This window comes from Gordonibacter pamelaeae, assembly GCF_003340385.1.
Lineage (GTDB): Bacteria > Actinomycetota > Coriobacteriia > Coriobacteriales > Eggerthellaceae > Gordonibacter > Gordonibacter pamelaeae.
In genome coordinates, this window is the sequence record NZ_PPTS01000006.1 from 173,015 (window position 1) to 229,405 (window position 56,391).

52 protein-coding genes (2 of these 52 only partly in view) are annotated in these 56,391 nt (G+C 67.6%); 11 read left to right on the forward strand and 41 right to left on the reverse strand.

Annotation, left to right across the window (positions count from 1 at the left end; all coding sequences use genetic code 11):
• From C1877_RS10605 to C1877_RS15500, 9 genes are all read right to left on the reverse strand, one after another.
• Positions 1 to 1,226, reverse strand: partial view of a cobyrinic acid a,c-diamide synthase CobB gene (locus C1877_RS10605; protein WP_114569138.1) — the 5' portion only. Its footprint begins 202 nt before the window's first position; 1,226 of the gene's 1,428 nt are visible here — the first part of the coding sequence; the start codon lies at positions 1,224 to 1,226; its stop codon lies off the left edge, out of view.
• A gap of 53 nt (positions 1,227 to 1,279) precedes the next feature.
• A complete protein-coding gene (locus C1877_RS10610; protein ID WP_015539531.1) occupies positions 1,280 to 1,594 on the reverse strand; it encodes a TusE/DsrC/DsvC family sulfur relay protein in 315 nt (104 codons plus the stop codon).
• A 73-nt stretch (positions 1,595 to 1,667) separates the two neighbouring features.
• A complete protein-coding gene (gene dsrP, locus C1877_RS10615; protein WP_114569139.1) occupies positions 1,668 to 2,933 on the reverse strand; it encodes a sulfate reduction electron transfer complex DsrMKJOP subunit DsrP in 1,266 nt (421 codons plus the stop codon).
• A complete protein-coding gene (gene dsrO / locus C1877_RS10620) occupies positions 2,926 to 3,702 on the reverse strand; it encodes a sulfate reduction electron transfer complex DsrMKJOP subunit DsrO (protein WP_015539530.1) in 777 nt (258 codons plus the stop codon). The genes dsrP and dsrO overlap by 8 nt, the downstream gene beginning before the upstream one ends.
• 55 nt (positions 3,703 to 3,757) lie before the next feature.
• Entirely contained in the window at positions 3,758 to 4,147 is a 390-nt protein-coding gene (gene dsrJ / locus C1877_RS10625) for a sulfate reduction electron transfer complex DsrMKJOP subunit DsrJ (RefSeq protein ID WP_015539529.1), read from the reverse strand.
• On the reverse strand, positions 4,140 to 5,804 hold the full coding sequence (gene dsrK / locus C1877_RS10630) for a sulfate reduction electron transfer complex DsrMKJOP subunit DsrK (RefSeq protein WP_015539528.1): 1,665 nt from the start codon (positions 5,802 to 5,804) through the stop codon (positions 4,140 to 4,142). The genes dsrJ and dsrK overlap by 8 nt, the downstream gene beginning before the upstream one ends.
• A gap of 5 nt (positions 5,805 to 5,809) precedes the next feature.
• Entirely contained in the window at positions 5,810 to 6,799 is a 990-nt protein-coding gene (dsrM, locus tag C1877_RS10635) for a sulfate reduction electron transfer complex DsrMKJOP subunit DsrM (RefSeq protein WP_114569140.1), read from the reverse strand.
• Entirely contained in the window at positions 6,796 to 7,308 is a 513-nt protein-coding gene (locus tag C1877_RS10640) for a hypothetical protein (RefSeq protein WP_114569141.1), read from the reverse strand. The genes dsrM and C1877_RS10640 overlap by 4 nt, the downstream gene beginning before the upstream one ends.
• A gap of 9 nt (positions 7,309 to 7,317) precedes the next feature.
• Positions 7,318 to 7,713, reverse strand: coding sequence for a hypothetical protein (locus C1877_RS15500; RefSeq protein ID WP_220149913.1), 396 nt, complete (start codon positions 7,711 to 7,713; stop codon positions 7,318 to 7,320).
• A gap of 105 nt (positions 7,714 to 7,818) precedes the next feature.
• Between C1877_RS15500 and C1877_RS10650 the strand changes: the two genes are divergently transcribed.
• The gene (locus tag C1877_RS10650) at positions 7,819 to 8,472 is read left to right on the forward strand and encodes a precorrin-2 dehydrogenase/sirohydrochlorin ferrochelatase family protein (RefSeq protein ID WP_015539524.1); all 654 of its coding nucleotides are present in this window, start codon (positions 7,819 to 7,821) and stop codon (positions 8,470 to 8,472) included.
• Positions 8,473 to 8,550: 78 nt separating this feature from the next.
• On the opposite strand, the gene C1877_RS10655 is transcribed toward C1877_RS10650, so the two are convergent.
• From C1877_RS10655 to C1877_RS10720, 14 genes are all read right to left on the reverse strand, one after another.
• Positions 8,551 to 9,018 (reverse strand): hypothetical protein, encoded by a 468-nt coding sequence (locus C1877_RS10655; RefSeq protein WP_049784068.1) that lies wholly within the window; start codon positions 9,016 to 9,018, stop codon positions 8,551 to 8,553.
• A 24-nt stretch (positions 9,019 to 9,042) separates the two neighbouring features.
• A complete protein-coding gene (locus C1877_RS10660) occupies positions 9,043 to 9,909 on the reverse strand; it encodes a hypothetical protein (protein WP_015539523.1) in 867 nt (288 codons plus the stop codon).
• Positions 9,910 to 10,008: 99 nt separating this feature from the next.
• A complete protein-coding gene (locus C1877_RS10665; protein WP_114569142.1) occupies positions 10,009 to 10,383 on the reverse strand; it encodes a hypothetical protein in 375 nt (124 codons plus the stop codon).
• Between the two features lie 3 nt (positions 10,384 to 10,386).
• Positions 10,387 to 11,748, reverse strand: a complete 1,362-nt coding sequence (locus C1877_RS10670) for a YeiH family protein (protein WP_015539521.1) — start codon at positions 11,746 to 11,748, stop codon at positions 10,387 to 10,389.
• A gap of 148 nt (positions 11,749 to 11,896) precedes the next feature.
• Positions 11,897 to 12,952 (reverse strand): dissimilatory-type sulfite reductase subunit beta, encoded by a 1,056-nt coding sequence (gene dsrB, locus C1877_RS10675; RefSeq protein ID WP_015539520.1) that lies wholly within the window; start codon positions 12,950 to 12,952, stop codon positions 11,897 to 11,899.
• A 51-nt stretch (positions 12,953 to 13,003) separates the two neighbouring features.
• A complete protein-coding gene (gene dsrA, locus C1877_RS10680) occupies positions 13,004 to 14,194 on the reverse strand; it encodes a dissimilatory-type sulfite reductase subunit alpha (protein WP_114569143.1) in 1,191 nt (396 codons plus the stop codon).
• Between the two features lie 34 nt (positions 14,195 to 14,228).
• A complete protein-coding gene (locus tag C1877_RS10685) occupies positions 14,229 to 14,417 on the reverse strand; it encodes a 4Fe-4S binding protein (protein WP_015539517.1) in 189 nt (62 codons plus the stop codon).
• Between the two features lie 63 nt (positions 14,418 to 14,480).
• Positions 14,481 to 15,767: a glutamate-1-semialdehyde 2,1-aminomutase gene (gene hemL / locus C1877_RS10690; RefSeq protein ID WP_015539516.1), complete on the reverse strand. Its 1,287-nt coding sequence runs from the start codon at positions 15,765 to 15,767 to the stop codon at positions 14,481 to 14,483.
• A 52-nt stretch (positions 15,768 to 15,819) separates the two neighbouring features.
• A complete protein-coding gene (hemB, locus tag C1877_RS10695; protein ID WP_015539515.1) occupies positions 15,820 to 16,797 on the reverse strand; it encodes a porphobilinogen synthase in 978 nt (325 codons plus the stop codon).
• Positions 16,794 to 18,326 carry a uroporphyrinogen-III C-methyltransferase gene (cobA, locus tag C1877_RS10700; RefSeq protein ID WP_114569144.1) on the reverse strand — a complete coding sequence of 511 codons (1,533 nt, stop codon included), beginning with the start codon at positions 18,324 to 18,326 and terminating at the stop codon, positions 16,794 to 16,796. The genes hemB and cobA overlap by 4 nt, the downstream gene beginning before the upstream one ends.
• A gap of 1 nt (position 18,327) precedes the next feature.
• Complete coding sequence (gene hemC, locus C1877_RS10705; protein WP_114569145.1) at positions 18,328 to 19,257, reverse strand: hydroxymethylbilane synthase; 930 nt, start codon at positions 19,255 to 19,257, stop codon at positions 18,328 to 18,330.
• Positions 19,254 to 20,633, reverse strand: coding sequence for a glutamyl-tRNA reductase (gene hemA / locus C1877_RS10710; protein WP_114569146.1), 1,380 nt, complete (start codon positions 20,631 to 20,633; stop codon positions 19,254 to 19,256). The genes hemC and hemA overlap by 4 nt, the downstream gene beginning before the upstream one ends.
• A 105-nt stretch (positions 20,634 to 20,738) precedes the next feature.
• Entirely contained in the window at positions 20,739 to 22,358 is a 1,620-nt protein-coding gene (locus C1877_RS10715) for a (Fe-S)-binding protein (RefSeq protein ID WP_015539513.1), read from the reverse strand.
• A 6-nt stretch (positions 22,359 to 22,364) separates the two neighbouring features.
• Positions 22,365 to 23,228 carry a respiratory nitrate reductase subunit gamma gene (locus C1877_RS10720; RefSeq protein WP_114569147.1) on the reverse strand — a complete coding sequence of 288 codons (864 nt, stop codon included), beginning with the start codon at positions 23,226 to 23,228 and terminating at the stop codon, positions 22,365 to 22,367.
• Positions 23,229 to 23,666: 438 nt separating this feature from the next.
• Between C1877_RS10720 and C1877_RS10725 the strand changes: the two genes are divergently transcribed.
• Positions 23,667 to 24,596, forward strand: coding sequence for a LysR family transcriptional regulator (locus tag C1877_RS10725; protein WP_015539511.1), 930 nt, complete (start codon positions 23,667 to 23,669; stop codon positions 24,594 to 24,596).
• Positions 24,597 to 24,675: 79 nt separating this feature from the next.
• Here the strand turns inward: C1877_RS10725 and C1877_RS10730 are convergent, their stop codons facing one another.
• The 4 genes from C1877_RS10730 to C1877_RS10745 form a co-directional block, all read right to left on the reverse strand.
• Positions 24,676 to 27,525 carry a tetratricopeptide repeat protein gene (locus C1877_RS10730; protein WP_114569148.1) on the reverse strand — a complete coding sequence of 950 codons (2,850 nt, stop codon included), beginning with the start codon at positions 27,523 to 27,525 and terminating at the stop codon, positions 24,676 to 24,678.
• 160 nt (positions 27,526 to 27,685) lie between these two features.
• Positions 27,686 to 28,066, reverse strand: a complete 381-nt coding sequence (locus C1877_RS10735) for a NifB/NifX family molybdenum-iron cluster-binding protein (protein WP_114569149.1) — start codon at positions 28,064 to 28,066, stop codon at positions 27,686 to 27,688.
• Between the two features lie 262 nt (positions 28,067 to 28,328).
• Positions 28,329 to 28,763, reverse strand: coding sequence for a PadR family transcriptional regulator (locus C1877_RS10740; protein ID WP_114569150.1), 435 nt, complete (start codon positions 28,761 to 28,763; stop codon positions 28,329 to 28,331).
• A 1,083-nt stretch (positions 28,764 to 29,846) separates the two neighbouring features.
• Positions 29,847 to 31,166 (reverse strand): DHA2 family efflux MFS transporter permease subunit, encoded by a 1,320-nt coding sequence (locus C1877_RS10745; RefSeq protein WP_114569190.1) that lies wholly within the window; start codon positions 31,164 to 31,166, stop codon positions 29,847 to 29,849.
• A 305-nt stretch (positions 31,167 to 31,471) separates the two neighbouring features.
• On the opposite strand from C1877_RS10745, the gene C1877_RS10750 reads away from it, so the two are divergent.
• Positions 31,472 to 32,134 (forward strand): DUF1648 domain-containing protein, encoded by a 663-nt coding sequence (locus C1877_RS10750; protein ID WP_049784067.1) that lies wholly within the window; start codon positions 31,472 to 31,474, stop codon positions 32,132 to 32,134.
• Between the two features lie 209 nt (positions 32,135 to 32,343).
• Here C1877_RS10750 and pth read toward each other — a convergent pair whose 3' ends face one another.
• The 4 genes from pth to nhaA all read right to left on the reverse strand — a co-directional run bounded on the left by pth (position 32,344) and on the right by nhaA (position 37,389).
• Complete coding sequence (gene pth / locus C1877_RS10755; protein WP_015539508.1) at positions 32,344 to 32,901, reverse strand: aminoacyl-tRNA hydrolase; 558 nt, start codon at positions 32,899 to 32,901, stop codon at positions 32,344 to 32,346.
• 6 nt (positions 32,902 to 32,907) lie between these two features.
• Positions 32,908 to 33,873, reverse strand: coding sequence for a ribose-phosphate diphosphokinase (locus C1877_RS10760; protein ID WP_015539507.1), 966 nt, complete (start codon positions 33,871 to 33,873; stop codon positions 32,908 to 32,910).
• A 131-nt stretch (positions 33,874 to 34,004) separates the two neighbouring features.
• Positions 34,005 to 35,384: a bifunctional UDP-N-acetylglucosamine diphosphorylase/glucosamine-1-phosphate N-acetyltransferase GlmU gene (gene glmU / locus C1877_RS10765; protein WP_114569151.1), complete on the reverse strand. Its 1,380-nt coding sequence runs from the start codon at positions 35,382 to 35,384 to the stop codon at positions 34,005 to 34,007.
• 181 nt (positions 35,385 to 35,565) lie between these two features.
• On the reverse strand, positions 35,566 to 37,389 hold the full coding sequence (nhaA, locus tag C1877_RS10770; protein ID WP_015539506.1) for a Na+/H+ antiporter NhaA: 1,824 nt from the start codon (positions 37,387 to 37,389) through the stop codon (positions 35,566 to 35,568).
• Positions 37,390 to 37,727: 338 nt separating this feature from the next.
• On the opposite strand from nhaA, the gene hpf reads away from it, so the two are divergent.
• Positions 37,728 to 38,303: a ribosome hibernation-promoting factor, HPF/YfiA family gene (gene hpf, locus C1877_RS10775; protein WP_041239282.1), complete on the forward strand. Its 576-nt coding sequence runs from the start codon at positions 37,728 to 37,730 to the stop codon at positions 38,301 to 38,303.
• 309 nt (positions 38,304 to 38,612) lie between these two features.
• Positions 38,613 to 39,005, forward strand: coding sequence for a hypothetical protein (locus C1877_RS10780; protein ID WP_114569152.1), 393 nt, complete (start codon positions 38,613 to 38,615; stop codon positions 39,003 to 39,005).
• A gap of 18 nt (positions 39,006 to 39,023) precedes the next feature.
• On the opposite strand, the gene C1877_RS10785 is transcribed toward C1877_RS10780, so the two are convergent.
• The gene (locus C1877_RS10785; RefSeq protein ID WP_181813838.1) at positions 39,024 to 39,635 is read right to left on the reverse strand and encodes an SOS response-associated peptidase; all 612 of its coding nucleotides are present in this window, start codon (positions 39,633 to 39,635) and stop codon (positions 39,024 to 39,026) included.
• Between the two features lie 121 nt (positions 39,636 to 39,756).
• Between C1877_RS10785 and C1877_RS15185 the strand changes: the two genes are divergently transcribed.
• Complete coding sequence (locus C1877_RS15185) at positions 39,757 to 39,975, forward strand: acyl carrier protein (protein WP_123673309.1); 219 nt, start codon at positions 39,757 to 39,759, stop codon at positions 39,973 to 39,975.
• Positions 39,976 to 40,115: 140 nt separating this feature from the next.
• Here C1877_RS15185 and C1877_RS10790 read toward each other — a convergent pair whose 3' ends face one another.
• From C1877_RS10790 to C1877_RS10800, 3 genes are all read right to left on the reverse strand, one after another.
• Complete coding sequence (locus C1877_RS10790; protein ID WP_114569154.1) at positions 40,116 to 41,435, reverse strand: bifunctional folylpolyglutamate synthase/dihydrofolate synthase; 1,320 nt, start codon at positions 41,433 to 41,435, stop codon at positions 40,116 to 40,118.
• A 73-nt stretch (positions 41,436 to 41,508) separates the two neighbouring features.
• Positions 41,509 to 42,996: an NADPH-dependent glutamate synthase gene (gene gltA / locus C1877_RS10795; RefSeq protein WP_114569155.1), complete on the reverse strand. Its 1,488-nt coding sequence runs from the start codon at positions 42,994 to 42,996 to the stop codon at positions 41,509 to 41,511.
• A 1-nt stretch (position 42,997) separates the two neighbouring features.
• Positions 42,998 to 43,861 (reverse strand): sulfide/dihydroorotate dehydrogenase-like FAD/NAD-binding protein, encoded by an 864-nt coding sequence (locus C1877_RS10800; RefSeq protein ID WP_114569156.1) that lies wholly within the window; start codon positions 43,859 to 43,861, stop codon positions 42,998 to 43,000.
• A gap of 303 nt (positions 43,862 to 44,164) precedes the next feature.
• Between C1877_RS10800 and C1877_RS10805 the strand changes: the two genes are divergently transcribed.
• Positions 44,165 to 45,088: a magnesium transporter CorA family protein gene (locus tag C1877_RS10805; RefSeq protein WP_114569157.1), complete on the forward strand. Its 924-nt coding sequence runs from the start codon at positions 44,165 to 44,167 to the stop codon at positions 45,086 to 45,088.
• Between the two features lie 128 nt (positions 45,089 to 45,216).
• Here C1877_RS10805 and C1877_RS10810 read toward each other — a convergent pair whose 3' ends face one another.
• The 4 genes from C1877_RS10810 to C1877_RS10825 form a co-directional block, all read right to left on the reverse strand.
• The gene (locus C1877_RS10810; protein ID WP_041239271.1) at positions 45,217 to 46,362 is read right to left on the reverse strand and encodes a Fic family protein; all 1,146 of its coding nucleotides are present in this window, start codon (positions 46,360 to 46,362) and stop codon (positions 45,217 to 45,219) included.
• A 181-nt stretch (positions 46,363 to 46,543) separates the two neighbouring features.
• Positions 46,544 to 47,224, reverse strand: coding sequence for a uracil-DNA glycosylase (locus C1877_RS10815; RefSeq protein ID WP_114569158.1), 681 nt, complete (start codon positions 47,222 to 47,224; stop codon positions 46,544 to 46,546).
• 36 nt (positions 47,225 to 47,260) lie between these two features.
• Positions 47,261 to 48,649, reverse strand: coding sequence for an alanine racemase (alr, locus tag C1877_RS10820; protein WP_114569159.1), 1,389 nt, complete (start codon positions 48,647 to 48,649; stop codon positions 47,261 to 47,263).
• 168 nt (positions 48,650 to 48,817) lie between these two features.
• Positions 48,818 to 50,449, reverse strand: coding sequence for a LuxR C-terminal-related transcriptional regulator (locus C1877_RS10825; RefSeq protein ID WP_390624767.1), 1,632 nt, complete (start codon positions 50,447 to 50,449; stop codon positions 48,818 to 48,820).
• Between the two features lie 179 nt (positions 50,450 to 50,628).
• Here C1877_RS10825 and C1877_RS10830 point away from each other — a divergent pair, with 179 nt between their 5' ends.
• From C1877_RS10830 to C1877_RS10845, 4 genes are all read left to right on the forward strand, one after another.
• The gene (locus C1877_RS10830) at positions 50,629 to 53,043 is read left to right on the forward strand and encodes a DMSO/selenate family reductase complex A subunit (RefSeq protein ID WP_114569161.1); all 2,415 of its coding nucleotides are present in this window, start codon (positions 50,629 to 50,631) and stop codon (positions 53,041 to 53,043) included.
• A gap of 15 nt (positions 53,044 to 53,058) precedes the next feature.
• Positions 53,059 to 53,694, forward strand: coding sequence for a 4Fe-4S dicluster domain-containing protein (locus tag C1877_RS10835; RefSeq protein WP_114569162.1), 636 nt, complete (start codon positions 53,059 to 53,061; stop codon positions 53,692 to 53,694).
• Between the two features lie 167 nt (positions 53,695 to 53,861).
• Positions 53,862 to 54,509 (forward strand): 4Fe-4S dicluster domain-containing protein, encoded by a 648-nt coding sequence (locus tag C1877_RS10840; protein ID WP_015539498.1) that lies wholly within the window; start codon positions 53,862 to 53,864, stop codon positions 54,507 to 54,509.
• A complete protein-coding gene (locus C1877_RS10845) occupies positions 54,506 to 55,360 on the forward strand; it encodes a dimethyl sulfoxide reductase anchor subunit family protein (RefSeq protein WP_015539497.1) in 855 nt (284 codons plus the stop codon). Before C1877_RS10840 ends, C1877_RS10845 begins: the two co-directional genes overlap by 4 nt.
• A 60-nt stretch (positions 55,361 to 55,420) precedes the next feature.
• On the opposite strand, the gene C1877_RS10850 is transcribed toward C1877_RS10845, so the two are convergent.
• Both C1877_RS10850 and C1877_RS10855 read right to left on the reverse strand, forming a co-directional pair.
• Positions 55,421 to 55,903, reverse strand: coding sequence for a MogA/MoaB family molybdenum cofactor biosynthesis protein (locus C1877_RS10850; protein WP_114569163.1), 483 nt, complete (start codon positions 55,901 to 55,903; stop codon positions 55,421 to 55,423).
• Between the two features lie 185 nt (positions 55,904 to 56,088).
• Positions 56,089 to 56,391, reverse strand: partial view of a molybdopterin molybdotransferase MoeA gene (locus tag C1877_RS10855; protein WP_114569164.1) — the 3' portion only. It continues 954 nt past the right edge of the window; 303 of the gene's 1,257 nt are visible here — the last part of the coding sequence; the start codon falls outside the window, past its right edge; the stop codon is at positions 56,089 to 56,091.

The window sequence follows — 56,391 nt, forward strand, 5'->3', positions numbered from 1 at the left end:
GAGTGATGGTGCTCGTGGCCCACGAGCACCGCTCCGGGCTCGAGCCAGCCGGCATCCTCGCGGACGACGGCGCGGGCGTAGCCGTGCGCCGTCTGCCGGTCCTGCACGACCGTGTCCAGGCCCAGCACGCCTGCCATGTCGTAGCCCTGGCCGTGGTACACCAGGCGCCGCCCCAGGAACATGAGGCCCCCGCACTCGGCGTACACGGGCAGACCGTGCGCGGCGCGCTCGCGCACGCTGCGTCGCAGGCCCTCGTTGGCGTGCAGCTGCGCGGCGAACACCTCCGGAAAGCCGCCGCCCACGTACAGCCCGTCCGCATCCGGCGGCAGCGCGTCGTCCTCCAGGCTGCGCACGAACGCGAGCCGCGCGCCCGCGCGCTCGAGCGCGGCGAGGTTCTCGGGATAGTAGAACGGGAACACCTCGTCGCGCACGACGGCGATGGTCGCCCGCGCGCCCGGCGCCTCCGCGGCGTCGTCCGCGTGCAACGTCTCCGGCATCGCGCCCGGCAGCTCCCCCGCTCCCGCCGCGACGGCCCGCACGGCGTCCAGGTCCACCCACTCCTCCACCACGTCGGCTATGCCGTCCAGCAGGCGCTCCCGCCCGTCCGTCTCGCCGCTCGTCACGAGGCCCAGATGGCGGTCGGGCACGTCGAGCCGCGCATCGGCCGGCACCGCGCCCACCACGGGGATGCCGCACGTGCGTTCGATCACCTCCGTGATCAGCCCGCGCTGCCGCGCCCCGCGCACCCGGTTCAAGATGACCCCCGCTATGCGCACGTCCGGATCGAACGCGCAGCATCCCAGCACGAGGGCGCCCGCCGTCCGCGTCATGCGCGTCACGTCCAGCACGAGGATGACCGGCGTGTCCGTGATCTTCGCGATCTCGGCCGACGACGTGCTGCCCTCGGCATCCAGCCCGTCGTACAGGCCCATGGCGGCTTCGATCACGCATGCATCGGCGCCCGCCGAAGCCTCGCGCACCACGGCGCGGATCTGGTCGGGCTCCATGAAGTAGCGGTCGAGGTTGCGGCTCGTCCTGCCAGCCGCCACCGTGTGCCAGCCGGGGTCGATGAAGTCGGCGCCCTTCTTGAAAGGCTGGACGGCGCACCCTTGCCGGCGCAGCGCGCGCAGCAGCCCCAGCGTGAGGACGGTCTTGCCGCTCCTGCCGTGGGGTGCGGCAACCATGACCCGGGGCATGGCCGGGCCTGTCGTTTCGATAGCGCCCATAAGGCATCCTTGGCCCGGGCGCGCCTCCCTCCAGCGCGCCCGGACGCGAAGGCCTACACGCAGCCGGTCGGCTTCAGCAGGCCGGCGATCTTGCAGGCTCCCTTGCCGGGACCGCTGGGGAACAGCTCGTAGATCTCGGCGTTGGACTTGCCGGTGTCCCTCAGCATCTTGCGCACCATGGGGGCCACGCCGAACTCGGCGTAGTACCCGCGCAGGTAGTTGATGACCTCCCAATGCTCGTCGGTCAGCACCACGTCCTCGGTCTCGGCGAGCTTCTCCGCAACCTCTTCGTCCCACAGGCTGGCGTCCTCGAGGAATCCGTCCTCGTCGAGCGCGAGCGTGCGATCTCCAACCACCAACTCAGCCATAGCTATCCTCCTTTGATCGTCGTGCATCATCTATGACCAGCCGACGGACTGCTCCGCCGGCCGATGCTTGTCTCTACGAGGCGGCCGGCTCCTCCAGGGCACCGCCCACCGCAACGCCGCCTTCCGCGCGGCCGTCGCCCGCCTCCGCGCCCGCGCCCTCGGGCGACGCCGGCACCGGGGCGAGGTCGCCGTTCTCGGCGCGCACGCCCACGGCCACCTTGCACAGCACGGTGAGCGCAAGCGCCCCGATGCTGTACACGCCCACGATGACCAGGAGCTCGTTCGGATTGGGGATATACTCCACCACCTGCTCGAACGAGTTCGGCACGAAGCCGCCCAGCACGAGGCCCAGCCCCTTGTCTATCAGGCAGGCGAAGAACACCGCCGCGAGCGCCGGCACGAGCACCTTGTGGGAGCGCCGCAGCTTGGGAACGAGCAGGAGCAGGATGCCCCCGATGGCCAGCACGGCGGCCAGCCACATGACAGGCACGAGCTGCGCATGGCCGTCCAAGCCGAAGAACAGGTACTCGATGGGCGCCTTGTGCCCGGGCATGTTGCTGTAGAAAGCCGTGAACACCTCGAGCACGAAGAAGAACACGTTGGCGATCATGGCGTAGCACACCGTCTTCGCCAGCGAGTCGATGGCCTTGTCCGTCACGTTGAACCGCGCGGTTTTGCGCAGCACGAGGCACAGCACGATGAGCAGCGCCGGCCCCGCCGCGAACGCGGAAGCCAGGAAGCGCGCGGCCATGATGGCCGTGAGCCAGTACTCGCGCCCCGCCAATCCGGAGATCAGAAACGCCGTGACCGTGTGGATGCCGATGGCCAGCGGGATGGCGATGATGCTGAGCACGTGCGTCCACCGGGGCGGCGGGAAGCCCTTCTTCTCGGCGCCGAGCACCGTCCACCCGATAACCAGGTTCACCACCAGGTACGAAGAGAGCACGCACATATCCCAGAACAGGATAGAGTTCGGCGTGGGGAACAGGATCACGTTCAGCACGCGCATGGGCTGGCCCAGGTCCACCACGATGAACAGCACGGCCGTGAGCACGGCCGCCACCGCCATGAACTCGCCGATGACGACGATCTTCGCGTAGGTCTTGAAATGGTGCAGGTAGTACGGGATGGCCACCATGACGCCCGAGGCCGCCACGCCCACCAGGAACACGAACTGGGAGATGTAGAGGCCCCATGACACGTCGCGGCTCATGCCGGTGAGCGTGAGGCCGTTCGCCAGCTGGTTCGCGTAGGCGGCCACGCCCGCGACGATGCCCAGCAACAGGATGCCGACCCAGGCATAATAGCCCTTGGAGCCGCGCAAAGCCTTCTCAAGCATGCGCCTCGCCTCCCTTTATCATGTAGTAGACGCTCGGGCCGGTGCCGAGCGACGTGCGCCTTCTCACGGCGAACGATTCGTCGAGCGCCCGCCGCACGTCGGAATCCGGATCGTTCAGGTCGCCGAACAGGATGGTGCCGTTCGACGCCTCAACGCACAGCGGCAGCTCGCCCGCGTCGATGCGGTCCGCGCACATCATGCACTTCTCCACCACGCCCTTCGTGCGCGTGGGATAGGAGGGATCGACCTCGTCGAGGTACGGCCCCGGATCGCGGAAGTTCAGGCTGCGCGCGCCATAAGGGCAGGCCGCCATGCAGAACCGGCAGCCGATGCAGCGGTGGTAGTCCATCTCCACGATGCCGTCGTCGCGCTTGAACGTGGCCTTCGTGGGGCACACGCGCACGCACGGCGGCTCCTCGCAGTGGTTGCAGAGCACCGGCACGGTGGCTTCCTCGAGCTCGCGGGAGGGGTGCTCGGAGTGGATGTCGGCGAAGCTGGCCTCGAAAGGCTCACCCCATATCCACTTGACCTCCTCTTTCGGGTCGCCGATGTCGGGAACGTTGTGGGCGTGGTGGCACGCCGCCTGGATCTTGCCCATGTCGGCCTCGCGGTTGAACCGCTCCACGTCGACCACGAACCCCCAATGGCGGCCGGCAACGCCGCCGCCGGACACCCGGGCCGAGCCGGTGTACGAGCTGCAGCCGCCCAGGCAGCCCAGGCCGGCAACGCCGAGCGCAGCTCCCGCTATCAGAAAATCACGTCTCTTCATGACCGGTACCCGGCTCCTCTCATCGCCCCCGTGAAACGCCTTGGCCGCCTGTGCCTCATGACGCTTCGCCGTCGTGGCAGTCCCAGCAGTACGGATCGACCGACGCGTAGTCGTGGCAGGAATCGCAGAACTCCTCGCGGTTCGAGTGGCATTCCAGGCAGGTGCCGTCCAGGCTCTTCTCGTACACCTGCCCCGATGCGCTCTCGTACTCGCGCGAGCCGTCGCGCACCACGTCGTTGCGCCACTCGTCGAGCAGCTGCATGTGGTTGTCCTTCATGTACTCCGTCGACGCCACGCACTCCTTCGTCTGCTGCGCGTTGATGGCGGGCGTGTCGAGGCTCGTCTCGGGGGCCGGCGCGGCGTTGGCCAGGTTCACGATGAACGGCGACAGCACCGCCAAGCAGAACAGCGCCGCGAAGGCGATGATCCTTCCTCCCTTATACATGGTCCGTCCCGCCTTCCCCGTCGCTCGTCGCCCCCGCGTCCCCTGCAGACGCCGGCGCGGGCTTCTTCGGCAGCTCCTCCAGGCGCAGGTCGAGCGTACGCTCGCCCTCGCCGTCCAGCACGAGCGCGTTGCCCACCAGCTCGTGCACGCCCATGACCTTCGTCCCGGGCACCCAGTAGTCCATGAGGGCCGGGAACGACGCGCGGTCGAGCGCGCAGATGTTCGCGAGCGTGTTCACGCCGTACTTGTCGCGCACGTGGCGCACGGCGTTCGCGCGCGGGAAGCCGCCGCGCATGCGCAGTTCCATGTTCTCGCCCGCGTTCAGGCCCGATCCGCTGCCGCAGCACAGCGTCTTCTCACGGATGGTCTCCTCGGGCATCTCGTGGAAGTGGTTGCACACCTTGTTGATGATGTAGCGCGGCTCCTCCAAAAGGCCCATGGCGCGCGAGGTGTTGCACGAGTCGTGGTACGTAACCACCAGATGGTCGTTGCGGCTCGGGTCAACCTTGATCTTGTCGTGGTACAGCAGGTCGGCCGTGAACTCGGTGATGTGCACCATCTTCGTGGAGGCCGCGTTCTCGAACCGCGTGCCGGTGATGGGCGACACGGGAACCTCCAGGAAGTCCGCCGGGCCGTTCCACGTGTCCATGTACTGGTTCACCAGGCGCCACATGTGGCCGCACTCGCCGCCCAGTATCCACTTCACGCCCAGGCGCTTCGCCTCGGCGTACATCTTCGCGTTCAGGCGCTTGGCCATGTCGTTGGCCGTGAAGAAGCCGAAGTTGCCGCCCTCCGAGGCGTACGTGGACAGCGTGTAGTCCAGCCCCAGCTGCTCGAACAGCAGCATGTAGCCCATGAACGTGTACGTGCCGGGCTCGGCGTACAAGTCGCCCGACGGCACCACGAACAGAATCTCGGCGCCCTTGCGGTTGAACGACGGGTTGATGGCCTTGCCGGTGATGTCCTGCAGGTCCTCCATGAGGAACTCTATGTTGCTCATGATGGTCTGGGGCTCGAGGCCCACGTGGTTGCCCTTCATGTAGCAGTTGGCAACCGGCCCGGCTATCCACTCGGTGTTCAGGCCCAGCAGGTTCAGCAGCTCGCGGCCCATGAGGGTGATCTCGGCCTGGTCGATGCCGTAGGGGCAGAACACCGAGCAGCGGCGGCATTCCGTGCACTGGTAGAAGTAGTAGTGCCACTCCTTGATGACGTCCTCGGTGAGGTCGCGTGCGCCCACCAGCTCGCCGAGCAGCTTGCCGGACGTGGTGAAGTAGCGGCGGTACACCGAGCGCAGCAGCTCCGCGCGCACCACCGGCATGTTCTTGGGGTCGCCCGTGCCCTGGTAGAAGTGGCACTTGTCGGCGCAGGCGCCGCAGCGCACGCACACGTCCATGTACAGCTTGAACGAGCGGTACTTCTTCATGAGGTCTTCCATGCCGTTCAGGACGATGTCCTTCCAGCCCTCCGGCAGGTGCCAGTCCTCGTCGGCCGGCGACCAGTCGTGGCCGTTCGGCATGCCCACGACCTCGAGGTTCTTCGGCTTCGTGCCGTAGCAGTACATGCCCTCCTTGAACTCGGTGGGCGTGTGCATCCAGCCCGTCTTGGGCACGTCGAAGGAAAAGTCCAGAAGCTCGTCTTGTTTCGGTAGTTTCGCCATCGCCCTCACTCCGCATCCAGCGGCAACCCGGCCTTGACCAGCTTGTCCTTGAACTCGTCTTCGTATTCGGCGTACGTGTGCACGGGCAGGTCGGGGTTCCACGGGTTCACGTGGCGCACCGCGCGGCTGTCGTTGGCCTGGTTGCGCGTGGGCGACAGCACGATGCCGCCGGCGTGCATGAGCTTGCTCCACGGGAAGTACCCGATGAGCACACTCGCCAGGAACAGGTGCACGTAGAAGATGGGGCCTATGCCGGCCACCACCACGGGGTGCAGCGTCACCAGCCCCATGGCCACCTCCTTGACCCCCTCGATGTCTACGCGGAAGAAGTAGCGCATCACGATGCCGGCTATGACCACGCCCAGCAGCAGGAACAGCGGGAAGAAGTCGTTCGGCAACGACAGGTAGCGCACGCGGGGGATCACGACGCGCCGGACGAACAGGAACGTGAGCGCGCTGACGATCAAGAGGTCGGTGAGGTAGAGCGCCGGCAGCCCAATCTGGAAGAACGCGTCGGCGCCTTCGAGGGCCATGATGGCGCCCGGTACCGGCTCCAGGAAGAAGCGCAGGTGGCGCAGCACGATGATCAGCATGGACCAGTGGAACACGAGCGCGCCCAGCCACAGCCACTTCGCCGATCCCACGCCGAGGGCCTCGCCCTGCTTCTCGGTCTTCGTGTTGCGGAACAGCGACCGGAACACCAGCACCTCGAGCAGCATGCGGCCCACGACGCCCGCGAAGGACGAGGGGTTCTCTATCTTGTTCTGCTTGACCCACGGCAGCGACTTCTGCTGGCCGCAGGTGGTGGGGATGCGGAACGGCACGGCCGACTTCCCCCACTTCACGAGGCGGAACACGAACCCGCCCACGAAGCTCGCCAGGGCGAGGTAGGGAACGACGATGCCGAACACGGCGTAGAGGCCCGCATACTGCGTGCCCACCCAGGCCACGGCGGCAAGGGCCAACGTCAAGATCAGGGGGCCGACGATCCTCATACCGCGTCCCCCTCGCGCCGGGCCCTATCGCGGGCCAGCCTTCTGTTCATGAGACCCTCACCTCTCTGCATCTCGTCCAACCTGATCTGGTTCAGCTTCTCCCGAGATTCGACGTACCGGTCGGACGCGTAGCGCCCCAAGGCGTCGATGCGCTCGTCCACCAAGGCGAGCTCGCCGTCGCCGGCTGCGGCGCCCACGGCATCGCGGACAACCTGCTTCAGATCGAGAAGAGGGCGCAACGCATGCGCCTGGTCCGTCTCCTGGACGGCTCGCAGGCGGCACCAGTCGGCCACCGAGGCGGGAATGTCCGCCTCTCCCCCTGCGCCTGCCAACCAGGCGAGCACGTCGCTCGCGCACTCGTCGGCAAGATAGGCGGCGGGATTGGAGAACCGGCCCGCCTTCCCCGCTGCAACGGGGAAGGCGGATGCGGACCCGCCGTCGAAACACGCCCTCCAAGCCTTGAATAGGGAACTTCTCCTCGCGTCGATCTCCCCGTAGACCGTGCCCATGAGCGCGTCTTATTCGGGAGGGGCGACTTTGCCCTTCAGGGCGACGAACGTGGTGGTGATGTAGAGGTATTCGACCTTGTCCTCGAACGCAAGCTCCTTGACAGCCAGGTCGACGGCGGATTTCTCCTCGGAGATCGCCTTGGCTATCTCCTTGCTCTTCGCCTTCTCCACCGTGTCAAGGTAATCGAGAACTTTTTGCTTGATGGCAGGATCTGCAGCACCTTTTTGCATACGAGCCTCCTCCTCGATAGGGCGCGTGCCAAGAAAGGCATACCGGACCGAACCCGTTGCCCTTCCCCACGCAGCTACCAGTAAATCATCCTGTTCGCCACCTGTAAAATAAAAGGTTTTCATCAAGGCATTACGAAACGCGATGACCACCTTCAACCCCTGTTCAACCATCATTTTTGACGCTTTTTGTCCCGCGTTTCGGCAGCCGCCCGCCACCGTGTGCGCTACAATGGCAGGCGCGGGCGCCGAGCCCGCCCATGCCTTGGGGAAAGGGGCGCCATGCCAACGTATCCCGTCTCGCTCGTCCTGCAGGACCGCGCCGCGCTCGTCGTGGGCGGAGGCGCCGTCGCCACCCGGAAGGTCGAAGGGTTGCTGCCCGCCGGAGCGCACGTCACCGTCGTCGCGCCCGAGGTCACGGAAGCCCTGCGCGCGCTCGCCGACGCGGGCCGGTGCGCCTGGCGCGCCAAGGCCTACGACGCTGCCGATCTGAGCGGCGCCGACATCGTGTTCGTGGCCACCGACGACGAGGATGTGAACGCGCGGGCCTACCGCGACGCGTCGGGGGCGCATCTCATGGTGAACGTGGCCGACCGGCCGGAGCTCTGCACGTTCTTCCTCCCCTCGGTGCTGCGCCGGGGCAAGCTGTCCATCGCCGTGTCCACCGAGGGCGCGAGCCCGCTCACAGCGCGCCGGCTGCGCAGGGAGCTGGAGGAGCGCATCCCCGCGGGCTTCGAGACCTACCTCGACCTGCTGGCCGCCTGGCGCCCGCGCGCCATCGCCGCCCTGCCCGACGAGCCCGCCCGCCTCCGCTTCTGGCAGCAGGCCACCGACGGCCGCGTCCAGCGCCTCGTGCAAGCCGCCGACGAAGAGGCCGCCGAGCGCCTCCTAGAAGAGCTGCTGGAAGCCGAGCGGACCGCCTGCGCAACCCTGTAGAGACGGACCTTCGGTCGGTTCAAGTTTCCTTGCATTCGTGTAACGAGTTCCGCCGTTTATAAAAGCACGCCCGCCGGCTCAGCGGCGCAGGGACTCCAGCTGGGGCAGGAACTCCTCCACCAGCGCGGGGTCGGCGGCGGCCAAGAGGTCGGCGGCGGCGAGCAGGCTCGGGTGGAACGTGGGCTCGTCGAGAGCGGCCATGATCAGGTACGAGGCGAACCGGCCGTAGCGCTCGGGCGCGCCGGCCACCACGGCGGCGGCGATTTCCGGCGCCGACCACGCCACGTTGCCGCCCTCCTCGTTCATCTCCCACAGGCTGCGCCGGATGGTCTCCCGGAAGAACTCGGGCATACCCGCCGACCGCTCGCGCGAGAGCATGCGGAAGCACGCGACGGTGCGCGCGTGGTGCGCCGCGTCGGGCGCGCAGGCCAGCCGCTTGAGGAAGCGCTGCACCCGATGCGGGTCCTCGTCGAACAGCGCCAGGATAGCCGTCTCGTCACCGGCCTCGACAAGCGCCCGCACCCCGCTTTTCGTGATGTCGGACACGTTGCACCCTTCCCTCGTGCCCGCCTAGGACGCCGTGCCCGCAGGGGCACCGAGGCCCTTGCGGGACTCCTTCTCCAGCCGCTTCCTCGCTTCCGCCATGCACCAGGTGGTACCGCCATGCTCCGCCACGTAGGCAAGGCGCGCATGCCGCTCGGCAGGATCGGCCAGGCAGCCCGCCGCCTTCAGCGAGAACAGCACGCGATGCGCGGGAAGGGCCTTGGGGTCATCGGCAACCTGGAGGTACCCGGCCGCCGCCTTGGACGGCTTCCCGTTGAGCTCCTTTGACAGCATATCGCGCAGGGCCACGTGCTCGGCAATGTGGGAAGCAGCGTCCTTCGACAGCCCCTCGGCGGGCAGCTCCTTCAAAGCCTTGACCTCGGCAGTGAGGCCCTTGAGGTCGCGCTTGTCCCACGCACAGTACGCCAGAAGGTTGTGGTAGAGGAACTGTCCCTGGGGGTCGGCGTCGTCCTCCAGAGCCCGCATGAGCTTGGCCGCCTCGTTCCATTTGCCCTGCCATCGCAGGGCGTAAGCATAGCTGAACAGCCCGCTGCGCGGGTCGGCGTTCTTCTTGTCCTTCTCGAGCAGGGCAAGCGTCCGACGAGCGCACAGGAGCGGGTCGCAGTCGTCGTCGATGAGGCGCGTGAGCCCCTTGTTCACCGAGCCCCTCATGAACACCCCGAAGAAAACCGCGACGATCATGAGCGGCAGAAGGATGAACGTGCTGATGGCGAACCAGGGGGTGCCCGACATTCCCATGATCATCACGAACAGCGCGAAGGCGGCAACCCCCGCGACGCGCACTCTGATGGTGTATTTGCGACGCACCCATTCGCGCGACTCCGCGTCGGCCTCGTCGCCGAGCACCTCCACGATACGCTCGTAAGCTCTCATCTTGACCCCTTTCCCCTCGCGTCGCCCCTGCGGTGAAAAAACCGCAGGCAGCCCCGTTTTAGCGAGACCGCCTGCGGCTTCAAGCATGAACCTCCGGGGCTAGATCATGCCCCATTTGCGCGTGTACTCGCTGTAGAACGCGTAGTCGTTCTCGCTGATCCCCGCCTCTTCGAGCCGGGGCAGGATGTCCTCGTAGATCATCGTCTCCGTCTCCATCCACACCCCGTCCTTCTTGACGGTGATCTCCCAGTCGTCATGGATGCTGAGCAAAAACTCCATGACGGCCGCGCTGTGCGACATGCACCGGTTCGTGTAGGCCGCGAGCTCGCGAATCGCATCCGGAGTCGCCTCGATCTTCTTGACGGACTTCCAAGGCGATTTCCCCCTCCGGCGCCACTCCCCCGCCTCGAAGAACGGGAGGAAGAAGCAGGCGCTTTGAATGCAGGTATGCTTGACTACGGTTGGCTCGTCCATTGCCTACCCGAGTCCCACGGTCGTCCAGTAGCTGTTCAGGATAATCGTGGAGAACAGGAAGCCGAGCGCCACGTTGACCACGACGCCGCAGGTGAAGGCCGCGAAGGGCTTCCAACCGGTGGCGGCGAGCGCCTTGAAGCGCGTGGTCAGGCCGATGCAGAGGAAGCACAGGATGAACGCCCAGCCGCGCAGGCCCTTGATGGGGCTGAGGACCTGCTTGTCGATGGTGGCCGCAACGTCGGGAGTGCTCGCCAACGTCACGACGGTGATGAGGATGGAGGCGATGAAGAAGCCCACGACGAACTTCGGGAAGCGCTCCCAGATAACGCCGGCGGACGGCTTCTGGCGGGTGCCGTCGGCGCTTTCGCCCTTCTCCCACATGGTGACGGAGATGATGGCCAGGATGAAGGCCCACACGCCCACGAAGATGTCGCGGCCGACGACCTTCATGAGGGTGAACGTGGTGATGGCGCCGTCGCCGAACTGGGCGGCCGCGGCCATGCCGGCGGCGTCCGCGAACTCGGACGTGCCGATCCACGCGCCGGAGGCGCCGTCGGACAAGCCGAGGGCGCGGCAGACGACGGGAAGCAGGAACACCATGATCGTAGCCCAGATAACAACCATCGAGATGGACACCGACACGTGCTCCTTCTTGGCGTTCACGGCAGAGCCGATGGCGATGGAGGCCGACACGCCGCAGATAGAACCGCCGGTGGCCAGCGTCGCCGCGAACGGCTTCTCAAGCTTGAACAGGCGCGAGGCGCAGAAGTAGATCACCAGGAAGGTGGACACGGCGATGATGGTGGCCTGCATGAGGGCAACCGGGCCGGACTGCAGGATCAGCGTGAAGGGGAGCGTGGCGCCCATGAGCACGATGCCGGTCTTCACGTAGAACTCGGTGCGCATGCCGGCTTCGAACCAGTCCGGGATCTTCACGAAGTTGCCGATGATGATGCCCACGATCAGGGCCATGACCGGCGCTTCAAGGCTGAACTGCTTCGCCAGGCTCCAAGCGGAGAGGATCTGGACCAAGATGGCCATCACGTAGAGGAGCGTGAAGCCGCCCAAGAACTTGGGCACGTTCTTGCCCATGATGCCCATGACGATAGAGAAGATGACGGCCAATACGACGTAAAGGATGATCGCGTTCGGGAAGATCCCGGTCACACACGGCAGCAGGCCCGAGAAGTCGCTGTATCCCGCGAACTTGACGTTGAGGGCGCCCAGGATGCCGGACTGCCCGGTTGCCCAAAGGATCAGGGCGACGACGACGATGCCGAGGCCGATCCATACGGCCCACCAGTCCTCCTTCAAATAGAGGCTCTTGAGGCCCCCGCCGTTGGTCTTGGTATTGTTTGTTGACATAATATCCCCTTTTCTTTGTTCGAGCAGCTGCATGCCGCTCGTCCCTCAAACACTCGATCAGCGATAAGCGATGTCGTCGGCTATCGTTGACCAATCCGCGCCGACCGGTTCCGCCGGCCCCGCCGACGCGGATTGAGAGCTCGAAGCGCTAGTACTTGAACGCCGCCGACGTCCTGAACGTCTCACGCGAGAAGATGTAGTCGTCGATGTGCTTGTCGGTGAACGGGATGCCCGACAGGCTGAAGAAACGCTCCCAGCCGATGCGCTCGACCCACTCGCCCAAGCGCTCGCCCCTCCGGGCGTTGGCGATCCAGAGGTCCACGATATGGCGCACCGCCTCGGTGACCTCGGGCCAGCGCGGCGGGTTGTTCGGCAGAAACGGGATGACCATGCGCGAGAAGCTGGGCGCCGTGCGGGCGTTGGACACCTTGCCGCCGATCAGGATGGCCACGCCGTCGTTCTTGGCATCCATGATGTGCATGCCGGGCGACATGGTGTAGCAGTTGCCGCAGTACATGCAGCGCTCCTCCACGATGGTCACGCTCTTGTTCTTCGGGTCGGGGCGGATGGCCGCCGTGGGGCAGCACGCCACCAGGCTCGGAATCTCGGTGCCCTTGCGGATGGCCTCGTGGTCCATGCGCGGCACGGTGCGGTGGATGCCGACGAGCGCGATGTCGCTCACGTGGGCGGCGCCGCACATGTTCAGGCAGCACGCCATGGCGATGCGCAGCTTGTTGGGCAGGTCGTCGCGCTGGAAGTACTCGAACAGGTCGTCCATGACCGCCTTGGTGATGCCCGAGGCGTCGGTCGCGGGCGTGTGGCAGTGCACCCAGCCCTGCGTGTGCACGACGTTGCTGATGGAAGCGCCGGTGCCGCCCACGGGAAGCCCCTGGGCCTCGCACTCGGCGATGAGCGGCTCGACGTTTTGCTCGTCGGATACCAAGAACTCGATGTTGTTGCGGCTGGTGAAGCGCAGGTAGCCGCCGCAGTACTTGTCGGCCAGCGCGCACACGTCGCGGATGAAGTCGACGCACACGAGGCGGGGCGAGGCGCAGCGGACGCTGTACAGCGCCCCGGCCGGGCCCACGTGCTTCAGCACGCCGGGACGCGGCGACTCGTGGTACTCCCACTTGCCGTAGTTCTGCTCCACGATAGGCGGCAGGTTCTTACGGTAGTCCGGAGGTCCATTGTCGATCTTGGGCATGTAACTCACCTCATCTTTCAACGGGAACAATACGGTTCAAGCGCGATCGCGCTAGTCCTCGATCTCGTCCTTCTGCCAGAACACGTAGGGGTTGGCGCGCGGACGGTACACCATCTGGGGAACGGCCGGGATGCCCGTGGCGCGCAGGAACTCGCCCATGCCCAGGCGGTAGATGAGCTCGCCGATGCGCTCGCGCGTCTTGCCGTTCTCGTCCCACCAGTCCCAGATGCGGTCCATCATCTCCTTGAACTCGGTGTAGGGCGGCTCCATCTTCATGAAGGGCACGATGACCCACGACATGAAGGCGGACTTCACGATGGTCGACTTCGCGCCGATCATGATGGTGGCGCCCTTCTCCTTGCCCTGCTTGATAGCCTTGCCCATCACGTTGATGCAGTGCATGCAGCGCGTGCACTCCTCGGCGTTCACCGAGAGCTCTTGGGTGTCCTTGTCGTAGGTCAGGCAGTGCGAGGGGCAGCGGTGGCACACGTCCATCTGGATGTCCAGGCCGTCGGCGGCGTACTTCTTCACCTCGTCCTGGTCGATGATGATGGAGTCGCGCCAGGTGCCGATGATCGAGCAGTCGGCGCGCGCCTGGGCCGCCACGCAGTCGTTCGCGCAGCCGGACATCTTGAACTTGAACTTGTACGGCCACATGGGGCGGTGGATCTCGTCCTGGTACTCGTTCGTCAGGTCGTAGCACATGTCAAGCGTGTCGTAGCAGGCGTGCTCGCAGCGGCCGGGTCCCACGCAGCAGCTCGGCGAGCGCAGGTCGGAGCCGGAGCCGCCCAGGTCGAACCCGCGATCGCTGATGTCGTCGAAGATGGGCTGCAGCTGGTCGGTGTGCGTTCCCAGCAAGATGATGTCGCCGGTGGAGCCGTGCATGTTCGTGAGCCCGCTGCCGCGCTCCTCCCACACGTCGCAGATCTCGCGCAGCATGTCGCTCGTGTAGAACCAGCCGCTGGGCTGGGCCACGCGCACCGTGTGGAACTCGCTGATGTTCGGGAACTCCTCGGGCATGTCGGTGTAGCGGCCGATGACGCCGCCGCCGTAGCCCTTCACGCCCACGATGCCGCCGTGCTTCCAGTGGCCCACCTTGTCCTCGTAGGACTTCTCGAGGAGCCCCAGCAGATCGTCGGCCATGGCGTTCTTCTCGCCCGCGCGCTTGATCTGGGTCACGAAGCTGGGCCACGGACCCTTCTCCAGCTCGTCGAGCTGGGGGGTTTCTCTCTTTTCTGCCATAATTTCCTCCTGTTTTCCGGGGGGTTCGTTGGCACTACAGTTCCATCACGGTGATAGCGCCGGACGGGCATACCGTCGTGCAGGCCTCGCAGCCCATGCAGTCGCACGGGTCGCCTTTGATGGAGGCCTTCTCCCCGTCGAAAGTCAAAATGCCCGCGGGACAGCCGTCAGCGCATGAGTTGCACCCGGTGCACGCCTCCTCGTCAAGAGAAACCATATACATACCAATCACCCCCTTTCCGTTGCGAACTCGTCTTCGAGCTGCACGCACGTACCGCGTGATGCGCTATAGGGCGCGCAAGACGCGCTCGGCCTGCTCCAGCGTGAACGCGATGTCCTGCCCGCTGTGGGCCGTCGAGACGAACGCCGCCTCGAACTGGCTCGGGGCCAAGTAGACCCCCGCCTCCAGCATGGCCCGGTAGTAGCGGGCGAACCTGTCGGCATCGGCGTTGCAGGCGCTCTCGTAGTCGACCACCGGCTCGTCCGTGAAGAAGGCCGAGAACATAGCCCCCACGCGGTTGACCTGAAGCGGCACGCCGCAGTCGCGCGCGATGCCCTCCAGGCCGTCCGCAAGGTCGGCGGCGGCTTTGAAAAGGCTCTCGTAGGTGCCGGGCTCCTGCAGCAGCTTGAGCGTCGCCAAGCCGCCGGCCACGGCAAGCGGGTTGCCCGAGAGGGTGCCCGCCTGGTACACCGGCCCCAGCGGGGCCAGCCCCTGCATGAGGTCGGCGCGCCCGCCGAAGGCCGCAAGCGGCAGGCCGCCGCCGATGACCTTCCCCAGGCACACGAGGTCGGGCAGCACGCCGTAGTAGCGCGAGGCGCCGCCGTAGTCCACGCGGAAGCCCGTCATGACCTCGTCGAATATGAGCACGGTGCCCTGCTCGAGCGTGAGCGCGCGCAAATCGAGCAGGAATCCGGGGTCGGGCGGGACCACGCCCATGTTGCCGGCGACCGGCTCCACGATGACGGCGGCGATGCGCTCGCGGTACTCCTCGAACAGCGCGGCCACGCTTTCGCTGTCGTTGTAGCGCGCCACGAGCGTCTTCTCGGCCACGTCCTTCGGCACGCCGGCCGAGCTGGGACGCCCGTTGGTGAGCGCGCCGCTGCCGGCCTTCACCAGCAGGCCGTCCGAGTGGCCGTGGTAGCAGCCCTCGAACTTCACGATGTAGTCGCGCCCGGTGGCGCCGCGCGCCAGGCGCAGGGCGCTCATGGTAGCCTCGGTTCCCGAGTTGACGAACCGAACCATCTCCACGGCATCGTACGCGCGGCGGATCTCCTCGGCCAACGCCGTCTCGGCCTCGGTGGGCGCGCCGAAGGACGACCCCTGCTGCGCTGCGCGGCACAAGGCCTCCACCACGGCGGGATGCGCATGGCCGCAGATGAGCGGGCCCCATGAGCCCACGTAGTCCACGTAGCCGTTCCCGTCCACGTCCCAGACGTGCGAGCCCTCGCCGCGCGCCAGGAACACCGGGTTGCGCCCCACCGCGCGCGCGGCGCGCACGGGCGAGTCGACCCCTCCCGGTATCACCCGGCAGGCAATGCGGAACGCTTCCTCGCTTCTCGTCGTGTCGAGCATGCCCGGCACACCTCCTTCTTTTCCGCGCCGGCCGTCTTGCCGGCTCGGTCGGTCACATCGATTCGTGCAGCCACCCGGCAACGTCGAGGGCGTGGTACGTGATGAGCAGGTCGGCGCCCGCGCGCTTGCAGCCCACGAGCGCCTCCATGACCACGCGGCGCTCGTCGATCCACCCCTGCGCGGCCGCGGCCTTCACCATGGCGTACTCGCCGCTCACGCAGTAGGCGGCCACGGGCAGGCCGCAGGCCTGCTTCGTGCGGTACAGCACGTCGCCGTAGGCCAGGGCCGGCTTCACGATGACGAGGTCCGCGCCCTCCTCCACGTCGAGCATGACCTCGCGCAGGGCCTCGTCGCCGTTCGCCGGGTCCATCTGGTAGCTCTTGCGGTCGCCGAACTGCGGCGCCGAGTCGGCCGCCTCGCGAAACGGCCCGTAGAAGGCGGAGGCGAACTTCGCGGCGTAGGACATGACGGCCACGTGCTCGAAGCCGTTCTCGTCGAGCGCGTCGCGGATGGCGCCCACGCGGCCGTCCATCATGTCGGACGGCGCCACGATGTCGGCGCCCGCCCGGGCATGGGACACGGCCGTGGCGGCCAAGAGCGCAACCGACTCGTCGTTGAGCACGCGCTCGCCGTCCACCAGGCCGCAGTGGCCATGGTCGGTGTACTCGCACAGGCACACGTCGGTGATGACGGTGAGCGCGGGCTGGCGCTCCTTGGCAAGGGCCACGGCCTGCTGCACGATGCCGTCTTCGGCATAGGCCTGCGTGCCACGCGCGTCCTTGAAGGCCGGCAGCCCGAACAGGAGGATGGCGGGAATGCCCTTGCCCGCCACCTCGTCGAGCACCGGCCCGAGCCGGTCGAGGGAGTAGTGGAACACGCCGGGCATGGAGGGCACGGGCTCCTGCTTTCCCGTGCCGCTGCATACGAACAGCGGGTAGACCAGGTCGTCCACGCGCACATGGTGCTCGCGCACCATGGCGCGCAGGCCGGCCGTCTCCCGCAGGCGGCGGGGGCGCTTGCGCATCTTCATAGGAGCTCTCCTTCTTGCGTATCGACGAGCGCGGCCACGAGGCCCGCGATGGTGTACTCGACCGCCTGGGCGCGGGGCTCGAGGCCGGCCGCGCGCAGCGTCTCCGTGGTCACGGGACCGATGGAGTACAGGTCGGCCCCCTCGAGCAGCGACGGGCCGCCCAGGCAGGCCAGCAGGTTCGTCACCGTGGACGAGCTGGTGAACGTGACGGCGTCCACGTCGCCCGCGCGCAGGGCGGCCGCGAGCGCTTCCGCGCCCTCCGCAACCGCGCGCGTGCGGTACGCCGCCACGTCGCTCACCTGCGCCCCCTGCTCCTCGAGCGCCCGGGGCAGCACGTCGCGGGCCTCCTCGGCGCGGGCGATGAGCACGCGGTCCCCCGCGCGCACCTTGCCCGCCAGCAGCCCTGCGAGGCCCTCGGCGCAGAACTCCCGCGCCACGTGGACCTGCGTGATGCCGTAGGCCGCGAGAGCCGCCTGGGTCCCCGTGCCGATGGCCGCCACCTCGGCGCCGGCCAGGCAGCGCGCGTCGAGGCGCTGGGCCGCGGCCTCGGCGAAGAAGGCGTCGACGCCGTTCGCGCTCGTGAGCACGACCCATCGGTACGCCTCGATGCCGGCCACCGCCTCGGCGAGCGGCTGCGGGTCGGTCGGAGGGGCAATCTCGATGGCCGGGAACTCGAGGACCTGCGCGCCGCGCTCCTCGAGCGCGGACGCGAGGGCCGACGCCTGGTGGCGGGCCCGCGTGACCACGACGGTCTTGCCGAACAGCGGCTTGCGCTCCGCCCAGGACAGGCGCTCGCGCAACGCGGCCACCTGCCCCACCACGATGACTGCCGGGTTCTCGATGCCCTCCTCGCCCACGCGCTCCTCGAGGGCGGCGAGCGGGGCGCGCACCGTGCGCTGCATCGGCCAGGTGCCGTAGCGCACGACGGCCGCGGGGGTGGCGGGGTCCATGCCGTGCCCCACGAGGTTGTCCACGATGCGCGGCAGGTTCTCCATGCCCATGAGGAACACGAGCGTGCCCTTGAGGCGCGCCACCTGCCCCCAGGGGATGGCCGAGACGCCCTTGCCATCGCGCTCGTGGCCCGTGATCACGGTGAACGACGAGGCCGCGTCGCGATGCGTCACCGGGATGCCCGCGTAGGCGGGGGCGGCGATGGCCGACGTCACGCCGGGCACCACCTCGTAGGACAGGCCGTGGGCGCGCAGCTCCTCCGCCTCCTCGCCGCCGCGCCCGAACACGAACGGGTCGCCGCCCTTCAGGCGCACGACCACGTTGCCGGCCAGCGCCTTCTTTACCAGCAGGGCGTTGATCTTGTGCTGGGGCAGCGTGTGGTGGTCGGGGGTCTTGCCCACGTAGACGAGCTCGCAGTCCGGCCGGGCGTAGCCGAGCAGGCGCGGCGACACCAGCCGGTCGTACACGAGCACGTCGGCGCGCTCGATGGCCGCGCGGCCCTTGAGCGTGAGCAAGCCGGGGTCGCCGGGTCCGGCACCCACGAGGTATACCTGGGTCTCTCCCTTCGAATGCGCCATGTCACACCCCCGACCGATCGGCGTGCGCCGGCAGAATGCCCGCCGCGCCCTGCGCGAGCGCGTCCTCGGCGGCCTCGCGGCCCACGCGCTCGGGCTGCGTGCCCGTGCGCTCCACGCGCACCATGCTCCCGCCGTCCAGGCTGCACACCATGCCCGAGAGCCTGACCACGTCGCCGGTGCACGCGGCCAGCGCGCCGATGGGCGTCTGGCAGCCGCCCTCGAGCGCCGCCAGGAAGCTGCGCTCGGCACGCGCCGCGCGCTCGGACTCCGCATGGTTCACGGCCCGCACGAGCGCGGCGGCGTCGTCGCGGCCCGCGGCCACCTCCACCGCGATGATGCCCTGGCCCGCAGCCGGCATGACCACGTCGGGGGCCAGGTACTCGGTGATGCGGTCGCTCCATCCCAAGCGCTCCACCCCCGCCACGGCCAGGATGATGCCGGCCATGCCCTCGTCCTCCTGCAGCTTGCGCCAGCGGGTGGCCAGGTTCCCGCGGATGCTCACGCACTCCACGTCGGGGCGCACGCGGTACACCTGCGCGGCCCGGCGCAGGCTCGAGGTGCCGATGCGCGCGCCCTCGGGCAGATCGGCCAGCACGAGGCCGTCCTTGCCGAGGAACGCGTCGCGCGGGTCATGGCGCAGGCAGTACGCACCTATCTCGAAACCCTCCGGCAGCTCGGTGGGCAGGTCCTTCAGGCTGTGCACGGCCAAATCGATGGTCCCGTCGCGCAGGCCCTCCTCGATCTCGGCCGTGAACACGCCTTTTCCGTCCACAAGCGGAAGGGGGGTCGCCAGGTCGCGGTCGCCCGCCGTGTCCGTCTCAGCCAGCTCGACCTCCAGGCCGGGATGCGCCTCGATCAGGCGCTCGCGCACCCACTTCGCCTGCCACAGCGCCAACTCGCTCTTTCTTGTACCTATGACCAGGCGCTTCATCGCGAACCTCCCGTCAGCGCGCCCCCAGGGCCCGCTCCCGTCTCCGCAGGCGCCGGCGCATCCGCGCGCGCGGGCATCTCCGCAGACGCAGGCCCCTCCTCGGGCTCGAGGTGGAACAGCTCCTGCAGCATGGCGGCGTACGCGCGGCTCTTCTCGGAACCCGCCATGGCGTTCAGCGATGCCACGGGCTCGTGCACCAGCTGATGGGCGATGGACGTGGCCAGGCACTGCACGGCCTGCTTCTGGCTGGGCGTGAGGCCCGAGAGCTTGCCCATGGCGCGCTCCAGCTTGTCGGCCTTAATGCGGTCGGCCTGGCGGTAGAGCGCGTCGATCGTGGGGATGTACTCCAGCGAGCGCTGCCAGCGCTCGAAGTCGGCCGCCACCTCGTCGATGAGCTGGGCGGCCGTCTTGGCCGCACGCAGGCGCTCGTTCTGGTGGCGGTTGGCCACGTCGCGCAGCTCGTTGATGTCGTAGCAGCTCACGTTGGGGATGTCGCGCACCGCCGGGTCGATGTCGCGCGGAAGGGCCATGTCGATGCACAGCAGCGGCCGCTCGGCGCGGCGCTCCATGATCGCGGCCAGGCGCTCGCGCCCCACCAGGCAGCTCTTCGCCGCCGTGGCCGAGAACACCACGTCGGCCTGCTCCAGGCAGGCGTCCATCTCGTCGAGGGAGCAGGCGCCGAAGCCGTACTGGCCGGCCAGCCGCTGCGCCTTTTCCAGCGAGCGGTTCGACACCATGGCCACCGACACGTCCTGCGCCACGAGGTACTTCATGGTCAGCTCGCTCATCTCGCCCGCGCCCAGGATGAGCACCCGCTTGTCCGCGATGCCGCCCAGCTCCCGCGCGGCCAACTCCACGGCAATGCGCCCGATGGAGGTGGAGTAGCGGCTGATGCGCGTCTCGGAGCGCACCTTCTTGCCCAGCGACAGCGCGCGCTGGAACCACACGTTGACCATCTTGTCGTTTGCCCCCGCCTTGCAGGAGGCCCGGTAGGCACGCGACACCTGGCCGGCTATCTCCGTCTCGCCCACGATGAGCGAGTCTAGGCCGCACACGACCTCGAACAGGTGGCGCACGGCGCGCCCGTCCGTGAAGGCGTACAAAAGCTCGCGGAACTGCCGCGCCGGGGCCGCATCGGCCGCGCCCCCCTGGCCCAGGATGAAGTCGCGCACCCGGGCGACGCCCTCGTCGGCGTCCTCGCACACGCCGTAGAACTCCAGGCGGTTGCACGTGCTCAGCACCACGGCGCCGGCCAGCCCGGCGGCCGCCTTCACATCCTGCACGCACAGCTCGTTTTGCGAGTGGTGCACGCTCAGCTGCTCAAGAATCTCAAGGGGTGCGCGCTTGATGCTCAGCCCCACGACGATGGTATGCATAGTCCCGCTCCCGTCTCATCCCCCAGCCGCCCGCTCCCCAGCAGACGCGCGTGAAACCCGGTCAACCCCGGGGCCGCGCGCCTTCCGCACGGCCCCGGGCAGCGCCTACTCCGCTTCCAGGAACTCGAAGTAGGGCCGATCCATGCTCGCCAAGCCGTTGACCATGAGCTCGACGATGCCGCCGTACTGCACGTTGTAGCGCGCAGTGGCCTTGTACGCCTGAAGGAGGTCGCGTATCGTGCCCTTGCAGTTGGAGCACGGCGCGCAGACGTACTTCACTATGTCGGGATTCTCCATCTCGTCCGCAAACGCGTTGAGTATCTGGGCGAACTTCATGCGCCCGCTCACCTTCGTGCGGAAGTCGCCGAAGTTGTAGGAGTTCATGATGGCGAACCCGCTGCCGCCTCCGCAGCAGTAGTTGTCCACCCCGTGGGGCGTCATCTCGCGGAATTGCGGCGCTATCTTGCGCAGGATCTCGCGCTGGGGCTCCACGATGCCCATCTGGCGCACGATGTTGCACGGATCGTGCAGCGTGACGGGGAAGTCGTTCTTCGAAGGGTCGAACTTCAGGCGCCCGTTGCGCACGAACTCGGCCATCATGGGAAGGAAGCTCTCCACGGGCACGCCGCGCTCCTCGCTGTCGGCCATGCGGTCGGCGCCCACGACGGCCGCCTTGTGGGCATGGCCGCACTCGCCGATGACGATGCGCTTCACGCCCAGCTTCCTGGCCGCCTCGAACTGCGCCATGGCCACGTTCTTGGCCTGCACGTCGTCGTACCAGATGCCGTAGTTCACGCTGTCGTAGCCCACCACGTCGGTGCTGAGCGTCCAGTCGACGCCCGCCTCGTCGAGCAGGATGGCGAAGGCCGCCGGGTTCTCGGGCCAGGCCATGAACTCGCCCGCGTTGTGGAAGAGCAGCACGTCGGCGCCCTTCTTGTCGAGCGGGAACTTTATCTTGCGGCCCGTGCGCTCGTAGGTGTCCTCCTCGATGAACTCCAACGTGTCCAACAGGGCCGGCCTCGTGAGGCCCGTGGAGGAGCCCGTCTTCAGCTGCAGCTGCGTGCCCTTCGCGTGCACGGGCGTGGGGGCCAGGCCCATCTCCATGCTGAATATCTTGCGGATCTCGCGGGCCGCCATGCCGTTGTCCAGCCCCATCGGGCAAACCTGCGCGCAGCGGCGGCACAGGTTGCAGCGATAGGCCGACTCGCCCAGCCGCGCGATGGTCTCCCAGTCCAGGTCGATGTCCGCCCCGGTGAGGGAACCGAGCAGCTTGCCGGAGCGGGTGAAGTACTTCTTGTACAGCTTGCGCAGCACGTCCACGCGGAAGATGGGGCGGTAGATCTCGTCGCCGTTCGCCGCCTTGTACACATGGCACGCCTCCGAGCATGTGTTGCACTTCGCGCAGTACTCCATCGTCAAGCTGAGCGGCTGCAGGTACTTGTTGTTGGCGTCCAGGAACAGCTTCTCCAGGCCCTTGAGGAACTTTACCTTGAGCTCGTCCTCCTCTTCCTGCGTCTCGGGGCGCTTCATGGTGTCGATGGCGCAGAAGCCGTCGAGCGAGCAGCAGTTCGTCTCGGCCCATTCGGGCTTCGGGTCCTTGAAGGCGGGCTCCAGGCCGTTCTTGTCGTACGGCGCGGGCAGGGGCGCCAAGTCGTCGAGGGCGCTCAGCAGGCCCTCCCGCCTTGAGATGTCCGTGGTCCGCACGTTCTTGTATTCCATGGCCATGACCGCTTATCCTTTCGACGACTCGGACGTGGGCGCCTGCTGCTTCGCGGCCGACCAGCCGGTATGGGCAGGATGCGCGGCGGCGTCCTCGAACCGGCGCTCCACGGAGCTGCCCGGCAGGTTGGGATCGTTGTCCCACAGCACCTTGTGGAAGCAGAAGAACTTGCCCACGTAGTGGCTCATCTTGGAAAGCGGGATGTACAGGAACATGATGCCCAGCAGCGCCAGGTGCACGAGCACGATGGGCGGCAGGTCCGTGGCGCTCAGCGTGAACACCTGCGCGGCCACCTCGAAGGGCGACGTGACGAACAGCCACGAGTACGCGCCGGTGAGCAACACCGTCAGCAGCAGCACGATGTTGAAGTACTCGAGCGGGGTGGTGTACTTCGCCAGCACGCGGTCCGACACGCGGCGCACCAGCAAGAGCACGCAGCCCACCGTCGACAGCGCGAAGCCGACGACCCCCACGACGGTCACCGCGAGCACGTACCAGTCGGGATGCCATGCCACGCTGACCAGCAGCAGCACCGACCATCCCAGCATGACGTAGATGCCCAGGTGCATGGAGTACGACGCCCACCACAGCACGCGCTGGTGCACGAAGAGCTTCTTGATGAACAGCATTTCCTTCATGATGTCGACGGCCTCGTTGACCCGGTCGATCTTACGCGGCTTCGTCCACCATTCGGGCTCCTCCAGGTACGAGCCGCCGTAGGCCGCCCGCCCGCCGCCTTCCTTGGGAACGGGATAGAGGTCGAGGCGCGCATGGATCTGCATGTGCGCGAACTTGTAGGCTTTCCTCAAGGACAGCGCGAAGAAACCGAACATCGCAAGCAGAATGAACACGGATACGAGCATATCAACCGTCATTGAAACCGCCCCCCTACGCCCTTTTCCGGAGCGCGCATCGGTGGAAAAACCGTCTCGGCGTGATGCACCGGCATGGCCTTAAAGCTACGGCACGGTTGCCGAAGTGTAAAATTCTGTTTTGCGATAGCGTCATAAAAAGCAGCTATGACTTGCGGTAAAATGGTTGCGCAAACGCTGGGCTCCCTCTGTGCAATGAAAATGAAAACTATCGATTCATCTGGTAATACTCTGCTGATAAACCATGAACGCAGCAAGGGGAGAACAAGGATTCGGCCGCGTGGGAGGCAGCGTTTCCCTGGAATCGGAATTACGTATGGCATCCCCTGTTCTCTCTATGGCCAAATTGACACCGTTGTACTTATACTTTTTTCCGGGGAGGGTACCGTTCGTTGTCTAACAAGGGGCCTTGTCGGCCTTTTGAAAGCATGAGGGGGCGGCATGAGTTCTTTAGAGGAGTTTCTCGTATTCAAGGACGTTGCCTACACCGGCAACATCACCCGCACTTCCGAGCGACTGCACATGAGCCAGCCAAGCGTGAGCATCCACATCCAGAACCTGGAGAAGGAATACGGCACGCAGTTCCTCGACCGCACCAACCGGGGCGTCACCCTCACCGAGAGCGGCGAGGTGTTCTACGGCTACGCGAAGGAGATCGTGCAGCTCATCTGCGAGGCGCGCGAGGCCGTGCTCAAGGCGGCCACCTGCCACCACGGCATCCGCATCGGGGCCACGTTCACCATCGGCGAGTACCTCCTGCCCTTCTTCCTGCGCGAGTACTACACAAACGAGCAGGATGCCGACATCGACGTGCAGATAGCCGACACCGAGATACTCGCGCGCGAGATCATGGACAAGCGGCTGCACGTCGCCCTCATCGAAGGGCCCGTGCCCGACGAGCCGAACTTCACCGTGGAGACGTTCTGGCACGACGAGCTGGTGGTCGTGGTGCCGAGCGACCATCCGTGGAGCGCGAGCCAATCCATCAGCTTCAGCGAGCTGGCATCCGAGACGCTCATCACCCGCGAGCAGGGCTCCGGCACGCGCAAGGTGATGGAGCTGGCCCTGGCGCGCAGCGGCTTCAACCACCAGGATCTGAACATACGGCTTGAACTGGGAAGCACGCAGGCCATCAAGCAGGCGGTGAGGTGCCACATGGGCGTGGCCGTCATCTCCGCGCTGACCGTGCAGGAGGAGTGCCGCCTGAAGCAGATGACGGCGCTGCGCGTGAAGGACTGCTCGTTCGCGCGGGCGCTCAGCATCCTCACGCACACCAAGGGCAACCTCACCACCGACGAGGAGTCCTTCCTCCTGCTGCTGCGCAACCGCAAGAAGCTAAGCGAGATCCTGCCCAAGCCCATCATCCCGTAGGGCGCTCCCAGCCAAGCCCCCGCCCCCTCTTGGGCGCACCGCGGCCCGGTTGGAAGCCGGGCCGCGGTGCGCCCAGGGTCTAGTCGAGCGACTTCAGCACGTTCACCAGGGCGTCGTCCGGGCGGTAGTGCAACCGCAGCGAAAGCAGGTTGCGGGCGACCGGGAACAGGCCGGCGTCCACGGCGGCCGCAGCACCCGCGTCCAAGGTCTCGAACGCCTCTTCCGTCGGCGCCAGCACTATCCCCGCGCTGCGCAGCTCGTCATCCACGGCATCGCGTTCGATCGGCTCTATGCCGTGCTCTGCGGCCAGCTCCTTGAGCTCGGCCACGGCCTGCAGTGCCATCACGGGCGACGTCATGACCGACTTGAGGTAGCAGGCCGCGCCCGCACGCGGCCTGCCCGCCTTCCACAGCGCGTAGGCCAGCTGGTAGTAGGCAACGGCCACGTCGTTCGGCTGCGCGGCCACCTCCAGGCCCGCCTCCAGCACGGCCGCGGCGTTGTCCATATCGCCCACCAGCATGTACGCGCGGCCGAGCTGCCGGTAGCCGCCGGCCGAGGCAGGCGCCAGCTCGATGGCGCGCCGGCCGTAGCGCAGGGCGTCGTCCACGCGGTCGAACGAGCGCTCCAGCAGCGTGACGATCTCCAGGTGGCAGAGGAAGAACGAGTCGGGCGCCAGCTGGATGCGCCTGCCCGCGTCCGCGGCCGCGCGGGCGGCGAGGGTCGGCACGGCGGCGGCATCGGACGGCGCCGACGCGGGTTGCGAATCATCGGCGCCCTTCCGGCGCGCCGCTTGCAGGGCGCGGGAGTACCGTACGCGCGCCGCGTACGAGTCGAACGCGCGGTACGCCGTCACGGCGCCGTCCGTGTAGCCGTCGAGCGCGGCAGCCTCGGCCACGGCGTCCATGAGCACGGCCACCGCCTCGGCGGGGTCGCGCGGGGCCAGCGCGCGGGCGCGGGCGAGCGCGGCCAGGCAACGGTCCTCGCCGAGGAAGCACGTCACCGCGGCGTTCTGGTCCTCGGTGTCGAGCGAGCCCTCCGCAAGCGCCGCCATGAGACGCGTGCAGGCCGAGACCCCCTGGTCGTCCCCGAGGGTGCGGGCGGCGTGCTGCTCCTCGCGCACGATGCGGATGGCCTCGGTGGCGCTGCCGGCGCGCGCGATGCGGTCGGCCAGCTCCTCTCCCACGCGGCGGCGGCGAGCCTCGGCCGCGATGCGCAGGTCGCGCGCATCGTCCGCCCCCAGCACGGGCCGCACGGCCGGCGGCAAGGACGCGTCGTCCAGCTCGGGCAGCTCCTGGCGCCGCACGGTGGAGGGCAGCGCCTGCATGAGCGCGAACGGGTCGGCTCCGGGCAGGTCGCACACGGCGCCGCAGTACGCGAGCAGCGGCGCGGGGTCGCCCTCGAGGGCGCTGCGGAAGCAGCCCGACTCCTCGTAGGCCCGGCGGGTGAGCGCAACCTGGTAGAACGCCGCCTCCTGCCGATCGACGGGGAACTCGGCATCCGGCACGGCAGGGCCCTCGCGGCCATCGGGCGCGGCGGGCGGAGCGCCGTCCCCGAGCGGGCAGGCCGCCACGTCGACGCGGCGGATGGCCGGCGAGGCCTCGAACGCCGCGGCGGCAAGCGCCAGGCCGAAATACATGGCGTAGCGGCGCGCCAGGGCATCGCGCTCGGCGGCCGGCACGTCCTCCCAGCCAACACCGGCCGGGCCCTCGGCCCATCGGCGCGCAGGCATGAGCGCGGCGTCCGGCACCGTCAGCCGGAAGGCCGCAAGGCCCTCAGCCACGTTCGCCTGCATCTGCGCCTCGATGCGCACCGGCAACTTCAGCCGCTCCAGCACGCCGGCCAGGCGGCAGCGCACCTCCCATTCGCCGTCGTCGGCACCACGGGGCGCGCCGGCCAGGCGTTCGGCGTCCCGCGCCTGAGCCCCCGCCGTCTCTATCAGGTAGGCGTCCCAGCGAGCGCAGTCCGCGTCGCCAGCCAGCGTCGCGCGGTCGCCGAACACCTCCTCCATCAGGGTGAACCGGTTGAGCGCGGCCTCCAGGGCCCAGACGGTGCGGCGGTCGACCGCCGCACCCTCGTCCTCTTGCGCCAGATAGTACAGGTTGGCATAGCGCGCGGTGCGGACGAGCCGCAGCGCCTCGTCCGGCACGGCCGGCGGGCGCAGGCCGTCCAGGCCGGCTTCGTCAAGCCATTGCACGAGGCTCCTCACCAAGGCGGGCGGCCGCACCACCGGGTCGCTCTCGGCACGGCGCACCTCGTCGACGATGGCGCGCAGAACCGGCAGGAGCGGGGCATCCCTTAGGTGCTCATGAACGAAGGCCGTGCCCCGTTCGGGCACCTCCGCCCCGCCCAGCCGGGGCCGATGCACGAACGCCAGGTAGGCGCGGGCGAGCGCGTCGTCGTAGGAGAGGCCTGCTGCATGCGGCCCGAAGTCGTACCAGGTGTCCGTGAACGTGTAGCGGCCGTTCTCGCACGTGTACTGCGCCACCTGCCGCTCGTCCTCGCCGTCCGCGCGCACCTCCACGCAGCCGCGCTCCACGTTCGCGCGCGCTCCCCGGGCGGGCGCGCCCGCGTCCGGGGCGTCTCCGTCGGAAAAGCGCGCGAAGTTGAGCTCGGGCCTGCGGGCAGGCGGCGCGGTGAGCGGGCGATCCGTGGAGAACGCGCGCCCGAAGCGGTCCACATAGGCCAGGATGCGGAACGCGCGCTTGCCCGTGAACTCCACCACGTAGCGGTCGCCCTTGGACGGCGCTGCGCAGGCACCGGAGATCCAGCCGTAAGCCAGCGCTGCCGTGCCCGCCGCCGCGGGCGCGGACGGCGGCGGCACGGCATCGGGCAGCACACGGCGCGTGGTGCCGAGCAGCAGCGCCGCCGCCGACACGGTGTACGTCCCGCCTTGCCCTGCGCCTCGTTCCTGTTCCTCGCCGTGTCCCAAGCCCTGCTCCTTTCTCTCACCGAGCAGGATAGCACGACCAGGCAGCCCCGCGTCCAAAACCCAGCACGTCTGCATGCCATCCGTCCGCGTCGTCCCCTAGAACGCACGAGGTGCGCCTGCCGTCCGGCGGGCGCCCCTCGTGCTCGATCGTTTCCCGAACTCAGTGATAATGGTTGCAGGCGTTCTCGGCACCCATGATCGGCACGCTGCCGGCCGCCACGAGCTTCGCGACCTCGCCCACGTTCGGCGTCTGGTTCTCGAAGTACACCGTGATACCCGCATCGTTGAAGCCCATCATCGGGCGCATGCCCATGCCGGCCGCCACGATGGCGTCCACGCCGGCATCGGCGAGCAGGCCCACCGGGCGCAGGCAGCCGCCCTCTTCGTGCGGCGGGTTCGCCAGCTCGGACGTGCCTTTGATCTCGCCGTCCTCGATGTCCACGATGGTGAAGCAGTCGCAATGGCCGAAGTGGCCCGAGCGCTCGGACGCGAGGTCGGCCGCGCCCATCGTCGGCACCGCGAGTTTCAGCGTTTCTCCCATGATGATCCTTCTTTCCCGGAACGTCGCCGTTCCGCTTATCGTCTTCCGAGGCCCTGTCGCCCCGGATCGTGCCCAATTCGTTTCCAGTCCGTCCGCGCAGGCGCCGCCTTGCCGGTCGGTCGCGCAGGCGGCGGGGTGGCCGGCAGCCGCCTGCGTGCCTCGGCACCGCGCCGTCGTCCGCGCCGTGTCTACCGCTTCACCGGGTCGGCAAAGGCTTTTGCGCCCATCGCCCGCAGCTTTGCGCGGCGCCGTCCGGCGTTCTTCAGCCGTCGCTCGGCGCCTGGGCGCCCTCGCGGCTTCGGCCGGCGGCGTTCAGGCCGCCTTCCAGCAGCCCCACCAGCAGCTCGTCGAGCCGCTGGCGCGCCCGCAGCGCGTCGAGCCACTGCTCGGCCAGCTCCAGACCCTGCTCCGTGAGCTCGTATTCGCGGCGGCGCGGGCCGGAGGCGTCCTCGCACCAGCGCGACGCCACCGCGCCCTCGTCCTCCAGCCGGCGCAGCGAGCGGTACAGCCCGCCCACGTCGACGTCCACCTCGCCGTCGGTCATGTCGAGGATGGTGCGACGCATGTCGTAGCCGTAGCCGCCGGCGTACAGCAGCGCCGCCAGCGCCGCCGGCTCCACCAGCGCGCCGCCGCCCCCACCGCGCCGCCGGCAGCACGGTTGCCGGGCACCCTCTCCTCCGCAGTCGCCTCGCGGCATGCGCGTCGCCTCCTTCTCCTCGGCACGTCGGCCGCCTCTTCGGCAGGTCAGCGGCTTACGTTGGCCGACTCTCCGGCGAGCGAGCGGCTTACGTTGGCCGCCGCGCCGCCTCCGCAGCCCGCAAGCTTTACGTCCGCAGCCCGCAGGCTTTGCGCCGCCTGGCCGCCTCGCCTGCGACGGCCATCGTTTCTTCGCGGTCTGCCGGCATTCGCCTTCCAACCACCTGTCGCCTACAGCTATATGACGTGAACATATATACTCCCAAAACATCTATGTTGTCAACATATATCTTTGCCCACGCCGCCATGCGTCCTGAAAAGCCGTCATCCGGTCGTTGCGCTGCTTCGACGCGCCCGCGCCAGCCGCAGCCTGGTTCGGCGGCAACCAAGCAGGTGAGCCGCAGCAGCGCCGCCCGCCCTCCATCGAGCTACCGCGGATCGGCGCACTTCGCCATCTTGTACGGCCGAAGAAAGGGCCTCTCGCAATACCAGTCGAAAGCACTCCTTCCCGCCACGAGGAAACACCAGCGGTGATTTGGCAGAGAGCCCCCATTTTGGAAGAGAATCGGAGGTAGGTGATTTTTTGCTCGCTGAAAAATCACCGCACACGGAAGAGTGGATGCAAAATGTCAGGTCGGTGCATCCCGCTTGATCGAATCGGCCCGAGTACGCCGAGCCAAAAATCACCTACCTCGAAATCTCTGCCCTTTTTTCGGCAACAACATCGATGACAATCACGGTTGAGCAGCGGAACCTGCGCCTTCTGGCAGAAATCGCAAGCTATTCGTCGTCGAGATACGAGCAGCCGTCGATGCATGACTCCGCAAAAGCAGCTGAACAGGGAAAACGACGATCCCGAGCAATGGATGCACCCCTGAATAGAGCCAAGGTTCTCACCCCATGACGAATAAGCCTCGATTTCTGCCAGAACAGCCTCCTTTTCAAGCGCGCCAAGGTACGGCAAGCGAAAGAATTGGCCGAACCGGCCCGTTTCGCGCGCCGGCCGGCACACCCGAGCGCCCGACGCGCACGCGTGCCGGGCCGCAATGGCGCTGCCCCGTCCCAGAGCGTGCCCGAAGCGGCCTTAGCGCACCTTCGCCACGATGCCGACGAACGTGGCCACGGCGAACACGGCCGAGAAGGCGAACGCCAGCTGGTAGGGCAGCGCGGGGTTGGCGACCGCTGCAGCCGAGGTGCCCGCCAGGGCAATGAGCAGCACCATCGCCGACGTGCCGAGCGAGGCGCACGCCTGGCGCCCCGCGATGGAGAACGAGCTGCCGTCGGTGACGATGCGCCCCGGCAGGCCGGCGAGGCTCCACGAGATGAGCGGGCCCATGAGCCCCGACACGCCGAACGCGCGCACGGCCTGGCAGAACGTGGTGACGGCGAGCGGCGTCTCCTCGTCCAGGAACACCATGAGCACCGACCCGACCGCCAAGAGCGCGCCCGACGCCACCGTCACGGGGCGGATGCCGAACCGGTCGGTGAGCACGCCGGCCAGCGGGTTCAGGAACAGCGCCGCCAACGTGCCGGGAAGGAGCACGATGCCCGCGTCAAGCGCCGTGCCGCCGCACAGCCCCTCCACGTACAGCGGGATGACCAACGTCACGCCCATGAACGAGGCATGCAGCAGGCACAGCACCGCGAACCCCACCGTGTACTGGCCCGACTTGAAGATGCCCATGTTGATGAGCGGGTCGTCCACGCGCTTCTGCCGCCGCACGAACAGCACGAGGAACACCGCACCCGCCGCGAGCGGGCCCCACACGAACGGGCTGGTGAGCGCGAAGCTGCTCGCCTCGGAGAACCCCAGCAACAGGCCGCCGAAGCCCAGCGCCGACAGCATGAACGACAGCGTGTCGAACCGCTCGCTGCGGTTGCCCTCCCCGCCGCGCACGAGCAGCGCCGTGGCAACCCCCAGCACTGCCACGCCCACCAGCAGCAGCACGAAGAAGCTGCGCCACCCGAACGAGAAGCTGAGGGCCCCGCCGACGGTCGGTCCGATGTTCGGCGCAAAGCCCATGGCGATGCCCGCGATGCCCATGGCCGTGGCGCGGCGCCCCTCGGGAAAGCGCGTCATGGCGATGGTCTGCATGAGCGGAAGCAGAAGCCCCGTGGACACGGCCTGGCAGATGCGCCCGGCCAGCAGCACGGCGAAATTCGAGGCTAGGCAGTCGGCAAGAGCCCCCACCAGGAAGAACGCGAGCGCGATGAACACGTGCTGGCGCGTGGTGAACCGCTTCCCCAGAAACGTGGCCGCGGGAACCGCGATGCCCAGCACCAGCATGTAGCTGGTGGTGAGCCACTGGCCCAGGCTCACGTCGAGCGAGAACTCGCCCATGATCTCGGGCATCATGGCGTTCACGGCCGTCTGCGAGAGGTTGCCGAAGGCGGAGGCCAGCATCACGATGGCGAACAGCGCGTACACGCGCCCCCGCTCGCCCTTGACCAACTCCCGCACCGCAGCCTCCTTTGCCTCCGCGTCCTCTCCGTACCGGAAAGTATAGCCCAAGCGTCGGCGCCCAGGCGCTCCTAAATCGGGGAAACGCTCCGGGTGGAGCGCCCGAGGTGCGCACCCTGGGCAGGTGTCCTGCCGTTGAGCGCCCGGCAGAACGCAGCGCCCGGAACCCGGTTGCCTCGTTGGTTCCCCTTCGTCTATACTTAGTATTGCTAAATACGCTTATGCGAGCGTTCGAAAGGACGGCGGCCATGTCTTCCAACCCCGTGCCCAACTGCGTTGCCGACGGTCAAGCCCCTGCGCGGCGGGGTCGCTGGCGCATCGCGGTCCTCCTTGCGCTCGCCGCGCTTCCACTCGTCCTCACCGCCGCAGCCCAGCCGTTCCTGCCGGAGACGGTTCCCGTTCATTTCGACGTGGGCGGGCCCGACCGCTGGGGATCGAAAGCAGAGCTCTTCGTCGGCGCGGGCATTCTCTTCGCCATCGAGATCGCGGTCGCCCTCCTGTTCGCCGTCTTCGAGCGTCAGCGAGCGACCGGGCGCGAGGACTGGCTCGTGTCGGACAGCTTCGGCGGCCAGATGTCGTTCCCCGTCGTCGCTGGCGTGTTCGCCGTGCTCGACCTCTTCCAGGCGGCAAGCGTGGCGATGTGCTTCGCGGAAGCCGGGTTCGCCGCACCCGTCGACGTGGCGCAACTGCTCGTCGACCTCGGGATGGGCGCGATCGTGTTCGGCCCGCTCGCGTTCTCGCTGTACATGCTGATCACCGGAAAGGGGCTGCGGTTCGTGAACTCCCACCCGGGATCGAGCGAGCTGGAGCGGAAGTTGGGAGCCGACAAGCAGCAGGCGCGCGCCATCGGCGGGCTGCTGCTGTCCATCACGGCGTTCTTGCTCGTGGAGTGGATAGTGACGATGAGATGAGAGAAACGGCTTTATTGCAGGCAAGGAGCTGCTGAAGCGCAACCCGCACATTCGCATCGAACGGAACGAGCGCTAGGCGCGCCCGCCGTCCCCGCAGGGCAGGGGCTCTGCCCTTGCCGCCCAACAGGGCGACAAGCCGTAGGGGTGCCGGCAGGGGCAGAGCCCCTGCCAAACGGAGCCAGCGACAACGCCGCCCGATCGGCGTTTCCCTAGTTGTACGCCTGCTGGGTCTTCTCCAGGCCCGCCGTTACCAGCGAGAGCGCGGCCTGGGCGCCGCGGTCCACGGCGTAGGCGAAGTCGTCGGCAGCCTCTTTCTTGGGCAGCGACAGCACCCAGTCCACCACGGGCATGCGTCCCGGCGGGCGGCCGATGCCCACGCGCACGCGGCTCCAGTCGCGCGTGCCCAGCTTGTCGCAGATGGAGCGCAGGCCATTGTGCCCGGCGTGCCCGCCGCCGAACTTCACGCGCACGGTGCCGGGGTCGATGTCCAGCTCGTCGTGGATGACGATGAGGTGCTCCGCGTCCACGCCGTAGGCGTTCATGAGCTGCTTCACCGGGCCGCCCGACGTGTTCATGTAGCTTTGCGGCTTGGCGAGCACCAGGTCGACATCGCGGTAGGCGCCCTTGGCCGTGAGCGAGCCGCACTCCGTCTTCCAGTAGCGCGCGCCCACCTCGCCCGCAATGGCGTCCACCGCGTCGAACCCGGCGTTGTGCCGCGTGTGCGCGTATTCTTCGCCCGGATTCCCCAGGCCAACTATCAGGTACATCGCGCCCTACTCGAACAGGCTTGCCACGGAGCCGTTGTCGTACACGTTGCTGATGGTCTTCGCGAACAAAGAGGCCAGCGACAGCACCTTGATCTTGCCGGTCTGGCGCTCCAGCGGCACGGGTACCGCGTTCGTCACCACCACCTCCTCGATGATGGAGTTGGCGATGCGGTCGTACGCCGGGCCGCTGAACAGGCCGTGGGTGGCGCATGCGTACACCTGCGCGGCACCCTTGGCCTTGAGGGTAGAGGCGGCCGCCACCAGCGAGCCGGCCGTGTCGATCATGTCGTCGTTGAGGATGCACACCTTGTCCTTCACGTCGCCGATGAGCGCCGTGATCTCGGCCTGGTTGTGCTTCGGGCGGTCCTTGTGCATGATGGCGATGTCGCAGTCCAGCATAGTGGAGAACTTCTTCGCCGCCTTCGCACGGCCCACGTCGGGCGACACCACGCACAGCTGCTCGGGGTCGAAGCCCATGGACCGGTAGTAGTCCACGAAGATGGGCATGGCCGTCATGTGGTTCACCGGCAGGTCGAAGAAGCCCTGGATGGCGTCCTGGTGAAGGTCGACGGTGATCACGTTGTCCACGCCCGCCGCGGCCAAGAGGTCGGCCACCAGCTTCGCCGTGATGGGCTCGCGCGGAGCGGCCTTGCGATCCTGGCGCGCATAGCCGTAGTGCGAGATGACGGCGGACACGGAGCGCGCGGAGGCACGCTTGGCGGCATCGGTCATGATGAGCAGCTCCATGAGCGCGTCGTTCACGTCGTAGCCCTCGGCGCCGCACACCGACTGGATGAGGAACACGTCGGCGCCGCGGACGCTCTCCTGGTAGCGCGCGTAGATCTCGCCGTTGGCGAACTTCTCCAGCTTGACGTTGCCGAGCGAGGCGTTCAGGTGCTTCGCTATCTCGTCGGCGAGCTCGGGGTTGACCGACCCCGAGAACAAGGCCATGCTCTTCTGCACTTCCGTCATGTGCGCGCTCCTTCGTGTTGCCGCGGGGCCGCCGCGCCCGCCGCAGCAGTCGCCCCCTCTCACATGGGCACTATTGTATCCGCAGGCGACGCGCCCGCACAGGGCAATCTCCGCCTTTTCGACAGAGCTCCTTACTTCCCTGCTTGCTGCGCGCGCTTCTTGGCGGCCCAACCGGGGATCTCGCGCTGCTCGGGGCGCGTGAGGGCCAGCGCGTCGGGCGCCACGTCCTTCGTGATGCACGAGCCCGCGCCCACGATGGCGCCCGCACCGATGCTCACGGGGGCCACCATCATGGTGTCGCTGCCGACGAACGCACCGTCGCCGATCACCGTGGGCCACTTCTTCTTGCCGTCGTAATTGCAGGTGATGGACCCGGCGCCCACATTCACGTCCTCGCCGATGGTCGTGTCGCCGATGTAGGACAGGTGCGGCACCTTCGAGCCCTTCCCCACCGTGGACTTCTTGATCTCCACGTGGGTGCCGGCCTTCGCGCCCTCGCACAGGTGCGCGGCCGGCCGCAGGTAGGCGCGCGGTCCGCACGAGGCGCCGTCGTCGATGCGCGCCTCCACGGCCACCGTCTCGTCGATCACGCAGCCACGTCCCACCACGGTGTCGGTCAGCCGCGAGTTCGGGCCGATCACGCTGTCCTCGCCCACGGACGTGCTGCCCATGAGGAACGTCTGCGGCAGCAGCTCCACGTCCTGCTCGATGACCACGTCCGGGCCGATCCACACCTGGTCGGGGTCGGTCATGGTCACGCCGGCCGCCAGGTGGGCGGCGTTGATGCGGCGCTGCGCGTACTTCGTGGCCTCGGCCAGCTGCGCGCGCGAGTTCACGCCCAGGCACTCGGACGAGTCGTCGGTGGGAAGCGCCAGCACGGGGCGCCCGGCGGCGCGGCAGATGGCCAGCACGTCGGTGAGGTAGAACTCGCCCTGGGCGTTGTCGTCGTCCACCTGCGAAAGCGCCTCGAACAGCGCGCGGGCGTCGAAGCAGTAGAAGCCGGAGTTGCACTCGCAGATGGCGGCCTCGGCGCTGTTCGCATCCTTCTGCTCCACGATGCGCTCCACGGCGCCCACGCGGTCGCGCACGATGCGCCCGTAGCCGTAGGGGTTCTCCAGCTCCATGGTGAGCACCACCACGGCCGCGTCGGCCTGCTCGCGCATGTCCACGAGGCGCCGGATGGTGGCGGCGGTGATGAGCGGGCAGTCGCCCGAGAGCACCACGAGCGAGCCGTCGAAGTCGGCGAGCGCGTCGGCGCACACGGCCACGGCGTCGGCCGTGCCGCGGCGCTCGGGCTGCACCACTACCTCGGTGTCGGCCTCTACCAGGGGCTCCACCTGCTGGCGCTCGTGGCCCACGACGGTCGCGATGCGGCCGATGCCGGCCTCGTGGGCAGCGTCCACCACCCAGCGCACGAGCGGCTTGCCCAGCACCTCGTGGGCGACCTTGGGCTTCTTCGACTTCATGCGGGTTCCGGCACCCGCGGCGAGCACGATGGCGGCAGCTTCCATGGTTTCCCTTCGTTCGCACGACGTTTTCGACCGTACAGTATAGCGCAGAGCCCGCACGGAGGGCGCGAACCCCACGCAGAAGCCATGCAGGTCGCAAGGCGAGCACGGAAGCAGGCAGCGGAGCGGGGCGCGGGCGCGTACCGGGTGCCCGCGCGGCCCCGTGGACGAATACCGGAGGCGGCTAATCCCGCGGCGCGCTGCTCCCGTCCTTGTGCTCGCCGCCGCTCGTGCCGGTGACGTCGTCGGCCTCGCGGCGGAGCGCGTCGCGGAGGGCCTCCTCGCCCCTCTCGCGCAGAAGCGTCTCCTCCACGCTGGCCAGCGGGGGCTCGCCGGCGTGCTCCTTGAACTCCTCCTGCACCTTCTCCAAGAGGTCGTCCTTGCCCTCCTCGCGCAGCACGCGCACCACCTCGTTGCGCACGGCCTCGCGCACGTCCCCGATGGAACCGCCGCCCAGAAGGCCGGTCGGGCCCAGGTCGACGGCTATCTCGAACACGCCGCCGCGCCTCTTCGCCGCCTCGACCTCGTCTTTGATCGCAGGGTCTTCCAAATCGCGCAGCAGCTCCTCGGCCTCGCGCGCGGCCTCGTCGCCCGCCGTCTGGCGCGTGATGTCGTCGGCGCTCGAGGACAGGTACGCCACGCCGCGCTTCTGCGCCGCCTTCGCCTGCAGCAGCAGCAGCACGAAGCCCAGTACGCCGGCCAAAAGCGATGCCGCCAGGATGCCCAGCTTCGCCGTGGCCACCAGGCCCTCGTCGGGGAACGCCAGGTTCGCCACGAAGATGGCCATGGTGAAGCCCACGCCGCCCAGGATGGACGCGCCCAGCATGTGGAACCAGTTCACGTTCTCGGGCAGCGAGGCCAGCTTGGACTTCACCACCGCCATGCTGAACAGCATGATGCCAAGCGGCTTGCCCACGAGCAGGCCCAGCAACACGCCGTAGAGCACCGGGCTCGAGAGCATCGCCCCCACGTCCACGCCCAGGAAGCTCACGTCGGCGTTCGTGAGGGCGAACAGCGGCAGGATGCCGAAGTACACCCAGGGGTACAGCCGGTGCTCCAGGCGCGTGGCCGGCGGCACCACCTGGCGCGCCACGCGGCTAAGATCCTGCACCGTCTCTATGTAGCCGCCCTGCGCGATGACGGGCGTCTCGGGCTGGTAGGCCGAGCACGCCTCGCGCACCTTGTCGCCCGACCAGGTGAGGAAGCTCTTGATGTTCACGCGCGACCCCGAGGGGATGGTGAACGCCAGCAGCACGCCGGCGATGGTGGCGTGCACGCCCGACATGTACACGCAGTACCACAGCACGGCCCCCACCAGCAGGTACGGAATGAGCGAGTAGATGTGGTTGCGGTTCATGAGCACGAGCACGAACAGCACCACGGCGGCCACGGCCAGCCACGGCAGCGACGGGCTGTGCCCGTAGAAGATGGCGATGACCAGGATGGCAATGATGTCGTCGGCCACGGCCAGCGTGCTCAGGAACACGCGCACGCCGTTCGGCACGCGGTTGCCCAAGAGCGCCAGGATGCCCAGCGCGAACGCGATGTCGGTGGCCGTGGGCACGCCCCAGCCGTGCGCCGTCTCCGGGTTCGTCGCGTTGAAGGCCAGGTAGATGCCGATGGGCGCCAGCACGCCGCCCACGGCCGCCACGATGGGCAGCAGCGCCTGGCGGATGTTCGTGAGCTCGCCCACCGTGAGCTCGTACTTCACCTCCAAGCCCACCAGCAGGAAGAAGATGGCCATGAAGATGTCGTTGATGACGTGGCCGAGCGACATGCCGGCGAACCCGTCGCCGAAGAACACGCCCACCTCCGTGTGCCAGAAGCCCAAAAACGCCTCGTACGCCCCCGTGTTCGCCACGATCAGCGCCACGACGGCCGCCAGGAGCATGGCGCCCGCGGCCTTCGTCGAAGAGTGCGTGAATTGGATGAGCTTGCGGTAGCGCGCCTGATGCCGTTGCACCTCGTTGATGAACAGCTTCTGCTCTTTGGCCGGTGTGGATGCCATGTCCGCCCTATCTGTCGACAATGCCTGAAAGTCCTATTATCCCTTATACACCCTCGTGGGCCTCGCATTCACCACCCGTTTCCAACCCGATTTCACAACGTAGCGCATTCTCTCCAAGGCGGTGCCCCGCAGGCCGGCGCCCCGTGCGCCGTTTTGCCAACGGCTCGAAAATACCCTGCCGCAGTCGGGCGTTTTGCGCTATGCTGTACCCATCAGTTTGGCGTGAGGAGTCGACTTGGGTCTTGCATGAGCGGCATATCGGTATCCGCCCCGCACGACCTCGGCCAGGGCTTCCGGCCAAGCTTTTTTTATTCGCCACGAGGTAAGAGGTGAGTGCTATGAGCATTACCGTAGCCGGACGCAAAATGCCCGTAACCGATGCACTGCGTCAATACGCCGAGGAGAAGATCGGCAACTCGATGAAGGTCATGGACATCGACCCTCTCGTTGCCGAGGTTGTTCTGTACGTGGAGAAGAATCCCGCGAACCCCCGCCCTGCCTGCTGCGAGGTCACGCTGCGCACGAAGGGCCACATCATCCGCGTGGAGGAATGCGAAGAGGACATGTACGCCGCCATCGACGTGGCCGCCGCCAAAGTGGTCCGCCAGCTGCGCAAGTACAAGACGAAGGTCATCGACCGCAAGCTGCGCGCCGTGGACGAGACCATCCGCACCGAGCCCGTGCCGACCAAGGATCTCGACCAGCTCATGGAGGAGCTCGCGGCCGACGAGGAGGTCGTGCGCGTGAAGGAGATCGAGTTCGAGCCGCTGACCGAGGAGGAGGCGCTCGTGAAGATCGACCTCTTGGGCCACGACTTCTTCGCCTACACCGACCGCGACACCAGCATGGTGAACGTGCTCTACCGCCGCGACGACGGCGGCTACGGCCTGCTCAAGCAGCGCGAAGAAGCCTAGCATCCGAAGGGGAGAACGGTGACCGGTTCCAACAGGCACGACGATGCTCGGTCCCGCCGTTCTCCCCGCCCTGCCCGGGCGGGGCGGGTCGTGCTCTCCGCCCGGGACTACCTGAAGAGCACTCCCGGCCAGACGGCCGAGCAGATCGGCCCGGCCACGGGGAATACGGGGAGCCGCAGGCCGTCGACCCTGGAGGACGCGCAAGCACACGCGCGCGGCGAGGCGGAGGCACCCGGGAACGGAAATACGGCCCGCACGCAGACCCGGCCGAGCCGCCCGCAGCGTTCCTCGGCCCAGGCTTCCGCACGGGTGTCCGAACGCCCCGCGGCCCAGGCGGCCGAGCAACCCTTCCCGGCTTCGAAGCGCCCGGCGGCCCGCTCCTCCGCGCGCCCCGCACCCACGCTCTACGCCGGCGGCGGGCCCGACCAAAACCCGCTGCGGAGGATCGCGCTCGTCGCAGGCGCCGTAGCCGTGTGCGCGCTGTTCGTGTTCGGCGCCGTCACCTTGTTCTCCACCTGCTCCGCTCCCCCGCCGGAAGGAGAGCACGCCGCCGAGGCCGAGCCCGAGAGCCCTCCCACGCCCGAGGAGTGCCTGGCGGCACTGCCCGCCGTCCAGGTTGAGCTGGCCGAGCTGGACCTTCCGACGGGCACGGAGCCGCAGGCGTTCGCCGCCGTGTTCGCCGCGCGCGGCGACCTGGCGTAGGGGACGCGCCTCGTCCGGTCACGCCACGCGGCAGGCCAGTTCCACGTCGCGACGGTCGAACAGGTCGGCGTAGCGCGGGCCCAGCCAAGTGCCCAGCTCGGACGGGCGCAGCACGAGGGGCATGCGGTCGTGCACGTCGCGCACCCAGCGGTTGGGCTCGCAGGTCATGATCGAGAAATGGCCGTCCTCGTAGATGCCGCCCAAGAACGTGACCGGGTTATCCGGTAGGCCGAACGCGCACTGCACCTTCACCTCGCGGCCCGTCTTGGGGCTCACGGCGCGCTCCGTCTTGTGGGGCTCGTAGAAGCCCAGCGTGGGCACGGCGCAGCGGCGCTGCTCCAGCGACTCGCGCCACATCTGGCCGCGCGGGCCGGTGGCCGTGTCCACGCGCGTGTTGAACACGGGTCGCTTCGCCCAGCTCACCTGGTACCCCCAATCGAGCTCGGCCACCGCCAGGCGCCCCGACCCTCCCGCGCCTTGCGCCGGCACCGCCACGGGCACGCGCGCGCCGGGGAACGCGTCCAGGCCGGCCAGCTCGTAGTCGGGCACGGTGGGCGGCATGCCCTGCTCCACCTCGCGCACGATGCGCTCCACCACGTCGCGCGGGATCATGACGAACCGTCCGCACATCGTCGCCTCCTCGCTGCGGCGCCCGCGCTCCGGGCGCCGCCCTTTCCGTGCGCGGGGGCTGCGCGCGCCCCGCGCGTCTGCTACCATGGATGCCGACGATTTTCCAAGGAAAGGAAGGCCCATGGCCACCATCGACACCATCACGAACATCCTGCAGGAGAACCTCGACATCGACCCGTCCACCGTGACCGCGGAGTCCACGTTCGACTCGCTCGGCATCGACTCGCTCGACATGGTGGAGCTCATCTGCGACCTCGAGGAGGCCTGCGAGGTTGACTTCGGCGAGCCCGAGGGCCTGAACACCGTGGGCGACCTCGTGGCGTACATCGATTCCCTGTAGGGCACCATCCTAGCACGCCGGCGCTGCCGGCTGCGCCCCGCCGCCCCGCCCGTTGCGCGCCTGCAACGGGCGGGGCTTTGCCTTGGCGGCCGGTTCGCGCGAAGACGGCCCGAGCGTCCCGGCAGCCGCCTTCCGCCCGCTTACGCCGTCGCCCCGAGCGCCGCCTTCACCGCCCCCACTGAGTAGAGGCTGCCGAAGGCGCACACGAGGCCGTCCGGGCCGGCCAGCTCGCGGGCGCGGGCGAGCGCATCGGCCATGTCGCGTGCGACATAGGGGCTCGTGCAGGCCGAGCATCCCAGGAGGTCCTGGCCCGTCCAGCGGATGGCGCGCGCCAGCTTGTCGGCAGGAAGCGCGCGGGGGTTGTCGGGCGCCACGCACACGAACGCCGCACCGAGCGGCAGCACCGTCTCCAACATGGCCGGATAGTCCTTGTCCTCCAGCACGCCGACAACGAACACGGGCTTGCGGCCGGGGAACACGTCGGCCAGGGAATCGGCGAGCGCGCGGGCCCCCTGCGGATTGTGGCCGCCGTCCACCACGACCGTGGGCTCCCCCGACGCCGCGCGCACGATCTCGAAACGCCCGGGCCACGCGGTTTCGGCGATGCCCCGGCGAACCGCATCGTCGTTGACGGCCCAACCCCGGGTGCGCAGCGCCTCGGCCGCCTCGATGGCGAGCGCCGCGTTCGCGGGCTGGTAGCTGCCGAGCAGCCGCGTGCGCAGGTCGGTAAAGCGCCCATAGGAGAACGGACGCAGGGGCGCCCCGGGAACCCCCCAGTCCACCGTACCCGCCTCCAAGAGCGCGAGGTCGGGCACGGTCAGCGCATCGCCCGCCGCCGCAGCCGCTGCCTCGACCGCCGCCATCGCCTCGGGCTCCTGGGGCCACGACACCACAGCCGAACCCGGCTTCACGATGCCCGCCTTCTCGCCCGCGATGGCCGCTAGCGTGTTGCCGAGCAGCGCCGTGTGGTCGAGTCCGATGCGCGCGATGACGGCAACCTCGGGCGCGTCGATGACGTTCGTGGAGTCGAGGCGGCCGCCGAGGCCCACCTCGAGCACCACGACGTCGCAACCGCTCCGCGCGAAATGCACGAGCGCCACGGCGCACATGAGCTCGAACTCGGTGGGATGGTCCGCCATGGCCTCGGCCTGCTCCTTCACAAGCAGCGTCGCCTCGATGAGGTCGTCAGCCGAGATGTTCGCCCCGTCCACGCGGATGCGCTCCTCGAACGCGATGAGGTACGGGCTGGTGAACAGCCCCGTGCGCAAGCCCGCGGCCTGCAGGATGGAGGCGAGGTAGGCGCAGGTCGACCCCTTGCCGTTCGTACCGGCCACGTGCACGAACTTGAGGCGGTCCTGCGGCCGGCCCAGCCGATCGAGCAGCTCGCAGATGCGATCGAGCCCGAGCCGCGACTCCAGCCAGCGCGGCTCGTTGATGTAGGCGATCGGGTCGAACGACATGGAAGGCCTCCTTAATAAAACGAACGAGTGTTTCACGTGAAACACTCGTTCCAGAAAACGATGGATAAACGCGTTACTCTTGCGTCAGATACTCCCCGATGCCCGCCGCGGCGCGCTTGCCGGCACCCATGGCCAGGATGACGGTCGCCGCGCCGATCACCGCGTCGCCGCCGGCGAACACGCCCGGCTTCGACGTGGCGCCCGTGCGCTCGTCGGCCACGATCAGGCTGCGCGGCGTCACCTCGAGCCCCGGAGTGGTCTTCGCGATCAGCGGGTTGGTCTTCGACCCTGCCGCCACCACCAGCATGTCGATGTCGATGACGAACTCGCTGCCCTCGATCGGCGCGGGGCGGCGGCGTCCGCTCGCGTCGGGCTCGCCCAGCTCCATGCGCACGCACTCGACGCCCGACACCCAGCCGCTCTCGTCGCCCAGAATGCGCACCGGGTTCGTCAGCAGCAGGAACTTGATGCCCTCCTGCTCGGCATGGTGCACTTCCTCGGCGCGCGCCGGCATCTCCTCGCGTCCGCGACGGTACACCACGGTCACGTCGGCGCCCAGGCGCCTCGCCGTGCGCGCCGCGTCCATGGCCACGTTGCCGCCGCCCACCACCACGCACTTCTTGCCCGCGTACACCGGCGTCTCGTATTCGGGGAACTGGTACGCCTTCATAAGGTTCACGCGGGTCAGAAGCTCGCTTGCCACCGACACGCCGTTGAGGCCCTCGCCCTCGATGCCCAGGTAGCTGGGAAGCCCCGCGCCCGTGCCCACGAACACGGCGTCGAAGCCGCGGTCCTCCATGAGCTCGTCGATGTCGTAGAGCTTGCCCACCAGGGCGTTCACCTCGAACGAAACGCCTTTGTCGCCCAGCTTCGACACCTCGCGCTGCACGAGGTCCTTCGGCAGGCGGAACTCGGGTATGCCGTAGGTGAGCACGCCGCCCACCTTGTGCAGCGCCTCGAACACCGTGATATCGCATCCGCGCTTCACCAGCTCGCCCGCGCAGGTCAGCGACGCCGGGCCCGAGCCGATGACCGCCACGCGCTTGCCGGCCAGGTCCTGCGACACCGCGCCTTCCGCGCCGCGCCAGATGCTGCAGGCGAGCTCGTCGCCCGCAGCGCACTCCTCACGCAGCCCGTCCATGGCCGCAGCCGCCTCCTCGGGATGCGCGAACGCCCAGTCGGATGTGAAGCGCTCCAGGCGGCCGATGGCCACCGGCTCGCCGTTCCTGCCGCGCGTGCACACGCCCTCGCACTGCGTCTCCTGCGGGCACACGCGCCCGCAGATGGCCGGCAGCGAGTTCGCGCTCTTCACGATGGCGTACGCCCGAGCGAAGTTGCCCTCGGCCACCTGCTCGACGAACCGCGGGATGGGCACGCCCACCGGGCAGCCGCCCACGCAGGGGGTGTTCGGGCACTGGATGCAGCGGCGCGCCTCGGCCACCGCCTCTTCCTCGGTATAGCCCAGCGCCACCTCGTCGAACGTCTTCGCGCGGTCGGCCGGATCGAGCTCGGAAACGGGCGTTTTCTCCTTCTGCCGGTTCACCTCGTAGCTGGTCGCCATGCTACGCCCCCTTCCGCTCGCCGTCGGTCCCGCCGTTGCAGTCGCGGCCCTCGGCCGCCTCGCGCGCCGCGCCCTCGAAGCTGCGGTACATCACGCCACGGCGCATGGCATCATCGTAGTCCACCAGGTGGCCGTCGAAGTCCGGCCCGTCCACGCAGGCGTGCAGGTACTCGTCGCCCACCTTCACGCGGCAGCCGCCGCACATGCCGGTGCCGTCGATCATGAGCGGGTTCATGCTCACGAGCGTCTTGATGCCGTAGGGCTTGGTGGTGGCGGCCACGAACTTCATCATGATGACGGGACCCACGGCCAGCACCAGGTCGTAATCCGCGCCCTCGTCGATACGCTGCTGCAGCGCCTGCGTCACGAGGCCTTTGTTGCCGTTCGAGCCGTCGTCGGTCATGATGATCTGGCGCGTGGAGCACGCGTTTATCTCGTCCTCGAGAAGGATGAGATCCTTGGTGCGGAAGCCGGTGATCACGTCCACCTCGCAGCCATGCTCGTGCAGCCACTTGGCCTGCGGGTACGCGATGGCCGTTCCCAGACCGCCGCCGATGACGCACGCGCGGCGCGCGCCCTCGAGCTCGGTGGGGTTGCCGAGCGGCCCCGCGAAGTCCAGCAGCGCGTCGCCCGCCTTCAGCTGCGCGAGGCGCATCGTGGTGGCGCCCACCGCTTGGAACACGATGGTGACGGTGCCCGCCTCCGGGTCGCATTCGTTCATCGTGAGCGGGATGCGCTCGCCGCGCTCGTCGATGCGCAGCATGATGAACTGGCCCGGCCTGATCTTGCGCGCTATCTCGGGCGCGCGCACGACCATGCGGGTCACTTCCGCGTTGAGCGGCTCTACTCGTTCGATGGGATACACGGCCTTCGCCCTCTCTCGTCTCAGATACAGAAGCAGCACCGGACGATGCTCGGTGCCGCTTCCCGTAGAAGTATGGCCGCTATTATAGCAACACGCCCGCCGTCCCCATGTTTCGAACAGGTTTCCGAGCGGTCAGCGGAACGAAAATAGCCGAGGTGGCAGGGGAACCTATAATCGATGGAGGGCGCAGCCGGCGCATGCGGCCCCTGCGTTGCGACGGAGAAGGCGAGCTAATTGCCGCGTAGCCGTCCGCAGGGCGCGGCGCAGCCGTCCGCATCGGCGCCCATCGAGGAGGAAGCAGCCATGGCGCAGAAATACGTGTTGACCAAGCAGCTGAAAGCCGTGCCGCTCGACCAGCCCATCGAGCCGGGGGCATCGGTGGTGGAGGTCATCACCACCCAGGAGTTCGCCAAGCTCGGTGTGGCCGGCGCCGACACGCTCTCGGCGCTGCGCACGCTCACGGAGGCCGAGAGCACCTACCTCGACGTGTTCCCCGACAGCCTCATCGGCTCGTTCGCCGTTCCCGACAAGAGGGACCTCATGGGCGAGACGCTCAAGTTCGCCTTTTACCTGAACAAGACCAACCTCATCTTCATCGACGAGGGACAGATATGCACGCGCCTGCTCGACGACATCGAGCGCATCGGCGTTTTGAAGGAACCCACGGCGGCGCACTGCCTGTTCGAGTTCATGAAGCTGCTCGTGAAGGACGACCTGACGTACCTCGCCGACGTGGAGGACCGCATGGAGGACGTGGAGGAGCAGATCATCGACCGCTGCGGCAACGTGGCGAACCGCAAGATGCTGGGCTTTCGGCGGCGGCTTCTGCGCATCGACACCTTCTACCAGCAGCTCGTGGACATGACGGGCACCATCGGCGACAACGAGAACAAACTGCTCACCAACGGGGAGGCCCGCCTGTTCCACTCGCTCGAGAAAACGGTGGAGCGCCTGCTCAAGCGCTCGCAGACGCTCAAGGAGTACAGCCTGCAGCTGCGCGAGCTCTACCAGACGCAAATCGACATTCAGCAGAACGACACCATGCAGTGGTTCACCATCATCACGACGCTGTTCGCCCCGCTCACGCTCATCACCAGCTGGTTCGGCATGAACTTCGCGAACATGCCCGGCCTGGACTGGCAGTGGGGCTATCAGACCATCATCGTGGTGTGCATCGTCATCATCGTGGTGGAGCTGGTGATATTCAAGAGGAAGAAATGGCTGTGAGGCCCCGGCCTGGCGCCGCAAACCGGCAAGGCCGAGCGCTAACGAAAGAAATCGGCCGTTTTCTTTCGTTACGATGCGAAAATGCCCCGCTAACGAAAGAAAACTTTCGTTAGCGGGGCACGTTGCGGCTAAAGAGGATCCGTACCAGGCTCCAAGATGTCCAAATAGCGCTGGAATACGAACCGTTTGTTGCGCTGTGACTTCGGCGAGGCATCTTTCAGGATGCCCAATCCGCACAAGTTGTCTATCACGTTCTTCGCGGTCGGCTCCGACACGTGGAGCATTTCCGCCACCTTGCGTTTCGTGACGGACGGCGACTCGAACAACCGGTCAAGAAGGGCCGTGTGGTTGGCGCTAAGCCTTGCATCGTTCAAGAGTCGCAGGCAATCGCTTTGCAGCTGGATGATCTGCTTGGCCGAAGCGACCCCTTCTTCGGATGTCTGGGAGATACCCCGGAGAAAAAACGCCAGCCACTCTTCCCAAGCGCCCTTGAGCCTCACGTCCATCAGGCGGTCGTAGTATTCCTGCCGGTTCCTTTTGAAGTAATAGCTCAGGTAAAGAACGGGTTTTGACAGGATCCCCTCGTTGCAGAGCCAAAAGGTTATGAGCAGCCGACCCATGCGCCCGTTTCCATCAAGAAACGGATGGATGGTTTCGAACTGGGCATGGATAAGGGCGATCTTCACCAAGGTGGGCATGTCGGCGCATTCGTAGAAAAACGACTCCAGGGCTCCAAGCGCCGTTCGCATATCATCCACAGCCGGAGGCACATAGGGCGCGTCGGCGAGCGAGCAGCCCTGCGGCCCGATCCAGTTCTGGGAGTGCCTGAACTCGCCGGGGGTTCGCTCGCTTCCGCGACCGCTCGCCAACAGATGGGCATGGATCTCGCGGATCAGCCGCAGGCTCAAGGGAAACTCCCGCAGGCGGTCGAGCCCGTAGTTCATGGCCGCGATGTAATTGGCAACTTCCTGCGTGTCGTCGTTCATCCGGCTCTCCTCGATGGCGATGACGTCTTCCAGAGAAGCCTGCGTGCCCTCGATCTGGGAACTGAGAAGCGCCTCTTTCTTGACGTACATCGACACGAACAGATCAGGGTCGGGCAGCACCTGGGTCACACCGTCCAGCCTGCCGAGCTTGCGGTCCGCCTCGGAGAGGAGCCCGAGCAGTTCCGAGGTGAACTCGAGGGGAGGATCGGGTGGCAGCGGCTTGGGAACGAACGCACGGTATCCGGTTGGCTGGGCAACGAATCGCCCGGATCGGTTTTGCCTATCCACCAGTGTTCCTCCTTCTCGTAGTGCATTTGCGAAAATAGCTAAGGTTTCTTAGCCTTTTCTTTCATTATCTCACGCTAACGAAAGAAATCGGCCGATTTCTTTCGTTACGACGCGAAAATGCCCCGCTAACGAAAGAAAACTTTCGATAGCGGGGCGCGAGGGGCGCAGATGTCGGTGTTTCCTAGAGCAGATGCGACTGCTCCACCGCAGGCTGCGAGGCGGCAGGGGCCTCTTCCGCAGGCTGCGCGGGAGTCGCGGGGCTGTCGACCTGCGCGGCAGGCGCCGCCGCCTTCTCCACGTCGCTTGCGCGCAGCAGCTCGCCGAGCGTGGCGAAGTCGTTCTCCAGGGCCTCGCGCTTCGAGCCGTCGTAGATGGCGGCAGCGGGGTGGAAGATGGGGAACACCTTGAACTTGCCCGCGCGTTGCAGCGTGCCGTGCAGGCGCGTGATGCCGATCTCCGTCTTCAGGATGAACTTCGTGGAGAAGTTGCCCAAGGTGACGATGAACTCGGGGTCGATGGTGCGCGTCTGCTCGCGCAGGTACGGGGTGCAGAGCTCGATCTCCTCCGGGCGCGGGTCGCGGTTCCCGGGAGGCCGGCACTTCAGCACGTTCGCGATGAACACGTGCTCGCGCGCCAGGCCCGCGATGGCCAGAAGCTCGTTGAGGTACTGCCCGGCCTTGCCCACGAAGGGCTCGCCCTGCAGATCCTCGTTCTTGCCCGGCGCCTCGCCCACGATGAGCACGCGCGCCGAGGGGTTCCCCACCCCGAACACCGTCTGCGTGCGGCCGTCGGCCAGCGGGCACTTGCGGCAGGCCTCCACCTGCGCGCGGATGTCCTCCAGCGGAATGTGCGGCTTGGGCATGCGAATCCCCCTTCTCCCTGCTCTCTGCGCGAGAGCCTACACGTACACTCTGGGCATGCGCTGCGCGAACCCGATGGACAGCTCGTAGTGGATCGTGCCCAGCGTGTTCGCCATGTCGTCGAGCGTGACCACCGAGTCGCCCTGGCGTCCCACCAGCACCACCTCGTCGCCGATCTGCGGGTCAACGCGGCGGCGCGTGCCGTAGATGCGCATGTCCACCTCGAACATGCACTGGTCCATGCAGATGTTGCCCACCTGGCGGAACCGCTGGCCGGACACGATGAAGTCCGTGCGGCCCGAGAGCCCCCGGCGCAGGCCGTCGGCGTAGCCCACCGGTATGGTGCAAATCTTCACGCTGCCGGGGCTGCGGTAGTTCATGCCATAGCTCACGCCCTCGCTCATGGGAACGAGCCGTGCGTCGGTCACGCGCGCGTGCACGCTCATGACGGGCTTGAGCTCGATCATCGTGCGCGTCTCCGGGCACGGGTGCAGGCCGTAGAGCGCGATGCCGGGGCGCACCATGTCGAAGTGCACGTCCGGGTAGCGGATGGCTGCGGCCGAGTTGGCAGCATGGATGATGCCGGGATCGACGCCGGCCACGCGCATGCCCTGGATGGCCTCCAGGAAGCGCTTCGTCTGTATATGGAAGTCCAGCGTCTCGGGCGCATCGGCCGTGGCGAAGTGGGTGAACGTGCCCACGAGGTCGAGCGCGCGGTGGAAGCTCACCTGCGAGAGGAACTCCACCACCTGGTCGTGGCGCACGCCGATGCGGTTCATGCCCGTGTTCACGGCCAGGTGGTACGGCGCGCGGATGCCGAAGGCGTCGGCCGCCTCGGCGTAGCGGATGGCGAAGTCGGGCGTGTAGACGCTCGGCATGACCTTGTAGGCCAGCAGCAGGGGGATGGCCTCGTCGGGCGGCTGCGACAGCACGAGGATGGGCGCGTTCACCAGCGCCTCGCGCAGCTCGATGGCCTCGTTGACCGTGGCCACGCCCAGGTACTCGGCGCCGGAGTTCAGCGCCGTCTTCGCGCAGCGCACCGCCCCATGCCCGTAGCCGTCGGCCTTCACCACGGCCATGACGCGCACGCCGGGTCCCACGTGGCGCTTGAGGGACGCCACGTTGTGGCGCAGGGCGTTCAGGTCGACCTCCGTCCAGGCCCAGCGGCGGTCGGTGTCGGGGATGAGGCGCAGCTTGTCGGGGTCGAAGCTCGCCGCGCCCGCGTCGGGCCGCGCGTGGTCGCGCGCGTACTGGAACGCCCCCTGCGCGCCCCGCTCGTAGCCGGCCGGGACGCCCGCGAGCGCCGCGCCGCCGCCCGTGGTGTAGCCCCCCACCGGCGTGTGCCCCACGCTGGCGCTGGCCGGCTCGAAGCCCGGCTTGCGATTCGCGAACCCGGTGAATCCGTTCGGTAGCTCTTGTGCCGTCATGCTGCTGTCGTCCTCGCTCGATCGCCGTTCGTTTTCGCGCACCAGTATAGCACTCGCACATCGCCTGCAACCGCAGTCCACGGGCGAGCGCAGCAAGTCAGCGGATGCGCCTGGGCGCGACGCGGGCACCTCTCCGCCCCACCGGCCGTCGAGCCGCCGAAAGGCCCCCTACCCCTCCCGCTCGTGGAGCATGTCCAGCAGTTCCTGGCGCTTGTGGATGTCCAGCTTCGTGTAGATGTGCTTCGCGTGGGTGCGCACCGTGTTCTCGCTGATGACCAGGCGCTCGGCGATGCTCGCCATGCTGTTGCCGCGGGCGATGAGCTCCATGACCTCCGTCTCGCGCGTGGACAGGCCGAATGCCTCCTGCATGGCACGGCACTGCTTGGACGTGCGGTCGCGGATAGTGCCGGCGTCATCCGAGGCGCTGGGACGGTTGCGGCGCTTCGGCGCGGCCTTGGCGGGCTTGGGCTTGGGGGATTTGGCGGCCTTCGCAGAACCGGGAGCGGCGGCACGCTCGTCGGCATCGGCGGAGCCGCGGCGCAAAAACTCGATAAGGTCAGCCGTCACCGTCCCCTTCGACGCCACGGCCTTGAACAGCGTGCCCGTGGACACCAGCAGCGTGATGCCCAGCACGTAGCTTGACACCATGGCCACGAAGAACAGCCAGTCGAACCCGTCCACCGAGACGAAGTCGCTCACCCACCCCAGCAGAAAGCCCACAGCCTGCATGAGGTACACCACGGCGCCGAAGAACGCGTAGATGAACACGGGGTTGATGCCGCGGTCGCGCGAGACCTGCGCGCACTGCATCATCATAAGCATGAGCACGAGCGAGAACACCATGTAGGTGAAGGCGGCGAACAGGTTCAAGTACCCCGCGCCCAGAAACGGAAGAAGCAAAAAGCCGGTTATGACCAGCGGGTACACCACGCGGAAAACCGACGTGAGCCCCAGGCGGAAGCTCATGCGCCGCCACAGCAGCAAGAGCACGGCAGCCGACACGAACGAGCCCAGCATGGAGGCGCTGTTCACCACGAGGCTGATCTCCTGGTGCAGAAGCGCGATGCCGCGAATGACCCCGCTGGCGAACGCGAGCGACCCCACGCACAGCGCGCTGCGCCAGTAGTCGGAAACCACCTGGCGGTAGACCTGCGGATGCTGACGCGGCACATCCTCAAACATGGGCTGGTCCATGCGCATCTCGCGCACGGAGAGCGCGATGCAGAGGCCGCACAAGGGCACGAACACGAGCGGCACCAGAAACGCCGTGAGGGCGATGGGCACCAGGTACAGCGCGAAGTAGATGAAGGGCGCCAGCGCCGTGCCCACCACAAGACGCACGTTGCCTTGGGCGGGCGGCAGCGAGGCGAAGTAGCGCTGCCAGAGCATGAACAGGCCCGCGCACCCGATGCCCAAGAGCACGCCGCCCGCGGCCACGAGCACGAGCACGGCCTCGAAAACGTACATGGCGCCGATGAGGCACGCCGACCCGGCGAACACGAGGATGGCGCTCAACGACACCAGCATGCGCCGCGCCCCGTGCGGGAAACGGTACGACCCCACGGCGCTTGCCACAAACGCGCCCCAGAACGCGAGCGACTGCGCAAGGAAGAAGGTGAGCGTGACTTCCGCCGTCTGGAACTCCATCGGCAGAAACGGGAACACGCCGCCCCAGATGGACGTGGCGTTCACCGTAAGAAAGCACGCGTACCCCCAACTGGACACATGCGTATGCGCGGCGCCTTCTGCCACGTGAAGTCGGCCCTCCCCTGCCTCGATCTCCTTGCCCTGCGCATCCATTATAGTATGAAGCAGCGCCGGGCAACCTGCGCACCGTGCAGGCCACCCGGCGAATGGGGTGATACCGCACCGCTCTGAACTGGATAAACGCTTAAATCACATGCAAAGTGTGATTCTGCTGCCCTGTTATTTCGGTAGCGTGGCCCCTGGAGGAGTTACCAAGGAGAAGGAGGGAAACCATGGCAATGAACGAAGCAGCGACGCTGTCGCGCCGCACGTTCGTGAAGGGCTCGCTCGCCGGGCTCGCGCTGGCCGGGGCCGCCGGAAGCGCGCTGTACGGCTGCGCTCCCAAGAGCGAGGAAGGCGCCAAGGACGGGGGCGCCGCGGCGGCTGACGAGATCGTCTACAGCCAGTGCGTCGTCAACTGCGGCGGCTCGTGCCTGCTGCGCTGGCACGTGCAGGACGGCAAGATCGTCTACGCCGAAACGGACAACGTGGGCGATGCCGCCGGGTTGCAGGCCCGTGCCTGCCTGCGCGGCCGCACCATCCGCCGCTGGATCAACTCGCCCGACCGCCTCATGAAGCCCATGAAGCGCGTGGGCAAGCGCGGCGAGGGCAAGTTCGAGGAGATCAGCTGGGACGAGGCCTACCAGGGCATCGCCGATGCGCTCAAGAACACCATCGACCAGTACGGTAACGAGGCCGTGTACATGAACTACGGCAGCGGCGTTTCTTCCGCCACGAGCCGCCTGTTCCCGCGCCTTGCGAACCTGATGGGCGGTTACCTGAAGAGCTACGCGGACTACTCCACGAACATGATGCAGTCCGGCATGCCCTACACCTACGGCGATAAGTGCAACCCCTACGACAGCGTGTACGCCTCGTCCATGTCGGAAGCCGAGAAGTCCGATCTGGTCATCATGTTCGGCAACAGCCCGGCCGACACGCGCATGGGCGGCGCCAACATCGTCTACGACTTCGCGAAGGTGCGCGAGGCCGGTGCGAAGATCGTCAACATCGACTACCGCCTGAACGAGACGAGCTCTGGGCATCCTGACGAGTGGTTGCCCATCCGCACGGGAACCGACGCGGCCCTCGTGAACGCCATCGCCCACGAGCTGATCGCGAACGACCAGGTGGACAAGGAGTTCTTGGACAAGTACTGCGTGGGTTACGACGAGGACACCATGCCCGAGTCCGCCAAGGGCCAGAACAAGTCCTACAAGGACTACATCATGGGCACCGGCTACGACATGGTGGAGAAGACGCCGGAGTGGGCCGCCCCCATCACGCAGATCCCCGCCGATCGCATCCGCCAGCTGGCCGCCGACATCGCGGCCGCAAAGGCGCTGTTCGTCGTGCAGGGCTGGGGCCCGCAACGCCACAACAACGGCGAGAACACCTCGCGTGCCATCTGCATGCTGCCCATCCTCACAGGCATGATCGGCAAGCCCGGCACGAACACGGGTATGCGCGAGGCCGAGCCGGGCGGCATCCTGGGCAGCATGCCCAAGGGCGAGAACCCGGTGAAGACGGCTATCAACTGCTACCAGTGGCTCAACGCCGCCGACCACGGCGAGCAGATGACCGCCGCAAAGGACGGCGTGCGCGGCGCCGACAAGCTTTCGACCGGCATCAAGTTCCTCTGGAACTACGGCGGCAACTGCATCTCCAACCAGCACTCCGATATCAACCTCGTGTACGACATCCTGCAGGACGAGAGCAAGCTCGAGTGCATCGTGGTCATCGACACCGTCATGACCGACTCCGCCAAGTACGCCGACTACTTGCTGCCCGACGCCATGCGCGCCGAGCAGATGCACATGGCAGCCAACGGCTACGCCGAGTACTACAACGGCGTCGTGGTGGGCGGCCCGGCGCAGGATGCCCCGGGCGATGCCCAGAAAGAATACGATATCGTTTCCGGCATCGCCGACAAGCTGGGCCTGAAGGACGACTTCACCGAGGGCAAGACGCAGGAGCAGTGGATCGAGGAGATCTACAAGAAGTCCGCCGAGAAGGACGGCAACATGCCCAGCTGGGACGAGATCAAGGCCCAGGGTCATTACAAGCGCGAGCTGGAGCCGGTCATCGGCCTGGCCGATTTCGTAGCCGACCCGGCGAAAAATCCGCTCGAGACGCCGTCGGGCAAGATCGAGATCTACGCCGAGCGCCTGGCCGAGGATGCCGCGAAGCTCGAGCTGGCCGAGGGCGACGTCGTCACCCCCATCCCCGTGTTCGACCCGGGCTACCTGGGCTACGGCAGCACCACCGACGAATTCCCGCTGTACGCCTCTGGCTTCCACTACAAGTCCCGCACGCACTCCTCCTACGGCGGAGTGGAAGAGCTCAATCAGGCCTGCCGCCAGCAGATCTGGATCAACGATCTGGACGCTCAGGAGCGCGGCATCGGCAACGGTGATAAGTGCTCCGTGAAGAGCCCCGTGGGTGAGATGCTTATCGAGGCCAAGGTCACGCCGCGTATCATCCCCGGCACCGTAGGCATCCCGCAGGGCGCTTGGCACGACGCCGACATGGCGGGCGACCGCATCGACAAGGGCGGTTGCATCAACACCATCACCCCCTACCATCCCTCGCCGCTCGCGAAGGGCAACGGCGTGCACTCGCTCATCGTCCAAGTAGCGAAAGCGTAAAGGAGGAACGCAACCATGACCCAGTACGGTTTCTATTTCGACAGCACGCGCTGCACGGGCTGCAAGACCTGCGAGATGGCGTGCAAGGACTACAAGGACCTGCCCGCCACCATCGCGTTCCGCAAGGTGTACGACTACGAGGGCGGCTCGTGGACCGACGCCGGCGACGGCATCTACACCACCGACACGTTCGCCTACCATGTGTCGCTGGCCTGCAACCACTGCGCCATGCCGGCGTGCATGGCCAAGTGCCCGTCGGGCGCCATCGAGAAGGACGGCAAGACCGGCCTCGTGCACATCGACCAGGAGAAGTGCACGGGCGTGGGCGCCTGCGTGACCAGCTGCCCCTACAACGTGCCCGTTCTCGACGATGCCAAGAAGGCCCAGAAGTGCGACGGCTGCGCCGACCGCGTGGCCGAGGGCCTGAACCCCATCTGCGTGGACGCCTGCCCGGTGCGCGCGCTCGAATGGGGTGACATCGAGGAGCTGCGCGCGGCCCGCACCGGCACCGTGGCGGGCATCGCCCCCATGCCCTCGCCGGACGAGACCACGCCGTCCATCGCCATCAACCCCTGCCCGGCCGCCAAGGAGCCCGGCGACACCACGGGGGCGATAGCGAACGAGAAGGAAGTCACGAACGTCCCCGCGTAACAGCACCGTTTCCGCGGGGCCCGGCATCGCTTGCGGCCGCCGGGCCCCGCACCTCTCTGAAGAAGCGGCCGCGCCTCTCCCTCCCCGGCGCGGCCGCTTCCGGTATACTGGGGCGGGATGCCCGCTCCAGGAGCGTGCGGGTAGGGGAGCATGGCAGAGGGCCGCTCATGACGTTCGGATTCTTCTTCGACAACACGCGCTGCACCGGGTGCAAGACCTGCGAGATGGCGTGCAAGGACTACCGCGACCTCGGGGCCGAGGCCATGTTCCGGCGCGTCATCGACTACGAGGGCGGCACGTGGGAGCGGCCCGGCGCGGCGAGCGCGGGCACCGAGGCGGGCATGGCCGTTGCCACGGGCGTGTTCGCCTACCACCTGTCGCTCGCGTGCAACCATTGCGGCGACCCCGCCTGCACGCGCGTGTGCCCCACCGGCGCCATGCACAAGGACGACCGCGGGCTCGTGTGGCCCGACGAGCGCAAGTGCATCGGCTGCGGGTACTGCACCATGGCCTGCCCCTATCACGCCCCCTTCATCGACCAGCACCTGAAGAAGAGCTCGAAGTGCGACGGCTGCCGCGCGCGGCTGGACGAGGGGCTGGGCCCCGTGTGCGTCGAGGCCTGCCCCGTGCGGGCGCTCGAATGGGGAGATCCGGCAGAGCTGGCGGCACGTCATCCGGGCGCCGTGCGCTCCATCCTGCCGCTGCCGCCGGAGGACGCCACGTGGCCGAACCTCTTCATCCTCCCCTCGCCCGCGGCCGCGCTGGCCGCCCAAGTGGGCGGGCATATTGCGAACCACCAGGAGATACAGGTATGACCAGCGGTTTCGACGAGTTCTCGCTCGCGTTGTTCACCACGCTGGCGCCGGCCGGCACCATCGCCTTCATCGCGCTCGCCCTGGCGCGCCTGCTCGAGCGCGACCATGAGGCCGCCGTGCGCATCGACCGCCTGGCCGCGCTGCCGTTCTCGGTGGTGCTCGTGGGCTTCATCGCCTCGGCCACGCACCTGGGCACGCCGGCCAACGCGCTGCACGTGTTCTCGGGTGTGGGGCGCTCGCCTCTGTCGAACGAGGTGCTGGCGGCCGTGGCCTTCCTCTTCCTGGCGGGCTCGTACTGGATGGCAGCCTTCAAGCAGCACTTCCCCGACTCCGTGGCGAAGCCGTGGCTCGTGCTGGCCTGCGCGGCCGGCGCGGCATTGGTGGCCTGCACGTCACTGGCCTACGCGGTGGACACGGTGCCCACTTGGAACACCTGGTACACGCCGGCGAACCTGTGGTTCTCGGCGTTGCTGGCGGGGCCCGTGATCGGGCTGCTGTTCCTGCACCTGGCGCGCTCCGGGCGGCTGCGGTACGGCGCCGTGCTCGTGGCGGTGAGCATCGTTGCGCTGGCGGCGGGCACGGTCGTGCTGACGCTGCACCAGCAGAGCCTCGCCGGCGTGGCGAACAACGAGCTGGCAGCCAGCGCCCTCGTGCCGGGCTACGGCACGGCCATCGCGTTCCACGCCCTCGCAGGCATCGCCGGCTGCGTGTGCGCCGCCCTGTCGCTGCGCTCCCGCCGCAGCCGCCAAGCAACCTTGGCCTTATGCGGAGCAGGAACGTTGCTGCTGCTGACCGCCGTGCTCGTCACCCGCGTGGAGTTCTACCAGCTGCATTTGACCGTGGGGTTCTAGGAGGAGGCGCCCCGCGGCGACAGGCCCCGGCTGCCGTCCGGCAACCAGGGCCCAAGAACCTCAGTGCCCGCCGCCGGCCATCATCTTGGCGGCATGCGGCAGGGCGGCCACGATGCCATCCCAGTTCTCGCGGGCGGCTTTCTCGCTGCCGGGGAGGTTGATCACCAGGTGGCGCCCCCGCTGCATGCACAGCGCACGCGACAGCATGGCGTAGGGGGTGATGGCCAGCGAATGGGCGCGCATGGCCTCGGCAATGCCGGGCACGTTGCGCTCGCACACGTCCATCGTGGCCTCCGGCGTCACGTCGCGCAGCGATAGGCCGCTGCCGCCGCAGGTCAACACGATATCGGCATCGAGCTCGTCGCAAGCGGCCACGATGGCAGCCGCTATGTCCGCACGCTCGTCTTTCACCACCACATGGCTCGCGCACGTCCAACCCTTCTCGGCGATGAGCGTCTCGAGCGCGGCGCCCGCGGTGTCCTCCTTCATGCTGCGCGTATCGGAGCAGGTGACGATGGCAAACGTCAAAGTATGGTCGGACATGGTCGTTCCTTTCTCGCAGGTTGGCGTTAGTAAGTCAGCGAGAAGGGCTGTGGTGCGTCGAATTCGCGGGATCACGGAGGCGAAGCGTACCTTGGGTACGCGAGTCTCCGGGATCCCGCGAAGGCGGCGTGCCACAGCCCTTCGCAGCGTCGGGCCGTTCCGCCGTTCGGAAGAACGGCGGAACCTCAGAGGCTGACCTCCTCGGAAACATCCAGCAGAACGCAGTCGATGAGCGAGCCGGCGGTGCGCGACTCCAGGCCCTCGGGCATGATGGCCATGCAGTTGCTGCGCTGGATGACGCCGAACAGGCCCGAGCTCTGGTTCTTCGCAGGCGCCACCACGTACTCGCCGGCGTCGTCCTTGTACAGCGTGGAGCGCAGGAAGATGCGGCGCGGGTCGTTCTTCTTCACGTCGCGCGAGAGCTTCGCCTTCACCACGGGGCGCGTGAAGTGGCGGTAGCCCTGCATCTTGCGCAGCGCGGGGCGGAT

Bases quoted from the DNA above. Each gene is read 5' to 3' on its own strand.
- C1877_RS10610 (WP_015539531.1), bottom strand. From the start codon at position 1,594: ATGGCTGAGTTGGTGGTTGGAGATCGCACGCTCGCGCTCGACGAGGAC.
- dsrP (WP_114569139.1), bottom strand. From the start codon at position 2,933: ATGCTTGAGAAGGCTTTGCGCGGCTCCAAGGGCTATTATGCCTGGGTC.
- dsrO (WP_015539530.1), bottom strand. From the start codon at position 3,702: ATGAAGAGACGTGATTTTCTGATAGCGGGAGCTGCGCTCGGCGTTGCC.
- dsrJ (WP_015539529.1), bottom strand. From the start codon at position 4,147: ATGTATAAGGGAGGAAGGATCATCGCCTTCGCGGCGCTGTTCTGCTTG.
- dsrK (WP_015539528.1), bottom strand. From the start codon at position 5,804: ATGGCGAAACTACCGAAACAAGACGAGCTTCTGGACTTTTCCTTCGAC.
- dsrM (WP_114569140.1), bottom strand. From the start codon at position 6,799: ATGAGGATCGTCGGCCCCCTGATCTTGACGTTGGCCCTTGCCGCCGTG.
- C1877_RS10640 (WP_114569141.1), bottom strand. From the start codon at position 7,308: ATGGGCACGGTCTACGGGGAGATCGACGCGAGGAGAAGTTCCCTATTC.
- C1877_RS15500 (WP_220149913.1), bottom strand. From the start codon at position 7,713: ATGATGGTTGAACAGGGGTTGAAGGTGGTCATCGCGTTTCGTAATGCC.
- C1877_RS10650 (WP_015539524.1), top strand. From the start codon at position 7,819: ATGCCAACGTATCCCGTCTCGCTCGTCCTGCAGGACCGCGCCGCGCTC.
- C1877_RS10660 (WP_015539523.1), bottom strand. From the start codon at position 9,909: ATGAGAGCTTACGAGCGTATCGTGGAGGTGCTCGGCGACGAGGCCGAC.
- C1877_RS10665 (WP_114569142.1), bottom strand. From the start codon at position 10,383: ATGGACGAGCCAACCGTAGTCAAGCATACCTGCATTCAAAGCGCCTGC.
- C1877_RS10670 (WP_015539521.1), bottom strand. From the start codon at position 11,748: ATGTCAACAAACAATACCAAGACCAACGGCGGGGGCCTCAAGAGCCTC.
- dsrB (WP_015539520.1), bottom strand. From the start codon at position 12,952: ATGCCCAAGATCGACAATGGACCTCCGGACTACCGTAAGAACCTGCCG.
- dsrA (WP_114569143.1), bottom strand. From the start codon at position 14,194: ATGGCAGAAAAGAGAGAAACCCCCCAGCTCGACGAGCTGGAGAAGGGT.
- C1877_RS10685 (WP_015539517.1), bottom strand. From the start codon at position 14,417: ATGTATATGGTTTCTCTTGACGAGGAGGCGTGCACCGGGTGCAACTCA.
- hemL (WP_015539516.1), bottom strand. From the start codon at position 15,767: ATGCTCGACACGACGAGAAGCGAGGAAGCGTTCCGCATTGCCTGCCGG.
- hemB (WP_015539515.1), bottom strand. From the start codon at position 16,797: ATGAAGATGCGCAAGCGCCCCCGCCGCCTGCGGGAGACGGCCGGCCTG.
- cobA (WP_114569144.1), bottom strand. From the start codon at position 18,326: ATGGCGCATTCGAAGGGAGAGACCCAGGTATACCTCGTGGGTGCCGGA.
- hemC (WP_114569145.1), bottom strand. From the start codon at position 19,257: ATGAAGCGCCTGGTCATAGGTACAAGAAAGAGCGAGTTGGCGCTGTGG.
- hemA (WP_114569146.1), bottom strand. From the start codon at position 20,633: ATGCATACCATCGTCGTGGGGCTGAGCATCAAGCGCGCACCCCTTGAG.
- C1877_RS10715 (WP_015539513.1), bottom strand. From the start codon at position 22,358: ATGGCCATGGAATACAAGAACGTGCGGACCACGGACATCTCAAGGCGG.
- C1877_RS10720 (WP_114569147.1), bottom strand. From the start codon at position 23,228: ATGACGGTTGATATGCTCGTATCCGTGTTCATTCTGCTTGCGATGTTC.
- C1877_RS10725 (WP_015539511.1), top strand. From the start codon at position 23,667: ATGAGTTCTTTAGAGGAGTTTCTCGTATTCAAGGACGTTGCCTACACC.
- C1877_RS10735 (WP_114569149.1), bottom strand. From the start codon at position 28,066: ATGGGAGAAACGCTGAAACTCGCGGTGCCGACGATGGGCGCGGCCGAC.
- C1877_RS10740 (WP_114569150.1), bottom strand. From the start codon at position 28,763: ATGCCGCGAGGCGACTGCGGAGGAGAGGGTGCCCGGCAACCGTGCTGC.
- C1877_RS10745 (WP_114569190.1), bottom strand. From the start codon at position 31,166: ATGCTGGCCTCCGCCTTCGGCAACCTCTCGCAGACGGCCGTGAACGCC.
- C1877_RS10750 (WP_049784067.1), top strand. From the start codon at position 31,472: ATGTCTTCCAACCCCGTGCCCAACTGCGTTGCCGACGGTCAAGCCCCT.
- pth (WP_015539508.1), bottom strand. From the start codon at position 32,901: ATGTACCTGATAGTTGGCCTGGGGAATCCGGGCGAAGAATACGCGCAC.
- C1877_RS10760 (WP_015539507.1), bottom strand. From the start codon at position 33,873: ATGACGGAAGTGCAGAAGAGCATGGCCTTGTTCTCGGGGTCGGTCAAC.
- glmU (WP_114569151.1), bottom strand. From the start codon at position 35,384: ATGGAAGCTGCCGCCATCGTGCTCGCCGCGGGTGCCGGAACCCGCATG.
- nhaA (WP_015539506.1), bottom strand. From the start codon at position 37,389: ATGGCATCCACACCGGCCAAAGAGCAGAAGCTGTTCATCAACGAGGTG.
- hpf (WP_041239282.1), top strand. From the start codon at position 37,728: ATGAGCATTACCGTAGCCGGACGCAAAATGCCCGTAACCGATGCACTG.
- C1877_RS10785 (WP_181813838.1), bottom strand. From the start codon at position 39,635: ATGTGCGGACGGTTCGTCATGATCCCGCGCGACGTGGTGGAGCGCATC.
- C1877_RS15185 (WP_123673309.1), top strand. From the start codon at position 39,757: ATGGCCACCATCGACACCATCACGAACATCCTGCAGGAGAACCTCGAC.
- C1877_RS10790 (WP_114569154.1), bottom strand. From the start codon at position 41,435: ATGTCGTTCGACCCGATCGCCTACATCAACGAGCCGCGCTGGCTGGAG.
- gltA (WP_114569155.1), bottom strand. From the start codon at position 42,996: ATGGCGACCAGCTACGAGGTGAACCGGCAGAAGGAGAAAACGCCCGTT.
- C1877_RS10805 (WP_114569157.1), top strand. From the start codon at position 44,165: ATGGCGCAGAAATACGTGTTGACCAAGCAGCTGAAAGCCGTGCCGCTC.
- C1877_RS10815 (WP_114569158.1), bottom strand. From the start codon at position 47,224: ATGCCCAAGCCGCACATTCCGCTGGAGGACATCCGCGCGCAGGTGGAG.
- alr (WP_114569159.1), bottom strand. From the start codon at position 48,649: ATGACGGCACAAGAGCTACCGAACGGATTCACCGGGTTCGCGAATCGC.
- C1877_RS10825 (WP_390624767.1), bottom strand. From the start codon at position 50,449: ATGGATGCGCAGGGCAAGGAGATCGAGGCAGGGGAGGGCCGACTTCAC.
- C1877_RS10830 (WP_114569161.1), top strand. From the start codon at position 50,629: ATGGCAATGAACGAAGCAGCGACGCTGTCGCGCCGCACGTTCGTGAAG.
- C1877_RS10835 (WP_114569162.1), top strand. From the start codon at position 53,059: ATGACCCAGTACGGTTTCTATTTCGACAGCACGCGCTGCACGGGCTGC.
- C1877_RS10840 (WP_015539498.1), top strand. From the start codon at position 53,862: ATGACGTTCGGATTCTTCTTCGACAACACGCGCTGCACCGGGTGCAAG.
- C1877_RS10845 (WP_015539497.1), top strand. From the start codon at position 54,506: ATGACCAGCGGTTTCGACGAGTTCTCGCTCGCGTTGTTCACCACGCTG.
- C1877_RS10850 (WP_114569163.1), bottom strand. From the start codon at position 55,903: ATGTCCGACCATACTTTGACGTTTGCCATCGTCACCTGCTCCGATACG.